This window comes from Paenibacillus sp., from assembly GCF_048976745.1.
Taxonomy (GTDB): domain Bacteria; phylum Bacillota; class Bacilli; order Paenibacillales; family Paenibacillaceae; genus Paenibacillus.
Genome location: NZ_JBHGUU010000018.1, coordinates 57,672 through 115,342, shown reverse-complemented (window position 1 = coordinate 115,342; position 57,671 = coordinate 57,672). Strand labels below are relative to the sequence as shown.

The following is a 57,671-nucleotide window of genomic DNA, read 5'->3' as shown; positions in this document are numbered from 1 at the left end:
CGATGCACTGGCTAATCCGGATGAAATTCCGGCGGATCTGGAGGATGCGGACGACACAGACACAGATGAGTTCTCCAATGGGCTGAAGGGCGATCCGGATGGACTGGTGGAAGAGTATGTTGGACCTCAAACTGGGGTAGACAGTGAAACCAAACCTAAAGCCAAAACAGCAAGTAAGGCAAAGGCGGTCAAGATTGATCTGCCCGAAGGTAAAGTGAAGATGAGTGCCGTTGTCAAAGAATTCACCACCGTACCGAATCACTTCTCGGACAATGACGATGAAGTCATCATCTATGAAGCTGTTACCATCTTGGAGCCAGACATCATCGATGTTGGAGAAGCCTGGTCGAGCCACAGTGCCACCATGAAAAAACACGAGCTTGAAGTCGGAGACATCCTTACGTTTGAGGCGAAAATGATTAAGAAAAAGCTGACACGTAACCCGGTTCCTTATAAAATCAACAATCCATCCAAGATTCAGAAGGAAGGCTGATCACGAGTCATTCCAAAAATCAGCACAAAAAACCTCCAAGACTGCCTGAAGCAGTTCGCGGAGGTTTTTTCCATTTCTTTGGCTATATTAGTGAAGAGTACGCTCTTAAGCTTGTTCCGGCGTAGCACTGATCTGAAACTGTACACCAAACTTGTCAACGACCGAACCGTAAGCTGGACTCCAGAACGTCTCTTGTATCGGCATTTTCACTTCGCCGCCATCTTCCAGTTGGTTGAAAATCGCTTTGGCTTCTTCCGCCGTATCCGTGTTCACCGTAACCGTAACATGATTACCTACAGTGTACGGCATGCCTGGAAACGTATCGGACAACATTAATACCGAGCTGCCAATCTGCAAAGAAGCATGCATAATACGGTCTTTCGCTTCTGGCGGGATGGGGTGATTCGGGTCGGATGGACCGTCGCCAAATGTTTGAAGTGCGAGCACTTCCGCTCCAAATGCCTTTTGATAAAAATCTACCGCTTCGCGTCCATTACCGTCTGTTACGAGATACACATTCAAGCTGATCGACATGCGTTCTTCATCTCCTTGGGCTCATGTAATTATACGATTCACGACACTTGCGACATGAGTATATCGGAACAGGTTGTCCTTTGACAAGCTTATATTTCTGCACTCATCTCTGTGGACCTTTACCCGATTAGGGTTACCAACATATTCATAATCCATCCCTCTCTATACTACTTTTTGCGCTATCATATATAGTAGAGAAACTCCTCTTTCCGATAAAAAAAAGACCACTCTCCCGAATCCTGTCGGTAAAATGGTTGTGTTCAATCCTATGAAGTTATCGAGCTTGAACGATGTTATCTATTTCACTTTTCAATAAGAGGTATCGGTGAACACTTCTCATGATCGGGACCTTCGTTAGTTTGTTCTTGTCCACGTACAGTTTCATCTGGTCTTTGGTCAAACCAAGCAAACTTCCAGCTTCCGATACCGTCAACACTACCTCTGGGTTCGTAGCATTAAACGTCTTCTTTACTTTCTGATTCCAGTCCTCGAATACCTGCATAGATCAGCGACCTCTCCTATCCATAGCCAGTTATTATCAGGCTGAATATATCCATTATACCACACTTGTGATGCTCGTAACTTAATCCTTGCGCAGAACCATATTCTGATAGGATTTTTCACTTGCTGTAACATGAGAAAAAGAGCCACGTCTGAACGTGGCCCTTGATGATCTCTCTATGATATTTGTTACGCCTCTTCCCAGAAGCGGCGCAGGTTGTCCATGGCAATTTTGGATGCAGATTTGCATTCCTCCATGCCTTCGAACTCCACTGTAATGTGGCCATCATAACCGGAGTCCTTGATCAACTTTACAATTTTGCGGATCGGAATATCCCCTTGCCCAACGATGGCCCCTCGCAGGAAATTGCCGTTGGCTGTGGTGAACCATTCACCCTCACCAGGATGCTCATCATAAGGACGGAAGTAAAAATCTTTGAAGTGGACCAGGGAAGCGTACGGCAGATTTTTCATGACGCCAATGATCGGGTTCTCATCCACACACATGAAGTTGCCAATATCGAGTGTTGTTCTGAAGTTCGGACGATCCACAGCATGCAGTACACGCTGCACCCGGTCACTCGCCTGGACACTGAAGCCATGATTCTCAATGGTTGTAGTGATTCCAAACTGAGCAGCATAGTCTGCAATGATCTGGCTTCCCCTCACCATCAGAGGCAGATGTTCCTCGAACCAGGCAATGGTCATCTTCTCCTTGGGCAGGGTAAACGCCGTGACGTCATGACGCAGATGTTTTACACCCATCCGGTATACAACATCCACATGCCTTTTGACCCGAGCCATCTCTTCTTCAAACGCCTCTTCCGTCTCCTGCACGAAATTGGCTGGCATGGAGTAGTTGGACAGTTCAATCCCCGCTGTCGCAGCCCGTTCCCGAATCGCATCCGCCAGATCAGGATTATCCTCTACGGTATAACCGTAGGGCACCATCTCCATATGCTCGCCGCCGTTCGCCGCAATCCAGTCGATTGCATCCAGCACCGTCATCTCACCGGAATTCAAATCGTTCAACAAACTATACGTGCTCAGGCCCACTTTCATCTGCTCAGCTCCCTATCGATATTGTTGGATGAATCGAACCGCCTTGCGAATATCCTCCTCCGGCTGATGACCAACCTCTCGTTCGATCGTCAGATAACCGGTGTAGCCAATCTCTTGAAGCGCTGCAAAGTATGCGTCAAAATCAACACCACCCTCGCCCAGTGGAACCTCACGGAAGAACGTTCCGGATGAGACCATCTCAGCGATCTTTTCGTGATCCATAGGCGCATAACCAACTGCACCGTATACATCTCGTGGGTCCACTTCCTTCAACCGCACACCATCCTTCACATGGGTATGTACGATATAATCCTTGAGCAGATGAACGCCCCGAGCCGGATCATCTCCGGTCACCATCACCATATTGGCCGGGTCAAAATTCACCGATACTCCGTTGGTCGACAACGTATCCAGGAAGCCTTTCAAATCAGCGGCCGTTTCCGGTCCTGTCTCAATGGCAAAGTATGCGCCAACACTTTTGGCGTACTGGCCCAGTTCCTCACATGCAGCATGCAGCGTAGCGTACACTTCCGATGCAGGGTCATGCGGAACAATACCGATATGTGTTGTGACGATGTTGGTACCCAGATCGAGGGCCAGATCCACGATCCGCTTCGACTTTTCCACTTTCCACGGATTATCTTCCTTGACCTGAAACCCGTGTCCGCCCAGATCGCCAACCAGTGCTGAAATGTCGAGACCAAGAGAATCGATGTAACTCTTCAGCTCCTTGCGCGCCGCAGGCGACAAATTCTCAGGGTCCATCTCTCCCTTGACTGCATAGATCTGCACACCTTCCGCACCTACGTCTTTGGCCTTGTTCAACCCTTCCCGAACACCTACGCCAAAGCTATCCACGATGACACCGATCTTATTCGTTAATTTCATGTCATACCTCCTGAAGATTACGTATTTGAATTCACTGGAACAAGTTTCACCGACTTAATTTCATACGGTTTGAAGGCCAGTTCGAATGCTCCATTCGCACTGGTCAACGGATGGATCTCATCCTCCAGCAGATTAATGATGGACGCTTTAATTTCCTTTTCAGCCCACTGAACATGCACTGTTTCCCGACCTCCTGATGATTCGTAGAAACGCAGCACGGTTCCCAATCCGTCTTCTGCGGGCTTGATTGCATCCAGAATGACATGCTCACTGTGGAACTGAACCCAAGCGTGTTCAGATGGCAAGTGACCGGAAGACGGACTCGCTGCAACAACCTCCACCGGATGATTAAGTTCCATCGCCCGGCGAACAACTGCGGCTTGTCGCCAATCCCCCTGATGGGGCAGGATTGAATAGGTGAATTCATGATCGCCCTGATCGGCATGTTCATCCGGCCATTTCGGGGCACGAAGCAGAGACAGGCGAATCGTCCGATCCTTGATGTCATATCCGTACTTGCAATCATTCAGCAAACTCACGCCGCTGTTGCCCTCCGAGATATCCGCCCAGCGATGCCCGCAGACCTCGAACTGTGCCTGCTCCCAACTGGTGTTGTTATGGGTTGGACGTTCCAACGCTCCAAACGGAATCTCATAGGCTGCTTTCGCTGCCACCAGATCCACCGGAAATGCCACCTTGAGCAGCTTATGGCTCTCATTCCAGTTCACTTTTGTATGGAAGTCAACACGCCGCTGGTGACGATGCAAAATGATATCCTGTCTGATCTCCGATTGATTCAGCTTCCAGACCAAACGAAGTACATCTCGTGTAGCCCCGCGCTGTACAACCTCTCTGGAGATCAACTGCACCGCACCTGCCCGCTGGGATTCAAACCGTGGATCGATATCCCAGGCATCCCAGTACGTCGGTTTGTCGTGGAAAAACTGCCACTCATTCGCACGATCACCGGGCTTCAGCCAGTCACGTCCTGCTGTTTTGTCATACCACCTGGTGATCTCTCCCAAGTCATTGAACTCAAGGGTGTAAAATTCGGTCTCCCATGTGGAAGGGAAGGGTTCTTCTTCCCTTACTGGAAGGATAACATCCGTTGCCTCGCGCAGCCATATGGTTGTATACCCAAACGCAGGAATCGATGGAACATGCACGTGCAGCGTGTAGTTGTCTTTCTTTTGCCCGAGATCACAGGCTAGACGATTCCCTTGACGATCAAATGCAGCTAACCCGGCGAGGTGAGCATCCCCTGTAATGGTGATATTTTCCCCACGTTCCCAGCCAAGGCTGTTAAATATAATGTAGGGAAGACCAGCGGCTTCATCTGTTGCAATGTTCTCCGCAAGGGTGTCCAGCGTTTCCCGCAGTGCGGATGTACCTAATGCAAATACCTTCGTGTACTCCTCAGTGGACGTTACGTAAACTTCAGGAATCGACGTCCCCGGAATAATATCATGAAATTGGTTGAGCATGATCAGCTTCCAGCCTTCATCCAGATCATTCTTCGTGTGTGCAGCGCAAGCCCCGACAAATTGCCCCCAGATCTCCGCTTCCCGGTACAACACCTCTGCCTTTCGGTTGCTGCGTTTGTTCCTCGCATGGGTCGTATAGGTTCCGCGATGCAGTTCCAGGTACAAGTCTCCGTGCCACTTTGGCAACGTTGGATGATTTAACGATATGTCTTCAAAAAAAGCACCTGCCGTGCTGAATTTGCTGATTGGCTGCCCCACCATCAAGTGGGATCGCTCCGCAAACTCCACCATCTCATTTGTCACACCGCCGCCCCCATCGCCATGTCCGTAGAGCAACATCTGCTCGGGATGTACATCCTTCTGTTTGTACGATTGCCAGTGTTCATCCACATCTTTGGGCCGCGTATGCTCATTCACGCCATGATTCAAATACGCAAGCACGGAAGTACCATCAATGCCTACCCAGTCGAAGAGGTCATAAGGAAACGCGTTGGTGTCATTCCAATTCAGCTTGGTGGTCATAAAATAAGGAATATCCGCAAGCTTCAGCATCTGCGGCAAGGAAGCACAGTAACCAAACGTATCGGGCAGCCACTCGATGTTGGAGCGTTTGCCAAACTCCGCCTGGTAGAAGTTCTGTCCATACAGAATCTGCCGAACCAACGACTCGCCACTCGGGATGTTCAGATCCGGCTCCACCCACATGCCTCCAACCAATTCCCAGCGCCCTTCGGCAATGCGGGCTTTAACTCGCTCGTATAACTCCGGGTAATGCTCCTTCACAAAGGCATACAACTGCGGCTGGCTTTGGGAATACACAAAGTCCGGGTACGTATCCATTAACGTACACATGGTCGAGAATGTGCGGCTGGACTTGCGAACTGTCTCACGTACAGGCCACAGCCAGGCAATATCAATGTGGGATTGTCCAACCAGATGCATGAAGCCACTTCGATATTCCTCCGGGTCTTCCTGCTGTACCAACTGTACTAATTCATGTTCAAAGTTCTGTATCCATGCTGCATCCGCCCAGCGGTCCGGATCATTGTACATGTCATCCATCACCTGATGGATGGCTTGAACAAGGGCCATCCGCTTGGGCTCCTTTTCGTTATATGCCCGGAGCGACTCCGCGAGTACCGTCACGCTGTACATCAGGCTCTGCAACGGCTGATTGATATGAACCAATGCTGCCCGGATACCCTGAATTGGCGGCTGAATAACCGCTTGCCGATTGAGTGGATCATGCGGCTCTGGAATGGGATCGTAGAGTTCAATCTCCAACTGCGGCGTATTGCCTACCCGACTTCGCGGAAGAGGCACGAATCCGTGATTCCGATCCAGTCCATGATAAGGCATGCCATTCACCTTCAGCAGCCCTTCTCCTCCGGTCTCGAAAATCAATCCAATGGCCCGATCTTGCCAACTGTCCGGAATCTCCACACGTTTACTCAGAAAATACGTCGTTCCATGTACGCTGTTCAGCGGACTCAAGCTCTGCAAAGCCTGGTCTGGGAGCTCATCTTTAGGTTCATATCCCTGCTCATACTCGTATTCCCCTGGCCGAATGTATCTGGCCTTCTGCATATGCCATTCTGGAAACTCAATTGTATCCAGCCATTGCCGCTGCTTCAGATCTTCGATGAAACGCTGAATTCGAATCATACCTCCACCCCCACCTTCTGGATGTGCAGACTGCAAGCGGTCCAGTCAGCCGAATTGCGGCCAACCATGAGCCTGAATTCACCCGGTTCCACGACAGACTGGAGACGAGAGTCGACCAGTGCGAGATGTTCTTTTTGCACAGGGAACGTAACGGTGTGGGTCTGTCCTGGCTCCAAATGGATTTTACAAAACCCTTTCAGTGACATTTCAGATCTCGTGACTGAAGCCGATACATCCGTGATATACAACTGCACAACCTCACTTCCCGCAACCGCTCCGGTATTTGTGACTTCAACCATCACCTGTGCTTCATCTTCCGAACCAATCACTTCGGGCACTACCCTAACATTCTCGTATTGGAATTCGGTGTAGCTCAGTCCATATCCGAACGGATACTGCGGCGACAGATCCACCTCCAGATATCGCTTGCCACGCGTGCGTTTGGCATGATAATAGACCGGAAGTTGCCCAACATGCTTGGGAATGGAAACGGTAAGACGACCACATGGATTCACGTCGCCAAACAGAATATCTGCAATCGCGTTACCCCCTTCCTGCCCAGGGTACCACGCTTCCACAATGGCATGGACATGCTCATCAATCCAAGGTTCAGCAATGGGACGGCCGTTGATATAAACCACGATAACGGGTTTTCCCAGCTTATGTACCTCCTGCACCAGCTCCAATTGAACACCCATGAGATTCAGGGACGCCCGGTCAATGCCCTCGCCGCACTCCATATCATTCCATGGATCATCCGTTACCACAGACGCTCCTGTCCGCAAGTCTATCGTGCCTTCACCAAAATCGCGGGCGCTGGACCCTCCCATCACCATCACGATGACATCGGCCTGTTCCGCACAGGCGAGTGCTTGTGCAAAGCCCTCTCTGGAATCGCCTTTAATCCGGCAACCAGGTGCGTACAGCACCTGACCCGAATCCACGCCAAGCTTGCGCGTAATGCCATCCAGTACCGTGACGATCTGTTCTCTCGGCTGTGGCGAGGTATAGTCCCCAAGCTGGTTATAGATATGGTTCGCGTTTGGACCAATGACAGCCAGCTTTGTACCTGTTTTGGCAAGCGGAAGAATATCCCCCTCATTTTTCAGTAAAATAATTCCCTCTTGTGCGACTTCTCTCGCCAGCTGAATATGGTCTTCACATCCGATGACCTGCTCTGCGAATTCTGGATCAACAAAAGGTTGCTCAAACAGACCAAGTCTGAATTTCATCTCCAGCACCCGCCACACAGCCAAGTCCAGATCTTTCTCTTCGATTAATCCCTGCTCAAGCGCCTGACCAAGATGTTTGCGGTACATGTACCCGGACATCTCCATGTCTACCCCTGCCTGAAGGGACTGCGCTACGGCCTGCTCTCCGTTCTCGGCGGTGTTATGTCCATGGACCAGCATCTGAATGGCGCCAAAATCAGTAATGACAAACCCATCAAAACCCCACTGCTCACGCAGAAGGTCATTCAGCAGATACGTACTGGACGTGCACGGTACGCCATCAATCTCGTTATAAGCAGTCATCACGGAACATGCCCCGGCTTCCACTGCTTTTTTGAACGGCAACAGATCGATTTCATGCAATTCACGTAATCCCATATGCACAGGTGCTGCATTGCGCCCACCCTCTGAACTGCCATAAGCCGCAAAATGCTTGAGTGTCGCCACAATCGTCTGGTTGGAATCAAGGCGGTCACCCTGTAGTCCCTTCATCGCTTCTACTGCAAATTCACCGATTAAGTATGGATCTTCGGCAAAACATTCCTCCGTCCGTCCCCATCTCGGGTCACGTACGACATCAAGCACTGGGGAATACGTTGCCGCTCCCCCCTGGCTTCGGGTCTCCACAGCGATAGCTTCACACATCTTGCGGTATAATTCCATATTCCACGTGCTGCCCACCGTTAACGGTACCGGAAATACGGTCGCTCCAATTGCCATATGACCGTGGGAACACTCTTCCCCGAACAAAATGGGAATGCCCAGCCGGGAATGCTCCATGGCATACTGCTGAATGACATTGGTGGCAACGGCTCCCTGCCGTGGTGTCAGGCCTGTCTCCAGCGTTACTTCAGTCCACGGATCGGCCCGAAGGACACCATACAGAGAACCGACACCACCCTTTTCCATGTCCGCTTGGAACTCTTCCGTCACCCGTACTGTACCATCTGCTGCCTTCACATACGTCTTCCAGCCCATCGGCTGGATGAGTTGTCCAATCTTCTCTGCCGTTGTCATGCGTCCAATCAGATCCTGAACCCGCTCCTGAATGGGAAGCGAAGCATCTTTATAGTCCATATGCACATTCTCCTTATGCGTTCGGAATTAGTTAGGCGCGTGCACTTGCGTCACATGGCTTTCCGGTAGTCACTTGGTGCCATACCCACCACGTTCTTGAAAGCCCGGTTGAAGGAATTATAGTTCGTGTATCCCACTTCCTCGCTGATCTCCTGAATGGCCTTATCCGTCTCCTGCATGAGCAATTTGGCTTTTTCGATGCGATGACTAATGAGCAGATCCACGAACTTCTCCCCAATCTCATCCTTGAAAAGCTTGCTCAGATACTTCGGATTAATATCGAATAGATCACTTAGGTAGTTCAGCGAGAGATCGGGATTGTTGTAATGCTCTTCGATGTATTTGCGAATCTCCAGAATATGTGATCGGTGTTTTCGGGAACAATGCAGCGTCTGCATCTGCAGCGCCAGTTCCCGGAACCCTTCCCAGCATAGTTCACGCAGATCGTCTAACGTCTCCCAGCCCTCCAGCCTTGGCAGAAGCGGGGTGAATATCGCAGCCCACGAATCCTGATACTCCCGTGGAAGTTCGGCGAATTCCCGGTTGTAATGTTGAAATAACAATTGGATCGTATTCATAATCTCCTGACGGGACAGGACGGACTCCCTGATTTGTTCAAACAGTCTTTCAAAATGCTTTTCCCACACATCGTCCGATAAGCGCATCGCTTGTACCAGCAGTGAGATGGTCTTCAGGAACTCATACACATCATTGGTCGAATTCGGCACATCACTACACGGAATGATGCGATTCATCCCCAGTACAGCCTTGTACTCCAGCGCGTGCACAGCTTCTTTCAATGAAGCTCTCAGCCCCCGAATATCAACAGCGACCCGACCAACACCGATGGTCACGGTGAAGTTCAGATACTGATCGATTCTGTCCAGATAACCATCGAGCAATCGATGCTCCGTCTCCTTGGCCTGTTCCATGTCCGGAATCCAGAGGATGGCATACAGTCGCTGATCAGAGACCCACTCAGCCCATACTTCCGTACCTTCATGACGTGCACTCTCCTGCAGAATGCTGGATAACACGAATTTCAGGAGGGATTGGTCCTGGTCATGATACTCCGTCACAAATGCATCATACCGATCCATCTCGATTACCATAATGGCCCAACGATGCTCCAACTCAGGCAATTTGAACTTCTTCATCTCCGCTGTCAGCTCAGTGCTCGTGAAGTCTCGTGTACCTTCCAGCAACTCCTGAAAGAACATTTTTTTCTGCAAAATCAGATTCTCTTCATGCTCCTCCTGATACTGCCTCGTCTGATCAATCATGCGTTCCAGCGTGGTATGGATGAATCGAAACTCATTCTCTTTACCATAGTTCAGCCCCGATTGCTTCTGCGAAGAGACCGTCTGAATCAAAGTGACAATCTGTTGAATCGGCTTGTAGTTTCTGCGGGTCACATAGATCACCCACACCACACCAATCAACACAACCACTGCAGCAAAGGCAAACCAGATATTATAAAATTGCAGCGCCCATTTGACGATTTTGCCATTATTGAGACCTGTCTGCACCTTCCAACCGCTATAACTCGACGTAAATTCAGAGAAGACTTCTCCCGACGTAGTTTTAGCAGAAGCTGTAACCCCTTCTGGCATACTGCTATCCCACAGATTGCCGCCTGAACGGTTGAAGATGTTCACAAACGTAAATTCCGGATCATACATCTGCATGATAGATTTCCTCAAGGTACTTAGGTCCACGTTTGTGACTACAAGCCCTTTGCCGTTCCCTACACTTCGCACAATCGTGATCACCTGCTCCGTCGGTTGCGAAGGAAAAGCCCGGAACGCTCGCGCCCCTACCCACTTCTGTTCATCCCTTGACCGGCTATCTGCAATAAAGTCTGCATCCGGGAACTCTTCAATTGGGACCGCCTTTCCGTTACTAAAGACGGTACCATCTCCGTATCGAACGAGATAAATCGAATCAATCAGCGGATATTCTATTTTCAATTCATCAACCACCTGGACCGCCTGAATGCCGGCATACACATCATCGCTGCCAGATACCGAGAAATAATTCTTCAAGTTAGGGTTGGTCAAAATCTCTCGCAGTACCTTGAAGTCAATGGATCGCAGGGAGTTATCCAAATATTGCGTGACCTGGGAGGCCAGGAATTCATTGGCCTTGAGCGCTTCTCTACGGTTCTGTTCATTAAACACCTGGAAAAAAATAAAGAATAAAATGGTCGTCACAATAAAGAAAACAGGCAGATACGATAACAGCAAACGTCTAAACCAATTGTTATTCATCTCCGAGATCCCCCCACCATTACTGTTCATGCTGAATGACGACAATCCTATTGTGCTGATCGCTAATTTCCCTTAATTATTCAGTACATTATATCGGATGACGTGGGGTTGTCATAGGAGAAGACTGTCCCGGTCACGGGTGACAGACGGGACAGTCTCTATATTGAATCCTTCAACAATTATTGATTCTTCTCAATGGCACGCTGGTAAATCTCAAGGTAATTACTCAGCCCAAGACCATCGAAGCCTTTGACATATGAATCCCATTCCTTATCAATGCTCTTGCTACCGATAATGAACTGTGCCATATTTGTCTGCACATAATCCTTGATAGCGGTAGTCAGTTGTGCAGCTGATTCCGTATCCTCCGGACGAATAAATACGTTCGCAGGGTACAGCTCTTTCGGTGCATAAGGTTCATACACATTGGTTGCTTGAGCCAGACGTGTGCCGTAACCCTCTGCTTCCAATGGATCCTGTCCTTCGGCAAACAGATTACGGAACGTGTTGGACAAGTCATGTGCTCCAATCTGTGACCAGCTCTCATTCACCACGACGTTTGGATCACGCTCAGGCAGGTTGTAGTAGCTGTATTTGGCCGGCTCGCCATTGATGTTTTTCTCATCAGCATCTGCCTTCTTCCAGCCCTTGCCTTCGGTTGGTCCATACTCCGCGTATAGCGCTCCTTCTTCACTAAACATGTAATCTACGATTTTGATGGCGGCAATCTGCTGTGCTTCTGTCGCTTTGTTCGTGATGGCGAACTCGAACTCACCGACGCTCTGTGTGGCGCCTGTCGTCTGCACCCCATCCGGCCCTTTCAATGGAGGAACGATCTCCCAGTGCTGGTGACGGGTGATGTCTTTGTCATAGGTATTCACGAGATAACTGACAAGCGCGGTTGTAATGGAGCCGACCACTTCATCACCTTCCTTGTTGCCCAGTTGTCCGATGGCCTGATCATTCTGGGTAAAGGAAGCCGGATCAATCAAGCCATCTGCATACAGCTTGTTCATGTATTCGAGCCCTTTCTTCCAGCCTTCCTGATTGGCGGCAAAACTCACCTTGCCATCGTTCACGATCAGGTATTTGTCGTTGTCATTGTAGATAAAACTGTTCATCAGGTAGGCATCAATGTTGCCATTCCATACATACTTGTTCGGTGCGCCCGTAAGTGGTATCTCATCCGCTTTCCCGTTACCGTTTGGATCTTGTGTCTTAAACGCCTTCAGAACGGTATACAGTTCATCTGTTGTTGTTGGCATTTTCAGACCCAGATTATCGAGCCACTCTGTGTTGATCCAGTATTTCTGTGCATACGTACAGTGGTAACATTCATTGAAGATTGGCAAAGCATAGATGTTGCCATCCGGTGCCGTGATGGCTTCTTTGAAGTATGGCTTCTCTTCCATAATCTTGGTCAGGTTCGGACCATACTCCTTAATCAGATCTTGTAGCGGAAGGAACACGCCTTGTTTTCCATAGGTTTGAAGGTCTGAGGTGGTGAACTTGCCGTGAAGAAATACTTCGGGATAATCACCACTGGCCAGCAGCAATTGTCTGCGATCCTGCAGGGCGTCCGTTGGGGCCAGATCCCATTTCAGGGTAACGTCGAACTTGTCTTCGATAAATTTGGTGAATTCATTCTCTTCCATGGACGCTTTGCCTTGCGGAGCAAAGAAGGTCATGGTTACAGGACCGCCGCTCTCCCCGCTACTGTCGCTACTTCCACCCGATTCCTCGGATGAACTGCATGCGGACAACAAAGCCATCGAAGCAAAGACCAGAAACAACATCGAAATCCAAGATTTTCTCAATCTGACTCCTCCTTTTTGTTCATAACGGCAAATTATTGAGTTGTACTGCACGTATATAAAATCGACCCCGGAAGCCGGCGTGTTCCTTCCACCTCCTCTCAAGAGGCAACCGGGCTTAATCCACAAGGTTTAACCTTTGAGGGAACCCACCATGACCCCTTTGACAAAATGCTTCTGTACGAATGGATACATAATCAGAATTGGAATACTTGCGACAACAATCAGGGCATATTTCAACACCTGCTCAAACCCTTGATCCCGCATCTGCTGGCTGGTATTGGCGAGCATCGCCGGGTCGGCAGCGTTCAGGATCAGCAGATTGCGAAGCACGTATTGCAAAGGGAATAACTTCTCGGAACGCAGGTAGATCAGTGCATCAAAGTACGCATTCCAGTGACCTACGGCATACATGAGTGTCATGACCGCCAGAATGGGCTTCGATAAAGGAAGAACCACGCTGACCAGATACCGAATATCCCGGCAGCCATCCATTTCTGCGGCCTCTCCAAGCTCTTCGGGGATGGAAGATTGGAAGAAGGTCCTTGCCACGATGACCTGGAACACCGCGAGCGCCCCGGGCAACCACATCGCCCAACGTGTATCCAGCAGGTGTAGATCCTTCATCAGAAGGTAGGTGGGAATCAGACCGCCATCAAAGAACATGGTGATCATCATGAAAATGATAATGGCTCCTCGTCCGTAGAACGATTTGCGTGATAAGGGATACGCCAGCATGACGGTCAGTGCCACGTTAATGAACGTGCCCACCACGGTGTAGATGATCGTGTTATAAAAACCGAGCATAAGCTGTTGGCTTTTGAAAATGGAGATGTAGGCCTTGATGTTAAAGTCGACCGGGAACAACCACACCTGACCGGATGTGACGGCTCGTGAAGAGCTGAACGAAGAACTGATGATATACAAGAGCGGATAAAACACCGTTAGCAATATGGCAAACAAAAAGATATAGTTAAATGTCATAAAAATGCGGTCACCGAGCGGGTCCTTGATCCGGTTACGATTAATCAGGTTAAACATGGATAAGCTCCTCCTTTACCACAAGCTGTTCTGGGATACTTTGCGCGATATGCCGTTCACGATAACCAGCAGGATCAGGTTGATAATGGAGTTGAATAACCCTACTGCCGAGGAGAAGCTGAAATTCGCACCGATCAGACCCACCTTGTACACATACGTGGAGATGACCTCCGAAGCGCTTGTATTGAGCGGATTCTGCATCAGGTATATTTTCTCGAAGCCCACGCCCATAATGCTTCCCAGACTCAGAATTAGCATGATAACGGTGACTGGAACGAGGGTTGGAAGGTCAATGTGCCAGATTTTTCGAAGTCTTGAGGCGCCGTCCATCTTCGCTGCCTCATACAGGGATGGGTCAACACCAGCAAGAGCTGCAATATATATAATCGATGAATACCCCATGCCCTGCCAGACACCTGACCAGACGTATATCGATTTGAAGTATTCCGGAATGCCCATGAAGTTGGTCATTGGGAAGCCGAGCAGTGTGAACAGCTTGTCTACCACGCCCACATGCGGGGAGAGCATCAGAATGATAATGGATACCATAACAACGGTGGAGATAAAATGCGGAGCGTAAGTGACCATCTGCACGGTCTTCTTGAAGTAACCCGTTCGAATCTCATTCAGCGCCAGGGCCAGCAGGATCGGAATCGGGAAACCTGCTATTAAGGAATAAAAGCTGATGCCTATCGTGTTTTTGATTAACAGCCAGAAGTTCGGAGACTGGAAGAAGGCTTCAAAGTGTTTGAAGCCAACCCAAGGGCTTCCCCAGATTCCTTTGACCACACTGAAGTCCTTGAAGGCGATCTGTACACCCACCATAGGAATGTACTTGAAGATCAACAGATACAACACCGGGGGCAGCACGAGCAGGTAGAGCTCCCAGTGCTTCTTGAGGCTTCTGATGAATGGATGCTGCCGCTTGGGCTCCACATGTTTCCTCTGCTGGAGTTCCAACTTGGCGGGTATGCTTTCCGTGGCTCGACTCATTTGCGTCACTCCTTCTACACCTCAAGTGTAATAATACATTACATTTACATCCCTTAAACATCTTTTTTTCTGTACGTGTTTCCTTGTTTAACACAAATGATGTAAACATTCATATCAGGTAGCGCTTTCTTGATTTGATAGTACATCGCATGGTAAACTTTTATCAATTTGCAATTTTCTCCGACTTCTCTTTATTCTATAAACCCTTGCCTGACAAGCGATTACGAGCCGTTTCTGGTGAAAATTATGTTCCTTATGTAGGATTTAAAAAAATCCGGAGGCTGTGATATCTCCCCCGGAATTGACATGGATTTCTATGCGCTTGTGATCAATCTGAACGTGTGTGTAATCGGCGCCGCACTGGTTGCGGCGGATTGTGGTAGTTCCACGAGAAGTCCGTCTTCCGTCTGCTGATACGAAAGTACGTCATCGCTACCGATGAGTTCGATACGCTCTACCTTTTCCAGATAAGGAATGACCAACTGTGGTTGTACGGTCTCATTCTCGTTTCGGTATAACCGGAAGGCATATACGGTATTGATCTCTTCCTTCTGCGTAAAGGCCCAATCTTTCGTAAAATAGGGCCCGCAGATCCGGGTTCCATAGACCCCTTCTCCGTGAGAACCCAGCCATTCACCGAGGCCTTTAATGCCTCGAATTGCCCCTTTTGGCAGACGCCCATCGGGTTGTGGTCCTACATTCAGCGCCAGGTTCCCACCCTTGGACACGACTTCGAGCAGAATATGTGCCAGCTGTCTTCCCGATTTATATTGGTCATCGAATCCGAAGGCAAAGGAATTCCCCACGGTAATACAGCTCTCCCATGGAATGTTCATCGGATGTTCCGGTATGGTCTGCTCAGGGGTAACAATATTCTCATACGGCCCACCTACTGTGCGATCTGCGGACAGGAGCCACGGCTGTGTGGTCTGGCGTGCTCGTTCCACAACTTCCCCCAGCCTGATATCCTGACCATGTCGACCTTCGCGCACCCAGCCGGCATCCAGCCACAGACACTCGATCCGCCCGTAATTCGTCAGCAGCTCCATGATCTGTTCATGTGTAAACTCTACGAATTTCTCCCACAGCCACGGATACTTATGCGGATCATACGAGGGCCCGCGCCACATATGACGTCCACGCTCCATGCCCGGTGCCCAGTAATACGGGGTATGCCAGTCCGCTTTGGAGAAATACGCTGAGATGCCAAGCCCTTTGGCCCGGAAAGCGTCAAATAGCGATCGACAGATGTCCGCGTACTTATGGGTATGAAAAGGGGTGTCCTTTCCCGTAATTCGGTAATCCGTCGTCTTGGTATCCCACATGCAGAAACCGTCATGGTGCTTGGTGGTGAACAGGAAATATTTGAACCCATTATCTGCCGCCATCTGTGCCCACTCCTCGGGCTGGAAACGAATCGGATTGAAGGTTTTGTTGAGATCAAAATACTCCCGCTTGAAGTCTTCCATGTCATCCGTCCAGTCAATGTCATCGCGCGACCAATCGCCATCCTCATCGCTCAGCGCCCAGGACTCTACGAGACCAAGCTGGGAATACGGCCCCCAGTGCATCATCAGCCCCAGCTTCTGGTCCTTGAACCACTCCAACCGCTCATTCAGCAACGGATCTTCCGGTTTGATCCACTCGTCCTCTTTGCTAAAATTGTGCACCCCGGCTTCGACAATCTGCTCTTCCTGCTCCAGTACGGTATCTTTGGTATCGCTCATCCTGATTCATCTCCTCGGATTAGAATAAAAGATAAACCTTGCATGTTACGCCTGGCCACTCCGAGTGCAGTACCATCTTTCGATCGCTGTTATCCCCGGATTTCTTTATTTCACTTTATAATTGTTGAAATCCGGTGATAAAGGCGAGCGCTTCGCTTCTTCAGATTGGTTCTGCACTCTCCGTTTTGGCGTAAACGGTATGTTTAACTATTATGGGGCGTAGTAACTCCGTTATTTCGAGTGCAGTGCTCATAACCTTCAACACTAATGCCAAGGCCGAGGTAGTAATAAAGTATCAACGTGTGAAGTACCCACGCCTTACAATGCTCCATTTACAGTGTGATCTCACGTCCCTGACGGGCTGATTCATAGATGGCACAGAGCATTTTCATTACTTCGACGCCGTCCTCGACGGGACTAAGTGTTTCTTTGCGGCCCTGTGTACTATCGATAAAATGGTTGATTTCATTGCGGAACGAGCCCATAAAGTCGAATGATTTGAAATCCACCTGTGGGGTCATGTTCAAAATGGTGTTGAATTTCTCGCCAATAATCGAAATTTCCGGCTCCAACTCGGCACCGCCTTTGTCACCGTATAACTTGACCGAAGTCTCATCCGCTTTGGCATGGAGTGTGAAACTGACATCCACGAGTAAGCTTGCACCGTTCTCGAAACGAATCAGGGCATTCGCCATATCCTCCACGGTGTTCTGCTCCGCGTCATAATCGGCTGCTTTGTAGAACGACAGATTGTTAATATTCGAGCGATTTCCCAATCGGTTGGATACGTTAGCGGAGACGGATTTCACCTTCGGTCTGCCCATCAGATACCAGCAAATGTCGATCACATGCACCCCGATATCGATCAGTGGGCCGCCGCCGGAGCGGTTGATATCCGAGAACCAGCCACCTGGGTTGCCCAAACGACGTAGACTGGAGGCTTTGGCATAATAAATCTCGCCCAGTTCACCCTCATCAATAAACTTCTTCAGAATCTGTGCATTGTCGCTATAGCGGCGAACAAAACCCACTTGCAGCAGCTTTCCGCTGCGATGAACGGCCTTCTCTACTTCAAGGGCATCCTCCACGGTTTGACAGAGTGGTTTCTCACACAGCACGTTTTTTCCCGCGTCCAGGGCAGCAATACTAATCTCAGCATGGGAGTCGTTCCATGTACAGATGCTGACGGAATGGATCTCAGGCAGTGCGAGCAATTCCTTGTAATCGGTAAACACATGAGGTGCATTATATTGCTTCGCGACTTCTGCGGCACGCTCTGCATTCAGGTCGCAGATGGCGTATATTTCAACGTCAGGATTACTGGCATAGGCTTGCAAATGGCAATCGGATATGGATCCGGCACCGATGACGGCGACTTTCAATTTGGACATAGAGCTGATTCCTCCATCGTTTTCATATGAATTGACTCAAGAAATTATAATATCGGCTTAACGTAACGACGGTGAATGCTTGGACTTTCGGCCGCTGTTGTCTGCAAATTTCTTTTATTTGACCGCTCTAGCGGTTGAAATCCGTACACAAAGGCGGTCGCTAACGCTCCTACAGTTCCAAGCTTCCCCTCTGTTACTCACGCCTTCTTTAAAATTGGATTCAATTTTATTCATTTAAAACAAGTACTCAGCCCTATGCCTCATCCCATAGGCGGCGGACGTTATCCATGGCAATGCGTGATGCGGTTTTGCAATCCTCCATACCTTCAAATTCAACCGAGATATATCCGTCATACCCGGACTGCTTCAACACACGGAATACCTCAGGCATGTCGATATCGCCATGGCCCACAATGGCTCCGCGCAGGTAATTACCGTGCGAGGTTTGGAACCAACCTTCACCGGGGTTCCGGTAGGAAGGTCTCCAGTAGAAGTCTTTGGCGTGCACGATCGACGCGTACGGAATGTTATTTTTCACCGCACTCACCGGATCTTCATCCACACAGAGGAAATTACCGACATCCAGGGTGGTCTTGAAGTTACTCCGCGCCGTTTCGTGCAGCAAACGATGAATTCGCTCACTTGACTGCACATAGTACCCATGGTTCTCCACGCTGGTTGTAATTCCAAAACCGGCTGCATAATCGGCTATCCGCTGACAAGCCTTCACCAATATCGGCAGATCCATCTCGAACTGTGCTACGGTTCCTTCTGGCGCAGGTCGGAAAGCCACGTCATGACGCATCAGCTTCACGCCGAGCGCTGCAGCCACATCCACATGTCGCATCACATTCTGGATCTCTTGCTCCAACGCATCGGCATCTTCCTGTACAGCAAAGTTAGCGCCGATGGCATAATTGGAAATATCAATCCCGACCTTTTTTGCGACAGCTTTAATCTCATCAATCAGCTTAGGATTATCGATCAGACTGAATCCCATTGGAACAATCTCCACATGTTCCCCACCCTGATCAGCGATCCAGCGAATGGCATCCGGCACGGTTAATTCTTTGCGATCCAATGCTTGTTGCAGACTGTAGGTACTGAGTCCAACTTTCATTTTTCCTCATCCTCTCCTGTAGTCAACGTCCATACCCAACGTATACCTTTTTCCGGCTGACACCACAATTGCCAATAATCGTTTGGCTCACCTATTTTCCTTTTCCTAGCCCAAATCCGGTGTATCCACAAACGTCACGGCCAGATCAGTCGTCTGGTGGAGTTCAAATACAATCATTTCATTCTCACCTTCGCGAAGGAGCGGGGCAGGTACGTACAACGTTTTTTGCGGGCCTTTATTCCAGTATCGACCCAGATTGAATCCGTTTACAAATACAACACCTTTGGTCCAGTGATCCAGACGCAGAAAAGTATCACTTACCCCCATGACTTGAAAACTTCCCCGGTAAAAGGCTGGCCCTTCCCCCGGTCTCTCTCCTTCTTCATCCCCTGCCGAAGAGGGCTCGTTAAATTTTAGACCCGACAGATCGGTTAAGGGCAGACAATGAATCGTCCAATCATATAAAAATTGAAAGCCATGTCGCACTCCCTCCGTAATCCCCTTTGGATCTCTCAGGTACGGACCATAATTAATTCGCCCCATATTTTCCACAAGGATCAATAGATCTGCACCCTCCGGAGGGACTTCAAAGGAAATCGAAAATGCGGTATTTCCACGTTCCAGCACGCCCTGAAATTGCCCATTAACAAACACAAGTGCACGATCACGTACCTCCTGAACCACCAGTTCCTGTCGCTCCCTGGGTCCGGATATCCGGGTTTGATAACAAATAAATCCATAATCCTGACCCAATTTCTCCATTGGTTCCGGATTCGTACGCTGTAACGGGACGGATATCCGGTCCAACTGCGCCAGTAATGCCGCCTGCTGGTTCAACTCCACGCGCCCATAGGCGATAGTCCCCTTCGATTCTGGCAGCACAAGCTCACCCAGACTGTTGTCGCTATACCGAGCAATAAGATCACGCACCGCGTGGAATTTTGCTGTCGGCTCCCCGGATTCACTGAGCAGTGAATCATAGTCGTAACTTGTAATCGTTGGTTCGTATTGATCCTTCTGCTGACAGTTCGCCCCGTTATAGAATCCAAAGTTCGTTCCCCCATGGAACATATAAAAGTTAACCGAAGCTCCTGCCCGAAGCATCTCCTCAAACACCCCAGCCACATCCGCGGCTTCCCGGGTATGATGCAACTCTCCCCAGTGGTCGAACCAGCCGTTCCAATATTCCATGCACATCAGTGGTTCTTCTGCCTGATATTCACGCAGCTTGGCGAACGCCCCCTGCGTTCCTGATCCAAAATTGACCGTAGCCAGATGCCCCGGCACCGATCCCGCTTGCAGCATAGGGTCCGTCGGTCCGTCGGAGGTAAATAACAACACATCCATACCGCGCTCCACCATGCCATCACGTAAATATTGCAGGTAACTCGCATCATTGCCGAAGCTGCCGTATTCATTTTCAATCTGCATTGCAATAATCGGCCCGCCATGGGTGCTAAGAAGGGGTTTTAATTTGGGCAAAAGCACATCATAATATCGATCCACATTCGCCAGAAATTTCACATCATTACACCGCAGACGAATCTCATCATCAGCCAGCAGCCAATAAGGCAATCCGCCAAACTCCCACTCGGCACATATGTAAGGACTTGGGCGAACAATCACATGAAGACCCACTTCTCCCGCCATGCGAATAAACCGTTCCAGATCCGCCATGTTTTCAAAATAATACTGCCCCCGCTGAGGCTCATGAACATTCCACGGCACATACGTTTCCACTGTATTGAAACCGCAGGCTTTCAGCTTGAGCAGCCGATCCTCCCAATATTCGGGGACCACTCTGAAATAATGAATCGCACCCGACAAAATCCGAAGGGGCTCGCCATCATACATGAATTGTGAACCTTTATACGTTAGCAACGCCATTTGACAGCCCTCCCCGCTCACTCAGATATATGCCTAACCCGGACAACGCAGGGTACCATCTGGATTCATGAATGGTTACTCGCATGCTTCTCAATGTGACCTGAGGAAAACAGCAAATTCGCTTATACCCAACCACCGTCCCCGTGTAGAATTCTTCCCAACCACCATCTGCCTTCTGTGACTCCAGTGTAAAACGCTCAATCCGTTGGCCTGTCTGAATATGTTCCATCAGCACCACCCGGTCAAATGATCGATCCTCCTGCAAGTCCAGCTCAATCCAAGCCTGCTCCGTTCCTTCATGCGGGCACCAATATGTATCCCGTCGTTCCGTCAGCACCTCCGATACGGCATGTTGATCATCCATCGTCTCCGATGCTTTTACCAGCGCCTGCAAGGCCAAATTTTCCTGAAAAATGGTGCGCAGCGAAGCTCCCAATTCCTGTAGTCGCTCCACATCCCGTTCGTGAATGAGACCACGCGTATCCGGTGGAAGATTAAGTAAAAAGGTGGCGTTGCCCCCCACTGCACCATAATAGACGGCGAGCAGTTCTTCCAATGTTTTGACCTGATCATCTTCACTTGCATGATAGAACCATCCTGGGCGAATCGAGGTATTCACCTCGGCAGGGTACCAGATCAGTTGGTCACCTTGGGAACAAATGACCTCTCGACTTCCCAAATCACTGTCCTGCGTATTAATTCTTGTGGCAAACTCACCATCATCCACCTGCTGTGATTGTTCCTGAATCTTCTCATTATCCTGCATATGCGCTGGCACAACGCTCCATTCCGATTCCCGCGTATGCCCCGCCTCATTGCCACACCAGCGAACATCCGGGCCGCATACCGAGATGACCGCTTCGGGCTGTAGTTCACGAATAAGCGCATAATAGGCGTCCCAGTCATAGACCTGCCTTTTGCCATTTGGCCCTTCTCCGCATGCGCCGTCGAACCATACACAGAAGATGTCGCCATAATTCGTAAGCAGCTCGCGTAACTGATGGAGGAAAAATTGGTTATATCTCTCGAAATCTCCATAAGTGGATTCATGCCGATCCCAAGGAGACAGGTACACGCCAAACTTCAATCCACCCTCACGGCAGGCATTGGCGACTTCCTGAACCAAATCCCCCGCACCGTTTCTCCATGGACTGGCTGCAACCGTATGCGCTGTAAACTGGCTTGGCCACAAACAAAATCCATCATGATGCTTACACGTCAAAATCAGCCCCTTCATCCCGGCGGCCTTGCACGCCTGCACCCATTGCGCTGCGCTCAGTTCAGAAGGATTGAAGATAGCCGGGTCTTCCTCCCCAGTGCCCCATTCCCGATCGGTGAATGTATTTACCGTAAAATGAATAAACGCATAGAACTCCATCTCCTGCCATCTTAACTGGCGTTCCGAAGGGCTGACCTGTGCTGCGGACTTGATCCATTCGGCTGATTGCAGTTCTTGATTCATGGCGTATCACTCCTTTTATTTCGTGCATTCCTATATCACTGGACCAATATCACTATTGATTGGACCACTACGCATTGCACTACTGTTCATGAATCGCTGTGATGCAAGCAATAACTGCTGCTTGGCTCGAGCGATAAGCTGCGAATCTGCAGGATGGTCGAAGCTTCCTTCACGGCGTACGCCTGATCCCATATGGATCTCCGTGATCCCCGTCTGACTCACTAGCTTCTGAATCCCCTCTATGGTGACCCCCGCCCCTGCCATGACAGCGATGTTTAAGGTTTGCCCCAGTTCCTGAAGCTGTTTCAGTTCCAGTATGGCTTCAGGCGCTGTCCGTCTCCCTCCCGATGTAAGCACACGCTCCACGTTGCCCCATGTGTTGATGGCCTTGAGCGCCTCAGTCAGGCTTGCGCTCACATCAATCGCACGATGAAATGTAACGCCCAACCCCTGAGCTTCGGCCATAAAGGATTGCAAGGATAGAAGGTCCACTTCACCAGCTTCTGTAAGGGCACCAATCACGATGCCAGCCGCTCCAAGTTTCCTCGCCAAGCGTACATCCCGGGTCATGGCGTGGATGTCATCTGCGCTATAGCGGAACGAGCGACTATGGGGACGGATCATGACATACACCGGGATGGAGACTTGGGATACTACTTGCTCCATGACACCATAACTGGGGGTAAGGCCACCCTCGGACATCGCAGACACCAGCTCAATTCGATCGGCCCCTCCCTCCTCAGCTGCCTTGGCATCTTCCACATCCACAGCAATGACTTCCAGTACAGGCTGTCTGTTCAACTGTCCTTTCATACGCACAACTCCCTTCACCTCATCGATACGCGCATCAGCGCACCAACACCCTACATGTTCCATGACATATAGGACCGACAAAGCACATTATCAGCGCTCCTGCGGTCCTTTTTCATCGTTATGAGTAACGGTCAGCTTCCAGAACGCAATCCGATCCCTTTTCCACGTATAGGTGATATATAGATGCTTCCCTTGGGATACGATTGCCGGATAAGAGTATTCCCCTGGTTCATTTTCAAGCACCAATTCATCCCCCCAGGTCCGACCATTATCCGTTGAAAAAGCAATCACCAGCGGGGTTCGGGAACTCTCTGTTGCATGTCCACTGACCGGATTGTAGACAAGTGCCAGCAAGCCATGCTCCGTGAGTATGGCATCAATACCGCTATTGTTGTTCGGCAGTTCTGTAGTGTAGGCTTCACACCACGTGCGACCACCATCTTGTGAATCACTCCGAAAAATAACCCCTTCGGTACTGCGCAAAAACATGTGAACACACACTCCACCAGAAGACCACAAGGTGGGCTGGATCAGCCCCTTGGCAAACCAATTTTCCGCCCCGACATAGGTAGACAGGTCCATCGGCACATGCGCACTCTTCGTCCATGTCTCCCCGTGATCTGTTGAGATATCGACAAATGATTCCCAGATCTGCTTGCCTGATACATCAGGGTCCAATCGTTCAATGGATGCAGGTGCCAGAATTGTTCCATCCTCCAGCTGAATTGGTTTGTTCCGAACCGGCCCACGACCACCAATATCTCCTGCCACCAGTTCACGCGCAGTCGTCCACGTACATCCACCGTCTGCTGAGCGAATGATGCGGGTGTGCCAATCGGTAATTTCATGCCCTACCTTATAAAAGAGCATCAGCGAATCACCCAGTGCAAATAACACCGGATTCCAGTGAGCTATACCCTCCTCATCTGCGACTTTACGTGGAACAGACCATGCTCCGCTATGATCCATCCTTGCGAGCCAGATCGCTACATCACTCGCCTTCTCATGCTGACCTGCAAACCAAGCGACCAGTAGATCACCCGCTGGCAAGACAGCAATCGTGGACGCATGACTGCTCTGAAAAGGCTGACCTTCCTGAAAGATATATTGTTTGTCAGCAATGATCTTCATGAGTGGATTCTCCTCTCGGAACCGGAATGGACTAACAAATAGAGAGTGTAACGGACATCCTGTTATTTGCTTGATTTATTTTGTTATTTTTGTTATTTACAATGTTATTATCGATTAGCAATAGTCTAAAACGTTAGGTTCAGAACGTCAATACAAAAAAGACACCCCAAGGGTGTCTCATGTCTCCGATAACTTTCTGGTTATCCGAGCTTTTTCTATTTTTTACGCCGAGCCTTCGTCATTCGATTAAACATGATCAGTGCAGCAATGATCATGGCTATCATGGCAATATTACTTGCCACTTCTTGTGATAACCCGAACAGAACGCCCAGGTTAGTCACCAAACCTCTCACAATCAGCGCCACCACAACCAGCAGGATTGGACTCAAAAAGTTATAATTTCTCATTCTTGGCAACACCCCTGACCCCATTGTTCAGAACTTCAAATTCCCTAACACTATCATAACAGTAGCTATTCCGCGTTACAACAAAGGACACCGCGAGCAGTGTCCTTTGCCAATTCAACAACATATTCTGGTTTGGATCTCTTCTACACCTGCTTGAATTCGATCCAATCAATCTGGAGACCCGGTTTCGTGAAGTCCAGTTTCAATTCATACAGTCCTGCTTCAAGATCTACTTTGACAAGCTTCTGTCTGATCCATTTGCCTTCTGTACCATTCGTTTGAATGGTAGTTACCAACTGATCATTCAGGAGCAGGTTACATGCACTTTGAGCCAGTTCCGGCTCTGGGGACATGATCTGTACGATAATCCGGTAATGGCCAGCCTCGTCCACTTTCATGTAGACAGGTTCAGCTACCGCAGGTTTCACCTGTGCGTTCTCAACCAACGCCTGAGCTTGTGCAACCGATAGAGATGTATTTGCTTGGAACGAAGCGACATTCTCCACGATCTCGTGTTTTCTGCCGGACACCGGTGCGTTCATGATGAACTTGCAGATGTTGATTGCCGAGCGTTGCAGCTCTCCACGAGTCAATGTTCCATTTTCCAAAGATTCAATTGTGTTGTCGTCCCAGCCATTGATCTCTGCGCCGTAGTTCGGTACAACCATGTAGAGATCATTCTGCGCACGAATCATCCAGTTCGTGTATTTGCGATCAGCCTCTCCCCCTTCGGTCACATCGTTCATAATGGCCCACCAGTCGGTCATTACGATCCCCTCGAAATTCCATTCGCCGCGCAGAATTGTGGTGTTCAGGTCGTAATTAGATGCTGCCCAGTGTCCATTAACCGGGTTGTAGGAGGTCATGATGGAGTTCGCTCCGCCTTCTTTGACTGCGATTTCGAACCCTTTCAGGTAAATTTCACGCAGTGCACGTTCGGAGACAACGGCATCTACTTTGCTACGGTGTTTCTCCTGGTTGTTGCAGGCAAAGTGTTTCAGTGTAGCATTGGAACCACCCTTCATAATCCCTTTCGTACATGCTGCGGCAAATACACCCGAGATCAGTGGATCTTCAGAGAAGTACTCAAAGTTCCGGCCATTGAGCGGGCTCCGGCGGATATTCAGTCCAGGTCCGAGCAGAGTATCTACCTGATTTCTCAGCAGCTCCTGTCCCTCCATCACATACAATTCTTCAACGAGATCCTTGTTCCATGTCGCGGCAAGCAACGTACCAATGGATACCTGTGTTGCTTTCTCTCCACTATCCATACGAATACCGGACGGGCCATCTGCCGTACATGCTACCGGAATACCGTAATTGAACAAGCTGTCGCTGACACCACCAAATGCAGATGCCGTTCCCGAAGTAACGAGCGGGCTGCTCATGCCTTCGCCACGGATAATCGCCGCCAGATCCTGATCACTCAGTTGAGCGATGAAGGTTTCCAGGCTCACTTTGCCAGCCTTAACGTCACTCAGCTTGTAGCCTTGGTTGCCCGTCTGCTCCAGCGTTTGCGGGAGATTCTCTTCAATCCGTTTTGCCATGGATATCTTACGTTTCGGTACTTCTGTATAAATCAGTTCATAAGATCCATCTTCCTTGCGCGCATCTGGTTTCATCCGTGTAAAATCTTCAGTTGGCGCCATTGCTTCCTGCAGTTGCTCCACCAATTGAAGGGATTCAATCACATATCCATCCTGGCCATCGATGCTAACGTGCTGCACTTGTTTCACACTGGTTCCTACATGCAGTCGATATGTGCCTTCTTCCAGAACATATGCGGAAGCATGACCTGTAACGCCCGCATCATCATAGGATGCCATGTCATGGATTGGGAAGCTGATCGTCAGCAGTTCAGACTCGCCCGGCTGCAACAATCCTGTTTTACCGAAAGCCACCAATGCCTTCACCGGTTGTCCCAGTTTGCCTTGTGGTGCTTCATAATAGACCTGCACAACCTCTTTGCCTGCATAGGTTGTACCCGAGTTGGTCACATTGACACGGACTTCAATGCAGGTTTTGCCGTCTTTGGACACTGATTTTGCTTCTTCATGCTGGACCAAAAACGTCGTATAAGACAGGCCGTAACCGAATTCAAACTGAACACGCTCAGGTCGAAACGTTTCGAAATATCGATAACCTACATAGATATCTTCCTGATACAGGTTCTTGAACTCATTACCATAGTTGCTGGTTGAAGGATAATCTTCAATGGAATATGCAATCGTATCTGTCAGTTTACCGCTTGGTGTAACGTCTCCCGCCAGCACATCAGCAATCGCGTTACCGCCCTCCATACCGCCATGCCAAGAGTAAATTACGCCTTGGATCGGATGTAGATACGTTTCGTTTAACCAGCTCATGTCGATGATATTCGAGACATTCAGCACAACGATCGTGTGTTCAAATTGCGAAGTGACTTGCTTCAACATCGCTTTCTCATCTTCTGTCAGTTGGTAACTTCCTGGCGCATCCGCATTATCCTGGTCTTCTCCTGCTGTACGTCCAATTACAATAATGGCTTTGCTAGACTTGCTTCTGGCTTGTGCAACCAGTTCATCCGTCAAAGGCATTTCTTTCTGATTCCACGGCTCGGCAGCCCATACTTTTCCGCCATCATCAAATGGATTTTCCTCAATCCAATTCTCATAGACCGCTGCCAGCTCTTCATTCACGGTAATATTCTTTTTGCTGCGCAGACCATCCAGCAGATTGGTTGTGTACGCCACATGAACACTACCGCCTGAACCTGTGCCACTGCGATAATAATTGACTTGAATTCGACCAAAAACTGAAACGTTTTCGTTTTCGCGAAGCGGAAGCACTTGCCCTTCATTTCTAAGTAAAACGGCTCCTTCTGCGGCAACGATACGACTAAACTCTGCAAACCCTTCCAATGGAACTCCGATTTGATGTGTGCTCAATGATTTCCCTCCTGATTGTCATCCCCATACCTACGAATCGCTATATATAAAATGAACTATATAAATTGAACTAAAGAATATTTACACTGGACACTCCGGTGACAGAATAACCTTCCGATCGCTGTTATCCCCAGATTTTATGAATCCCTCTTATATGGGGAAAATCCGGGGATAGCGAATGCTTCCGATGCAGCTTTCTTTCAGAAAGCTTTTAGGCGAACGCTTTCGCTTCTTGAGGTTTTTTCTGTCCTCTCCGTTTCGTGTAAATGTTTAGTTCAATTTATATAACAAAACGTACACTCATTTTATATAAAAGATATTCTATGATCTGGTAGATTCACTTGTACCTAGTCTCATATTAACAGATTCTATCGCAGAAATTAAACAGATTTGTGCCTAATTTATATTATTAAGGCTTGTCCACGATCAGTGGCATAACAAAAAGCCACGGACACCTGCTGTCCGTGACTTTTCTTCATTTTAGATCACTATATCACGTCGTAAGTTTCGCATACACCAGGAAGAACAACATGTCTTCACCCATGATGACATAACCCGGAACCCGGTAGACCAGATCCACGAGGACAAATGCCACAAGCAACCCTACCATCACCGCCAGATGACGTGGCCGGAGTCGTAGATGTGCAAGTCTGTACCGATGGAACACAAGGGAGGTCGACAGGAAGTACAGCAGCACGGATCCAAACACAAACCCGATCATGAACACATAGTTTAGTTGATTTTGATATAACAGCTGAATGGACGCAGCAATCATACTCATGGAGATGTAGATGAACAGATGGCCGTATATGATCGCTTGCCCGGCAGTCTGAATCTCTTTGCTGACCTTTTTCTCCACGTTATCGAAGTACTGCCACCACATCGCAATGACAAAGATGGCTGTAAAAGCGGCAAACAGGATGGATTTCATATCCCAATGATCGGCTTGCAGCACAGCGATAATGCTTACCACCGATTCACCCAGCAGGATGAGTGTAAAGAGCGCGAAACGTTCCAACAAGTGATGGGTTTGAACCGGTACTTTCACCAGATTTTTACGTCCGATCAGCGGCAGCACAATATCCACGGCAATCCCCACATACAAAATCAAGTAGCGCAGCCAGGAATCGAAGAATAATGAGCCCGATGAGATCAATATTCCAATGAGGAAACAGATGCCCAAGTACCGGGCTGCTTTCTGCTGATACTCGCTTTTCGACTTGTGAACCGTCAGATACTGAATGGCCGTAAACGCCCGTGAACCGATATAACCTACGAAGAAGGACAGGTAGTACTGGTCAAAATGGGTAGAGAGACTCGCCGTCATGACCATTACGGACAGGAGCTGAAGGATGAGGAATATTCTATGGATCAGGATGTCTTGACCATAGCGGTTAATAAACAAGGTCTGACCAACCCATGCCCACCAAACAGGGATGAAAATGAGTACAAACTTCATTAAGTATTCAAACGTAATTACTCCGTGTTCGGCATGTAACAAGACATGACCCGCTTTGGAGACTGCTGCTACAAAGAGCAGATCGTAGAACAGCTCCAGCCAGGTAACCTTTTTCTCCATCATCCTTCGTTGCTCCTCTATTTTATAGTAATAGAACTCTTATTATTTCGCAGTTGGAGCAGGCACCAGCGTTCTTACCACGATCGGTTGCAGATTGTCCTCGATTTGAGGGCGGTATTTCTCGAACCACTCTGGCAGCATCAATTTTTGCCCAAGCGAATCAGCAGGTTCATCTTTGGCAAAGCCCGGAGGATCTGTAGCAATTTCGAACAGAATGCCACCCGCTTCTCTGAAGTAGATTGCGTTAAAGTACTGACGATCCCGAACTGGAGTCGGTTGATACCCGTAATCGCGTACAGCTTCACTCCACTGTGCATGCTCCTCATCGTCTTTGGCGCGCCATGCAATATGGTGCACAGTTCCTGCGCCGCCCATCCCCAAAGCCATGCGGGTCACTGGAACATCTACAACATTACCGATATCCCCGCTTGACCGGAAACGCACATACTCTTCATTTTCACTGACTCTGACGAATCCTAAGATTTTCTCAAGGGCATCCATCGTTCTTTGCGGATTAACACTGAACAGGACAGCACCACCGAAGCCTTTGATCGCTTGATCTGTTGGAATTCCTTCGTGTGCCCAAGTGCTGTTTGCTCCCTCTTCCCGTTCTACAAGCTCAAGCCGCAGGCCTTCGCTATCTTCGAATTGAAGCAGCTCTTCATTGAAGCGAGTTGTTTTGGTTACCTCAATGTTATACTGTTCCAGCCGATTCTGCCAGAAGCCAATCGACCCAGGAGGAATGACATAGGAAGTGATGCCGACCTGACCTCCGCCAATTTTGCCTCGTGGTGATCCAGCTGATGGGAAGAAGGTAATGATGGTACCCGGGCTTCCATGTTCGTCTCCAAAGTACAGATGATATACATCAGGTGCATCGAAGTTGATTGTTTTTTTCACGAGACGAAGTCCCAGAACTCCGGCATAAAAATCAACGTTGGCCTGTGGATCTCCTGCGAAAGCTGTAATATGGTGAATACCTGCTGTTTGAATAGTCATGATTAATTCCTCCTTGGTTTGGTAAGCATGTTTTTCAATTTGGTAGGTGTTAGAGATCATTTGATAAATGGGATAGTTTAGATCGTTGATTCATTTATAGTAATTTGTATTATCTTTAAATTAAGATATATATTATGGCGAATGATATGCTAATTTTTATTTTGATTGGCCTGTTCTTGTTTCAATTTATCAGGAGTCACGTCATCGCCGTTTGGATCATAGATGGTTGCATTCAGCAGAATGTCGTTGACCGAACCACGAAAAGTTTGCAGATATTCCTGGCGAAGACGAACCTGTTCCTCTTTCTCCATCTCCGTCAATCCGCCCTCTTTGGCTTTTCTTGAAAGTTCGTTTATTCTGGTCAATGTTGGGATCATCATCTTGATCGCTCCTCATGTAATGGATTAAAGATATTTGGTTTGTTTTTGGTTGTTATTTATATTCAAATTAAATATCTTAAGTTAAAGATAAATGATTTGTGATTCGTTGTCAACTGTTTTATCTAAACTAAAATAAATGAACTTGCTCCCCCACCTTACATCATGTTGCTTTAACTAAAAATCGAAACAAAAAGAGATAGCTCTCGCAATATCACAACCATTGCTGAACTATCCCTACATGTATTCATTTCATTAGCCCAGCTTTTGACCACAGTTTGGACAGAAGTTGGCTCCTTCATTTTTGGCTCCACAGTTCGGACAGAAGTTAGGCTTCTTGTTGCCCTCTGTAGAGGAAGAGTTACCTGAATCACCGTTGTTATTGCCCGCTGGCTTCTGGTCGGCGTTCTGATTCTGAGACGAATTGGCATTATTGTTCTGGTTCATGTTCTTCATCATTTCATTGGCCATGTTCATGCCCATCATCATGCCCGCCATATCCGAAGCTGCGCCGCCGCCCTGTACTTTACCGGATGAGATGCCGTCTGTCATGCTGACCTGCTGATACTTTTGCAGATTACCAATCATCTCATGCGAAGCGGTCTTCGTAATCATATCCTGAATCTCTTTCGGATAATTGAAGCTCATCACCTGGAAACCGGTAATCCCAATGCCGATGTCCATCATCTGCATATCCAGATCTTCCTGAATCCCTTTGGCAATATCGGATGCATTGGCTTGCAGGTTGAACATATCCTTCCCTTCACGGCTGATCCACTTCATTAGAAGCTGATCCAGCACGGAAGTAATTCGGATTTTGACATCCTCCACCAGATAACTCTGCTTGATGCCTGCAATCTTATCAATCAGGGTCACATAGTCACTCACTTTGAAGTTAAATGTTCCGTTGGCCCGGATCGGCATCCCGCCCGGCAGTTGTGGTGTCGGAATCAATACGGGGCTTTGCGTGCCCCACCGCACAGTGAACTCTTTGGTATTTACAAACAATACCTCGACCCGCATGCCGCTGTTGAATCCGAATTTGAATCCTTTTAAGGTCGAAAGAAACGGAATGATCTCGGAATCGATATTAAACGATCCTTCGTCCTCGAAAATCCCTTCCACTTTACCGTTATTCAGGAAGATCGCGTCCTGACCCGAACGGATGATAAGTTTACTGCCCTTCTTGATCTCCCGGTTGCTCCACTTCCAAAATATCATGTCATCTCTGAACTCTTCCCATTCCACCACATTCGAAAATTGATTTTTGAAAAATCCCATATTCGTTCCCATCCCTTCTATTTAACGTACTCCGATTACTCCTTTATTAAAACGACCCTCTACTTCCACTGTGCGAATGACCGCCTCGCGATGTACCTCCACCGCCTCCGCCACCATTGTTATTGTTCTTCTCAATTTTGCGCTTGGTTACGGTCGTACGGATATATCGATCCTGACGATCAATCACACTGGAATTGCTTGAATCCTCATAAGTCGCACGATTGACCGTGACACGCCCCCCGGAACGATAAGTCATCATGCCAACAACAATACCGCCCAGTACTACGGAGACTCCCAACTGAAACCAGCCGTTGAACAAAATGTTGTTCGGATTCACACCGGGTTCGTACCCCATATATTTGTAAGAGAGCTCAATATATTTCTCAAATGCGAGTTTATAATTCCCACTGGATAACTCGGAGGTAATCCGGTTACGGATAGAATCGAGCCGCTGATCACTCAAATATTCTTTTGCCTTATAAAATCCAGCCAAATACACTTCGCGATTATTCATATCCATCGTCAATATGACGGCATTGCCAAATTTCTTGTCGTACCCTAGCCCCTGCTTATCATAAAAATCTTCAGTTAGGAGCATGACATCCTGATTCTCTATATTATTTGTTGTCAAAATAACAAAGTCCGTCTGCCGTTCCGCACCATACTGATTCGCAAGTAGGTTCAGTTCACTTTTCTCCTGCTCACTCAGCAGGTTTGCTTCATCGTAGATGAGGTTTTTGCTCTCCGCTGCGGATGCCGATGAGATGGGAATCAACGGAGCAACAAGCGTGATCATAAGTAAAATGAGCGTAGCCATCACGGCGAGAGGGGTTCTTTTTCTCATAAGAATCCACCTCCCATCATCCAGGAAACCAGTTTCAGTGACAACAACGAAACCGCGGATACCCCTGCGAACCATCCGGCCACTTTCGCTTTGCTGATCGGCGGTTTGCCGACCACCTTACCTGTCTGTCCATTCATGGCAAACGTATACTGTGCCCGATTGTAGTCATAATTGACCATCCATACCGGGAGCAGCACATAGTCTGCATTTTTGAGCGTGGTATCAATCTGTTTGTCCGTGTAGCTCACGCTGCTATAACCAGATACGGTTGAAGCAATATAAGAATCAATATAAGATCTCGTCTTATCTTTGGCACGTGGGAAAAGTTCCTCGTCCGTATAACTATATTTTTCCGCAATGTACCCCGCCAGATACGGGGTCTTGAAGGATTTCAGCTGATTATATGGAAAAGGCTCCAGCTTATCCATCAGTTCATCCTTCATTTTCTCCGAGGCATCAATGGGCAGGTTCACGTAATTCAGCCGAATTCTGCGGTATATATCGAAATGCTGTGTTTCGGTGTAATGGTAGTCGCCCTGGGTGTAGGATCTGACCTTGGTGCCACGACCATGCACTTCGATCTTGTTATGTAACTCGTACAACCAAAACGGCACGTACATGCCCGTAATGCTCTGAATTCGATCGGCGGACATGAATCCACTTGGCGTTAACAGGCCGTTTTTGCACCACTTTTTGAAAGCCTGCTTGGCTTGATCCTTGTTGATCGAAAAGGGAATCACCATCGCTGGGGCCAGATTGCCCGTCAGCCGATCACTGAGTACAACCGCCGCACCACAGAAACTGCATGTCGTCGCACTGGTCTCCGGCTCCGTGACAATGTCAGCTCCGCAGCTGTTACAGTGGTATTCTTTGACCTCATGTTCCGTGAACACTTGTCTCTTCAAAGGATCTGGGATCTGCTCTATGTTGTCCTGGCGGCCACAGCTGGGACAGGATAATGCCCCTGACACACTGTCAAAGATCATGCCACTGCCGCAGTTGGGACACTTATATTCAATAACCGGCATCTGCTCACCTCAATGTTAACGAAATATGATTCTAATTGACCCTGTATAACTTCGCTGGCAGAACAACCTTCCGATCGCTCTTAAGGGCGAAGTGTCTGGTTCCGATGCAGCTTTCTTTCAGAAAGCTTTTAGCTCTGCTTCTTCAGCTTTTCCTGAATCGCTGCGAGTTCTTCCTCCGCACTTGGCGACGCATGTTCATTATTACCCGCATCCGCGTTCATGTCTCTCTCCAATTGGGCAATTAATTCATCCAGATCATCTTCCTGTGCCCCGGCGCGGAGTTCTGCCAAAGCCTCTGCTTCATTCAACGCCTGGTTCGCTTTGTCTTCCATGGCCTTCAATGCAGATTCGGCTCTGCCCGCAGATACATTCCGTTCGTTGGCCTGTTGCTGTGCCTTCGCATCTGCCATGCGACCTTTCAGTTCTGCATGACGCGCCTCCAATTGCCCCAAATCTGCAACGAGCTTATCATTCATATGCTTCATCATCTTGCCTTTCGCTGAAGCCCGTTCATAGGCAGCCTGTAATTCGTGTAATTTGTCCGTCAGCTTCACTTTCTTCTCCAGAAAATCACGTGCCTTGTCTTCGTCTCCCGACTCTGCCGACTTCTCTGCGTACCGCTGCAATTTCTTAACCTCGGCACTGCACTCATCCAATGCTCGCTTCGCCCGGCTTGCATCAGACAACACCGCCGTCGTCTCCGCTTTTACCTGCCCCAGATCACTGCTCAGACTGCGCATATACTCATTCACGCTCTTCTCCGGGTCTTCCGCCCGCGATAGCATATGGTTCACATTGGCCTTCATCACGTCTCTAAACCTCGATAAGATTCCCATTACGTGTTCCTCCTCCGAAAAGTTCATATGTATACTATAATACATGAATAAGGCGACATACGTTTCACATTTCACGTTGGCAAGTGGAGTCCATATGATGCAAATCCCTATCTAATCTACGGTTCAATCGGAAGGCACTCCACTGCTGTGAAGAACACATCCAATAGTTCAACGTGATACGTCGTGCGGACGTATTCTTCGATCTCGGCTAACTCTTCTTCCCGCTGATACTCCAGACATGGACGGCCTTCACTCCACAGCGTCCTGCACGGGAACTTTCCGACAACATCCTTAATGATGTGATCTGGCTCAGCTACTTTATGAATGTCTCCCATTTAAAACTCCTCATTTCTCTATATTTATCGTGGGCAATTATGCATTAATTTTTAAATAGTTAACGAATCGATTCAGTGCACTTCATCACAGTTCACCAGAGAGCGATGGCCACATACCACACAGGCATTTGGCACACCTAACTGTGACCTGTCCCACCATAGGTGCCATTCCCTCGCAAGTTGGCTATAATAAGGGGATCAAAGTTTTCTATAAAGGCAGGAAAAATATGCGTACACGAGTCCACTTTATTGCTCCCTATGAATCGATGATTCCTATTATACAAGAGTGCATTCCCCGCTTTCCCCAGTTAGCCATTCAGACGGACGTGGGAGACTTGGCAAACGGTGTGGAATTAGCGACTCAAGCGGAGAAAAACGGTGCAGAGATTATCATCAGCCGCGGCGGAACCGCCCAATTGATTAAAAAAGCCGTGACCATTCCCGTCATCGATGTGCAGTTATCGGGTTATGATATGATTCGTTCCCTTACCCTGGCAAGCCAGTTTAACGGTCAGACGGCCATCGTGGGCTTCTCCAATATCACCTCTGGTGCACAGTCCATTATTGATCTGATGGATCTGCCCCTCAAGGTCTATACCATACATAGCTCGGAAGATGTGGCACGATTGCTCTTGGAGTTGAAAGCTTCCGGTTACCGCCAGATTGTCGGAGATGTGATCACCGTCAACACCGCGAAAACTTATGGTCTGGAGGGATTGTTAATCCAATCTGGCCAGGAATCCATCCTTAGAGCGTTGGAGGACGCGCAGTTGGTCTATCGTTATTTGAGCAAAAATCATGCGATATCGATCATCCTGAATGACCTGGTTACACAGGAACATCCGAATTTGCTTATTTTAAATGAACGGAATGAAGTCGTGTTCGAGAACCTGACCGATTTTGTGAAAAATCCGCTGACCGATAATCACCTTTATCTGACCAACACCAGTCTGGAATTCCATCAATCCCAGATCCAAAATGTGTTCATGGTGGACGATTATCAGCTCACGGTCAACGCCTATGAAACGACCCTGGACAACAAGAATTACAAGGTATATATGCTGGAAAAAGGACAACCCTATGCCTTTGCACAATTCGGCATAACAACGTTCACGGACGCATCGATGGAGCCCATCGTTGCCGAATCCCCTGCCATGCAGATGGTATTGAAGAACATTCGAGCACTCTATGAGAATCATGAACCGATCTATCTGCTCGGTGAAGCGGATTCCGGTAAATCTTTTCTGGTCAAACATATTCATCAGATGTACTCCGGTGGTGGACTTTTATTACAGATTGATCTCTCGCAAGTGCCTTCCGGTCATTTGCACAAGATACCACTCGCCAAAGTTCGAAATGTAGAGATTAACCACATGGAAACACGCATGGAAGATCCGGAGTTGCTCTCCTTTATCCAGAGCTGCCTTCACAGCCAGATTGGGGTGTTTATACTCGGGGAGCAGACATTGACCCCTCTTTGGTCACTTGATCTGGAGCTTAATACGATCATGATGCCTAATCTTGCCGATAGACCAGAGGATCTGGCTCCATTAATGCAGCATTTCCTTACGGGGTACTACCAGAAATACGGAACCACTGCGGTGAGAATAAAAGAAGATGCACTACAGCTGATCCAGGAACAGATCACACATATGAATGTCAACCAGCTGAAACATCTGATTAAACAGGCTGCGCTCAATGAACAGGAATATGTAATCACCACGACTACCTTATCCCGCTTGCTCGATCAGCAACCTTCTTCAAGTCCAATGAAGTTGAACGGTACGCTGAAGGAGATCGAGAAAGAAGTGATCCAGTTCGTGCTTCAGGAGGAAAATAACAATCAATCGAAGGCCGCAGAGCGCCTGGGGATTAACCGGGCCACACTATGGCGTAAACTTAAAGATTAACTTTAAGTTTGCGTCTTTTTTATCGCCTTGATGTGTTGCATTTTTAAACAATTTAACAAAAACTTTAAATTTACAATAATTAATTGTTGCTATATTAAACGATATGGGATAACATAATCCCTGCAAGCGCTTCATAAAAACGATTACTTCATAAGGAGCTACTACTATGAATATTAAAGCAACTTTAGATCGCATCCCTGGCGGTATGATGGTCGTTCCCCTGTTACTTGGTGCAACCATTAATACATTCTTCCCGAGTGCCCTGCGCATCGGTGGATTCACGGAAGCCCTCTTCGTTAACAGTGCGAGTACGTTGATTGCGCTGTTCCTGTTAATTGCCGGTACGCAGATTACGTTCAAAACGGCAGGTTCTTCTGTCGGCAAAGGTTTAACCTTGCTTACGTTCAAATGGGTGATTGGTGCAGGTCTTGGTTTTATCGCTATTTTGTTTGCGGATTCAAGCGGTTTATTTCTGGGTCTGGCCCCACTTGCCATTATCGCTGCGATGACCAACTCCAACGGTGGTCTGTACATCGCACTCGCTGGTCAATACGGTAAAGAAGATGATAAGGCAGCTTACCCGTTCCTCGCGCTCAGTGATGGTCCGTTTCTGACCATGGTAGCGCTCTCGATCTTTGGTGCAATGGGCTTTGCAAACGGCATGTTCTCCCCTATGGCCTTTGTCGCGGTATTGCTTCCGCTGATTGTTGGTGTCATTATTGGTAATCTGGACCGTAATCTGGGGGATTGGCTGTACAAAGGCAGTGATAAACTTGTTCCGTTCTTTGCCTTCTCCCTGGGTATGGGAATCAACTTCTCATCCATCATCCAAGGTGGACTTGGTGGTATTCTGCTTGGTGTTCTGACCGTGCTTCTCACAGGCGGAATCGGATACCTGTTGTTCAAAGCCATTGGCTGGAATCCTATCGTTGGTGCTTCCGAAGGTTCAACAGCCGGGAATGCGGTAGGTACACCTGCTGCCATTGTGGCTGCTAATGCTTCATTTGGCCCGATTGCCGAGATTGCTACTGTGCAAATTGCGGCGAGCGTTGTAACGACAGCTATCCTGTTACCGATCTTCATCGGTTTCCTCTCCAAACGACTGGAGAAGTCAGGTGGAGTCGAGAAATACAATCAACGACCAACCACATAAATGGTTATCACCTGATCCGAAATGCTTAATCTGTGCTATTTAAAGATCTGACGGACTTATTATGAAATTTTGCTTACAAGGAGGGATGACTGCATGAAATTAGCTATTATTGCAGATGATTTGACCGGTGCCAATGACAGCGGGGTGCAGCTTGCCCGTCATGGCTTGAAGACCAGTGTTCTTTTTAATATGAATGAAGAACCTCTTACACATTACGATGCTGTCGTCTTTGATACAGATAGTCGTTCCATATCCCCGCAGGAAGCGTATGACCGTGTATATCGGGCTGCTAAACTGCTGACGAACAATGGATTTGAGACGATTTTCAAAAAAATGGACTCCACCATGCGCGGCAATATCGGCATTGAGATTGATGCTGTATATGATGTCGTGAAGCCGGACTTTATGATGATTGCTCCGGGTTATCCCAAAAATAACCGGACGATATTGGAAGGAATTCATTACCTGAACGGCGTTCCGCTGGCCGATACTGAAATTGCCCATGATCCGAAGACACCTGTTACGATTTCCTACCTTCCGGACTTGTTGAAACAACAGACCAAGTACGAAGTTGGCGTGATCACCGTCGCAGATCTGGAAGCCGGGCAGAATCATATTCGTACCAAGCTGGAACAGTTGAAAACAAATAACATTCCGTATGTGATGGTGGACTCCACCGAAGAACGCCATCTGGAACTCATTTTACAGATGACCCGCGAGTTGGAGTATACCTTTACTTGGGCAGGTTCGGCGGGTATCGCCAATTACCTCCCCGCGCATTACGCGTTGGAATCCAAGGCTGCTTCACTTGATATCCCGGAGAATTCCGGTCCAATCCTCACAGTAGTAGGCAGCGTGAACAAAAACTCCCGTGAGCAGCTGCATCGCTTGATGCGCAAGTCCCGCGTGGCTTCCGTCTCCTTCCATTCCTTCAAGGCAGTATCCGCAACCGCAGACCGCGCGGAAGAGATGGAACGTGTCTATAATGAGGTCCGAGACAAAGCGCTGGCAGGACAAGATGTTGTCCTCTACTCCACCGCTGAACAAGTGGATATTGAACTGGCACGGGCAACGGGCGAAATTCGCGGTCTCAATCACACGGAAGTCAGCAACCAAATTGTACTCTCGATGGGTGAGATCTGTGCCAGACTGCTGGAAGAGGGACTTTTCAAAGGGGTATCCATGACTGGCGGCGATACGGCAAAACAAATCTGTCTGAAATGGAATATTAGCGGCTTCGAGCTGCTGGATGAGCTTGAAATCGGCGTGCCGATCTCCAAGTTTATAGGCATTGATGATCTGCATGTGATTACCAAAGCAGGCGGATTCGGTAAACCCGATGTCTTTATCCATGCGATTCAAAAATTAAAAGGGGGTATTCTCGTATGAAACCTACAATCGGAATTACAATGGGCGACGCAGCAGGTATCGGACCGGAGATTATTATGAAAGCACTGGGTCACCAAGAGATGTATGATCAGTGCAACCCACTCGTGATTGGTGATGCGAAGATTCTGGAGCGCGTGCTGCCGGTTATCGGATCAACGCTGAACGTCCATGCTATTCAAGAGCCTTCCGAAGCCAAATACGAATTCGGTACTGTAGATGTGATCGATCTGAATCTCGTTCCAGCGGATCTGGAATACGGTAAAGTATCTGCCGTAGCTGGGGATGCAGCATTCCAATTTCTCGCCAAAGCCATTGATCTTGCCAAAAAGCAGCAGATTCACTCCATCTGCACGGCGCCTTTGAACAAAGAAGCTCTGCACCAGGGCGGGCACCTGTATCCGGGGCATACCGAGATTCTGGCGGATCTGACGGATACGCAGGACTTCTCAATGATGCTGACGACGCCGAACCTGCGCGTTATTCACCTGACTACACACATGGGTCTGATCGATGCCATTGCAAGTATCAACCCGGAAAGAACCTATACCGTCGTGAAGCTTGCTCATGATACGCTGAAAAAAGCAGGCTTTGAGAATCCGCGCGTAGCCGTATGCGGAATCAATCCTCATGCCGGAGAGAACGGCTTGTTCGGTAATGGAGAAGAAGAAGAGAAACTGCAGCCCGGCATTGAGCGTGCGCAGCAGGAAGGCATTAACGTCGTTGGTCCACTGCCAGCGGACACACTCTTCTTCCGCGCTGGTCGCGGTGACTTCGATATCGTTGTTGCCTGCTACCACGACCAAGGCCATGCACCGATCAAGGTAATGGGTATCGAGGAAGGTGTGAACATCACCGTCGGTCTGAAAGGTGGCATCATCCGTACGTCTGTCGACCACGGTACAGCCTTTGATATCGCTGGCAAAAATATCGCCGATGATAAAAGTATGCTGGCTGCCATCCGCTCTGCCATTGAGCTGGCGCCGAAGAATCTGGTGTAATTGGCGTTTCACATAGCAGCATTCACCTTATCTACATGCAGCTTTATAGACGAGAAAAATAGGCAAACCCACTCTTCATTAGAGGGTTTGCCTTTCTGCATGTCACCATACATACCTGTCTCAAGGGAACATGCACTTATCTTCATCATCGTATCTAACTCAACCCTTTAAGCAAAAATCCAACTTAGAATAATAATTCCCAGCCAGATGAAAAAAGAAGCTCCACAAGCAATAATTTCATAGAAATGAATCTGAAACAACCTGTACGCGCCCTGTTCGGTTTGGCCCAGTCCCAAAAAATCACAATGCTGATTAATATAGATCAGTCCGCAAGCAACGGTTAAACCCGATAGTATAAAGGTAGATGCAGGTAAACTCATGACATAGCGCGGATTACCCCCAGTCTCCAAACTGAGCTCCCACCCGAACCATTTTGTAATCAGAAACGTCAGCACAATAATTAGAAACACAAGAAGCCCTAAGCTGAAAGGGTGTTGCCTGTAATCGATCAGACGCATAGAGGTCTGCATGAATTGACTTTGAGGCTTCAAATCCTCCTCTTGCTCCTTCAGATCTCCCCTGTCATCATTCAGAATGTAGAAGAATGAGAAGGTAATCATGCCGACAAATATGCTGATCTGCAGCATACGTAAAGCCACACCGAGATGAAAGACCGCGATAACTGCATGGATGATTAAGAGAAATAAAATTATTTTGCCACCCACAGCCTCTCGTTTTTTCCACATTCGGTTCACGAAGCGCTGCGTAGGCGTCCTCTCATCCTGTATTTCTTGAACTTCGTCCTTCGTTCGAGTCTCTCGCTTCCGTTTATGCTGAATCATACTATAAGCGAACATCATCAAGCATAGTCCGATTGCCAAGAGAACCCATGCTGATCCAGGGTAGATATCATAGGAATCGACCGTCTCCACAATCCATAGTCCATCCAAAATAACGATAAAAATACCTAACATAAGTATATAAGGTGCTGATTTATAAATGATTCATCTTCACTCCTTTGTTGCATGTTATAGGCATTATGGGAAGTGATTATTTTTTACCCTGATGGAGATAGCAATGAATCTTGTATGATATGTTATGCTAGACTGAATAGAAATCAGTGAAATCCGAAGTTACACGCATACAATGTTGCAATAATGCAGTACAGATTTTATAGATAAAAAGGAAGAGATTTCTGATGGGTAGAAAACAATCATTTACTGAAACAGAATTGCTGGATATGACCAAAAAACTAGTGCTTGAGCACGGCTATGATGGCTTTCATCTCAAACTGCTCTCTCAGCATCTATCTGGAGCCCGAAGCACGATATATCAGTATTACTCTAATAAAGAAGAGATTGTTGCTGCTTGTATGAAGCGTGTAATAGCAACCGTGTTGGAGAATTCATTAGCCGTTGATGAGACTGATCCCATGGATGCTCTTGAGCAGCTGCTTCTGATTTACGCAGAAGAATCGACGCTCCATCAACTTCTGGGAGATGCAAGCAAAATTAATACAACTACTTCTTCCGCAGCAGCGAGAGATCTCGAATTTATTGAGGAAGCACATACAACCCTTAAAATTCAATTATCACGCTTGTTTGAACGTGCACAACAGAATCAATCCCTGCGGCAAGATATCCCTCTACCTGTACTTGTTGGTGTTTTCTTCAACTTAATCAATACACCTAACATGCTGAATATCCCTACGCCTGATTGGGGGAAACTGTTGTTTCAAATGTGGATTGGAGGAGCCAAGAGCTAACGGTGTTCTTGGATTTAATTTGACACATGTGTCATTTATATCGTTTAATGAGGAGGACTGCGCGGTCGCACATCTAATTTGACACAAGTGTCAAAAAAAGAGAGAAGGAGTTGAGAAGGTCATGTTTCTAGCGATGAAGGAATTAATGCATAACAAAATGAAGTTTTTGATGATTATCATTATTTTTGTACTCATGGCTTGGTTGGTATTTATTTTATCCGGTCTGGGGAACGGTTTATCTACACTAGCTGCGTCAACATTCAAGACCATGAAGGCTGATTATGTCATCTTTGAAGAAGGGTCACAGTCTTCTATGAGCAAGTCGCTGCTGTCAGATCAATTGGTTGCGAAGGCAGAACAACTGCCACATGTGGATGCTGCTGCACCCATGGGAAGTACGATGGCAACAGCAATGAAAGAAGCCAGTACCAAGAATGAAGATAAAATGGATATCGCGATTATCGGAATTAACCCGGGCAGCTTCCTGGAACCAGCTATTGTAGAAGGTGAAAGCCTGTCTTCCGACAATCCTACGGGTGTCGTGGTGAATTCGACAATGAAAGATGAGGGCTATCACATCGGGGACACCTTCCAACTGGATGGAACAACAGAATCATTAACGATTATCGGATATGTAGAGAATCAGACGTATAACCACGTTGCGTCCGTATTTACCCCAATGACCGAATGGCGGAAGATTGCCTTCGCGGCTCCAGGTTCAGATAAAGGAATTGCCGGACCGGTTAATGCGATCATGTTACAAGGAAAGAATATCGATTCAGAAGTTATAAATAAAGAATTATCCAGTGCTGATACAGTTACCCGGGCCGAAGCTGTGCAAGGTATGCCAGGGTACAAAGAAGAGAACGGTACTATTCTAATGATGCTTGCATTTCTACTTGCCATCTCCGCATTTGTGCTTGGCGTATTCTTTTATGTCATTACGATGCAAAAGACCAATCAGTTCGGCATTATGAAAGCAATTGGTGCCAGTAACAGGTTCTTGGGCAAAACCATTATATCGCAAGTGTTTGTACTTTCGTTGACTAGCATTGTTATTGGGATCTTGCTGACTTATGGGACAGCAGCGATCATGCCAAAAGGTATGCCATTCAAGTTGGAAACCAGTCTTGTCTTCACGTATTCCATTATATTGTTAGTTATCGCCATGTTAAGTTCGATGGTTTCTGTTCGTAAAATTACAAAGATTGATCCGCTCAAAGCGCTCGGGAGGGTTGAATAATGGTTAAGGGACTGCAAATGAAAGAAGTCACCATGTATTATGCCGAAGGAAACCATCGAATCATGGCACTCGATCATGTATCCATATCAGTGGAGCCGGGAGAGTTTGTTGCTGTGGTTGGACCTTCCGGTTCTGGTAAAAGTACGTTCTTATCTATTGCCGGAGCAATGCTAAAAGCCTCCGAAGGAGATGTTCAACTGAATGGAAATAATATCTCTACGCTTACGGAGAAAGAGCTATCTAATATAAGGCTGCAAGAAGTTGGATTTATTATGCAATCTTCAAATTTGGTTCCCTATTTAAATGTTCTTGATCAATTGTTAGTCGTAAAACGAATGTCCGGAAAGGTTAAAAGGGAGGATAACGAATTTGCCTCTAAGCTGTTAGAGGAACTGGGGCTCGGATTGAAGTTAAAAAGTTTTCCAGAAGAGCTATCTGGTGGTGAGAAGCAACGGACAGCCATTGCTCGTGCTTTAATGAATAATCCCAACATCATTTTGGCCGATGAACCGACCGCAAGCCTGGATACCAAACGAGCTCATGAAGTGGTCAGTCTAATCGCGCACGAGGTGAAATCACGCCGAAAAGCGGCCATTATGGTTACCCATGATGAGCGTATGCTTGAATATTGCGATAAAGTATATCGGATGAATGATGGAGGATTGTCGCTAGCTGAATCATAAATATATGGACCCATCAATATTCTTGTTCTTTTCTATTCTATATAGAGCTTCTATCCAGAAAAGTAACATGTGAATTATCATTTTAGGTCTGTCCATCACTCACCTCATCCCGCTCACTCTGGGCACCGAAGTGGGTCGGGTCTCTCACCCACAAGCATCACTTCACGCTCCCTCTGCAAATGTCTGCTTCGACGATATGCACTTGGTGACATTCCGTTCTGTTTGTTGAAGATGCGATTGAACTGGGAGAAGCTTGTGAACCCACACTGTGCAGCAATATCTGTGATTTTCTCACTCGAATTCAACAGCATTTGCTGGGCATTCCGAATACGGGTCATTTGCACATACTCCGTGAAGGTGAAGCCGGTTACCTTATTGAATTGGCGAGACAAGTGATGGGCACTTACATAAAAGCGCCTGGATACCTCATCCAGCGATAAATCCTGCTGATAATGACCGTGAATATAGGATGCAATGGCATACATGCGTCGGGACATCGATGATCCTGTCTCTTCACGCACATACCCGTTCTCTGCCGAGTAACGATGAATGGCACACAGAAACTCCACAAACTTGCTATGAATCATAACCGATTGAAGTGCAGAAGACTGCTGCGATATAGTGAAAATATCATTGATCGGCGCAAGGACTTCCTTGCGTCTTTCTTCTGTAAATCTGAATATCGGGATAGGTTCGTCAAAGATCGAAAATAACTCCGTGTAATCGTTCTCAAGACCAGGTGTATTGCGTGGAATGGCAAAGGTGATCATCAACCGTTTTGGCGGGGAACCCTTCGGATATTGCGTTTTATGTAGCAAAGAAGGTCGCAGCAGAACGATATCATAAGGTTGAATCTCGTACAAACTGCCTTCAATGATGTGGGCAGCCGTGCGATCCAGAAGAATACAGATTTCATAGAAATCATGGAAATGCTGAAACTCCATATTTAGATCATAAGAACGCTCGTCATAATCCAGATGATAAAAAAGCGAATCTCCAGGCTGGTTCACATGGACCGCATATCCCTGCTCGTATGCCAAAACCGATTGTGTCATGAACATGCCCCCATCCTGGTTCTAATGAGTTTATTTTAGCATGAAATGCAATAAAAATACGTTGTTTTCAGCATACAATACGTAGTTTCGCCCATTTCTCTTTTGTTATGATAAAGTTGATATGTTAGCGCTTGCAAAATTTTCGCTCCATTAATGACTACAGCCTGTACTTACTACAAACCAAGGTGGGAAACCAACATGAAAATGAATTCCTTGTATACTCGAATCCATACCATTGTTAAACACTTGGAACGTGCACGACTAACCTCAAAGACATATATCCCTGAGCTTTATCATAAAGAAAGTGGTTACCACTCCTGGGAACTGGTGCATGAGGACCCGTCCTCCTGGAACGTATTTCGTAAAGGTGATGGCTGGGGCGGTAAAGACGTACACAGCTGCTTCAAAACCCGGATTCGCATCCCGGATCATCTGGAAGGAAAAAAGGTCGTTTGTACCATCGTCACTGGTGCTGATGACATCTGGAATTACGATAATCCGCAATTTCTGGCATTCCTCAATGGAGAACTCATCTGCGGTCTGGATGTGAATCATACGGAGATCGACCTGACATCCGCTGCGGCAAAAGGTGATGAATTCGAACTGGCATTATATGCGTATTGCAGTACGTCTGCCGCGGATGTTTTTCTGAATGTATATATCGCCGAGCATCATCAGCAAGTCTCCGATTTATATTACGATCTCAAGGCTGCGCTGGATGCTGCGGATCTGCTGCGTGAGGATGATCTGGAGCGGCTGAAGTTGGTCGAACATCTGAATAAAGCCGTGAATCTGCTGGATTTGCGTCAGGAGAACAGCGCAGAATTCCATGCGTCGGTGCTGGAAGCGCGCCGATATCTGCAAGATCATGTCTATGGTGATATCCGCCCTGCCGGTGATCACATCCCTACCGTGCACTGTATCGGGCACACACATATCGATGTGGCATGGCTATGGACGCTGGACCAGACCCGGGAGAAGGTCATTCGCAGCTTCGCGAGTGTACTATACTTGATGGACAAGTTCCCAGAGTATACTTTCATGTCTTCTCAGCCCCAGCTGTATGCATACCTGAAAGCAGACTACCCGTCCCTCTATGAGAAAATCAAGGAAAAGGTGGCCGAAGGCCGCTGGGAAGCAGAAGGTTCCATGTGGCTGGAAGCCGATTGTAACCTGATTTCGGGTGAATCCATGATCCGTCAGATTATCTACGGCAAACGTTTCTTCAAGGAAGAGTTCGGCGTGGAGAACCGTGTGCTCTGGTTGCCGGATGTATTTGGTTATAGTGCAGCGATGCCGCAGATTATGCGCAAGAGCGGTATTGATTATTTTATGACCACCAAAATTGCCTGGAATGATACCAACCAGATTCCGAATGACACGATGTACTGGAGAGGTATTGACGGCTCTGAAGTTCTAACCCATTTCATCACAGCGACTGACTATGACAAACATCCCGATTTCAGACAACGTCGCTTCGAAACGACTTATAATGGACGATTCAACGCCTCCCAAGTAAAAGGCACTTGGCAGCGATACCAGAACAAAAACATCAATGCAGATGTCCTGCAATGTTTCGGATTCGGGGATGGCGGCGGCGGACCAACCGAAGAGATGTTGGAGCATGGCAGACGACTGGATGTCGGATTGCCGGGTGTACCTGCGGTGAAACGTACGTTTGTACGAGAGTTCTTCGAGAAGCTGGAGCAAAACCTGGCGAATGTTCCATCCGTTCCCCGCTGGTCGGGCGAGCTGTATCTGGAATACCACCGGGGGACCTACACATCCATGGCGCGCAATAAACGGTATAACCGTCATAGTGAATTTGCACTGGCCGATGCAGAGCTGTATGCCATGATTCATCGCGAGGCGAATGCACAGGCGGCCTATCCAACCGATGCACTGGAGCATGCATGGAAGCTGACGATGCTGAACCAGTTCCATGATATTCTCCCGGGCAGCTCCATTGAGCAGGTGTATGTGGATTCCCAGGAGCAATATGAAGAGGTGCTGCGTGTTACGGATGAACTGAAAGACAGCGCACTGAACGGCATTGCCAGCCGAATTACATCTGATGGCGAAGCCATTGTCGTATTCAACACCACCGGATTCGGTCGGACGGATGTGGTTGAACTGCCTGCTTTTGCAAGAAAAGTAACCGTCTACGATGGGGATCACCCTGTACCAAGCCAGCGAACTCCCGAAGGCGGACTTGTGTTCCTTGCAGAGAACGTGCCTGCATCTGGATATAAATCGTTCCGAATTACACCGGATCTGACAGACGAACTTGTCGCGGGCGTATCGGTTGCACAGTGGGAAGCAGATCAGCGCTACATCCATACACCTTGGTACGATATTCAGCTGAATGAAAGTGCCGAATTCACATCCGTATGGGACAAGCTGGAGGGTCGTGAGCTGCTTCAGTCGGGCAAGCGCGGCAACGTGCTGCAAGTGTTCGAGGATCGACCTGCGGAATACGAGGCATGGAACATTGACGATTATTATGAACAGCATATGTGGGAGATTAGCGACCTGCAGTCGTTGGAGTGGGTTGAAAGCGGGCCGGTGCGTTCCGTGCTTCAAGTGAAGCGACAGTTCCTGGACTCTGTTATTGAGCAAACGATCATCTTCTACTCGCATACACGCCGGATTGATTTCCGTACGTTTGTGGACTGGAAGCAAGAACATTTACTGCTGAAAGCCGCCTTCCCGCTGGATATCTGGAGTGAAAAAGCAGTCTACGAAATCCAGTACGGTAACGTTGAGCGAGCTACCCACCGTAATACCAGCTGGGATCAAGCCCGGTTTGAAGTATGCGGACAGAAGTGGGCCGATCTGGCGGAGAACGGATACGGTGCGGCTCTGCTGAACGACTGCAAATACGGATACGATATTCATAATTCGGTGATGCGACTGTCCCTGATCAAGAGCGCAACGTACCCGAATGAAAATGCCGACAAAGAGCAGCACGTATTCACCTACGCGCTCTATCCGCATCAGGGCGATTTCCGCGAAGGACGTGTCATCCAAGCCGCGTATGATCTCAACCGCCCTTTGATAGCCCGTGAGATTACATCGCAAACCGGTACGTTGCCGGGAACATGGTCGCTCGCATCGGTAGATCAGGATAATGTCGTGCTGGAGGTTATCAAAAAAGCCGAGAACAACGATGATATGATCATCCGTGTCTACGAAGCACATGGCCGCCGCAGCCGTGCTTCCCTGCAATTGCCTGAGGGAGCAGGTATTACGGCGTACGCGTGTGATTTGCTTGAAAATAACGAAGCGGAATGCATCGTGGAAAATGATCGGATTTCTTTTAATATTAAGCCGTATGAGATTCTAACTTTCCGGATTCCGAGAGCATAGCGGGCACATTTACTTTCTAAGTATGTAGCTGTAGCCTTTGATTTCAAGGGGTGCTTCTTGTCATTACTGACAAGGGCACTCTTTTTCTTTTTTACTACGATGACAGAACAACCTTCCAATCGCTGTTACCCCAGATTTTTTGAGAGAATTACAAAACACCCCTTGAATATCACCGGTAGCGCCAGAGGCTTTACCATGTTTATTCACAGGGGGGTTCTGATTACAGATGTTAGATTGATATAGCAACCAACTTAACCAACGGTGACGTTGGTTTTAGAATTCTTCGTACTCACTCGGGTCCTGATCCCACAACCGTCCATCCGGACGATTAAATGCAGAGATGACCTGCATCTCTTCTGTGCTCAACTCGAAATCGAATATATCGATATTTTCCTGCTGATGCTGCAAGGAACCTGCCTTTGGAATGGGAATGGAACCCAGCTGAACATGCCAGCGCAGAATGATCTGGGTTGGCGTTTTGCCATGGATTTCGGCGATTCGAAGATTGCTCTCATCCTTTAGAATATCCTGTACGGCATCATTGCCACGTCCAATCGGACTCCATGACTCATTCACAATGCCATGCTTAGCGTCCTGCTCCCGCTGACCTACTTGGTCAAAGAACGGATGCAACTCAATCTGATTCAGACTCGGTGCGACACCCGTTTCCTTAATCAGGCGTTCATTATGCTCAGGCAGGAAATTGCTTACTCCAATGGATCGGATATATCCGCGTTTTTTGGCTTCAATCAGCGCTTGCCATGCCTCAACATACATGTCCTTCTTTGGATTGGGCCAGTGAATCAGATACAGATCGTAATAATCCAGATCCGCTCTGTACAGGGATTCCTGGATCGCGACGAGTGCTTTATCCTGAGCGTGATAACGTCCCGGCAGCTTCGAGGTAATGAGCAGTTCTTCTCTGGCGATGGAGCTTTGCTTGATTGCTCTGCCCACCGTTGCCTCATTCTCATAGTTATACGCCGTATCAATCAATCGATAACCCGCATCCATGGCAGACGCAATCGATTTAACGCCTTCTTCACCTTTTAAACTATAGGTACCAAATCCAATTGCAGGTACTTTCAAGCCATCATTCAACGTGTATTCCGGGATATGATTCATTCGAGAACTCTCCTTTGCCAAAAGGTTAGATTATCGTTCCGAGATTAGACTGTTAGAAATTGATCGTCCTCTCGTTATTCTACCCCTTCACCCGGCTTGAATCAATGTGCACCCCTTTACACCTACGCTCTGTCCAATGAGACTTCAACTCAGTGGACTTATCTCAGACATATAGACCTATTTGCCATCTCCTATAATTAAATCTGTGATGATGTCTAACTGTTTCTCTACCGCAATAGGGTCACTTGGAAGGAATTGATCAAAATTAATGGAGTACACATGACCCGCTTTCCAAGCTGGTGAGGCATCAATCAACTTTTGCACATCCTTGAGCTTGTCCTCAGCTCCCTCATTCACGGCAAGGAATAGACGGTCACCAATAAATTCGGGAATCACCTCGGTGGACACTTCCCACGTTTCGCCATGAATGACGTCCGACTCTACCTTGGCTGCTGGCTTCAGTCCAAGATATTTATAAATAATGTTGCCCCCCATATTGCCATCTCCGTATACAAAAAGAGCATCTGGACGCACGTTTAATATAGAGAACGTTTCATCTGTACGAACATAAGGACTGATTTTTGCTTTGTACGCTGCGATTTTGGCTGTAAACTTCTCATTCCACTGCTTCGCTTCTTCCTGTTTTCCGAGAATATCCCCAAACATCTCTATATCTTTGATGGGTTCATTGTTCTGCTCGATCACAATGGTTGGCGCAATCTTACTCAGCGCTTCATATCCGCCCTCCGTGAGCTCGGCAAATGTAGGCGTTGTGACAATCAAGTCGGGTTGCAGGGATAAAATCTTCTCCGCATCCGGCGGAACGCCAACATCGGTAATCCCTGTTTTGTCGCTAATATGTGGATTATCTAAAATATATGTTGTTGTGCCAACCGGCTTCACTCCAAGCGCAATCAACTCACCCAAGTGATAAAAGCTGACGACTCGCTGTGGATTCACAGGAATCTCGGTTTCGCCTTTCAAATGTTGATATATCCGCGTTTCCGCAGCTTCGCTGTCTGTAGCTACAGTAGTTGTCGTATCTGATGAAGCTGGCTGGGAAGCCGCTGCTTCTGGAGTACTGCTTGTCTGGCATGCACTTAGAAGCAAGGATGTACATAATAACATCATCGCCCCAAAGGCTGGTCTTGAAAATCTAAACATGGATGTGTCCCCTTCCCCAATCCGTTGATAATAAGTCTCATTCTCATTATGAGAACCGGAGTCAGGGGTTACAATAGACGATTCTAACCAGCGTAATGGATTATACTGAACCTGAATCTTTTGCCGATGTTCCGCACGAAACTGAAGCGGCGATAAGCCGGTATGCTTTTTGAACAAACGACTGAAATAATACATATCCGCATACCCCACGTTACTCGCGATTTCCTGGATACGGGCTTCGGACCTAAGAAGGTACTGCTTCGCTCTGTGAACGCGCACATGAATGAGATATTCGATGGGTCCCAATCCAATCTGGTTCTTGAACAAACGGGACAGGTAGCTGGTGCTGCAATGGTATCTCTGGGCTAATTCTTCGGCTGTAATTGGTTCACTATAGTGATCGTGAATGTAGTGGATTGCCTCAGTGACGATATTGGGTCTGCTGCTTTCCTTTTTGGCCGATGTCTGGATCTGTTGGCGCATAATCTCGTACACCAATGGGAGAAAGGCCGATTGTGCCTGTAGCTTGTCTATGGGGGCAGACTCTTGCCACAGACGACTCATGGCTTCACACTTTTCCTGAATAGGAAGTAACGCATTCGGAGCAAACCCATACGTCACTTGGAAGCTCTTCCGATCTTCCGGCGATGTACACTCGGCTATATATAAGAGCAAATAACAGGCAAAATCCTGATCCAACGGTATCATACTTAGCTCAGCATCTGCTCCCCCATGCAATATGTAAGGTGAACGGGTCTGATACACCTCTCCTGATATACTTATCCTAGCCTCTCCATGCGTAGTAATTAAGAAAAAGCTATTTTCCGCCACATCGTGATCAGGGACCGTTCCTTGCTCCGCACGATAGTACCGAATATCCAGTAATCTAACGGCCGTTCGACTCCAGTGTTCGATATGAGCTTCCCAATCCATACACGTTCCTCCTACTTCTACGTTCTTAAAATATGCCTATTATATCACAGACAAAAAGCCCTCAACCCAGATGGGTTAACGGCTTATGAATTGGAAGAGTATATTGGAAAAGTCAAAGCTGTTATGATGTCATATCTATCGTAATAGATAACTATGAAATAATTATAGCGCATCCATTTTTGAAAAAAATCCTAATACTCTCGCGCATATTGCTTATCCTCTTTCAGTTGCACAATGTCATGTCCGGTTGGATTCTGGAAGGCACGCAGTCCAAATGTTGGCGCCACCGCGAAGATATGGTCAAAGATATCCGCCTGAACATTCTCATATACTCCCCAGTTGATATCATTGCTAAATGCATAGATTTCCAGAGGCAAACCGCGATCTTCCGGTGCTAATTGTCGCACAATCATCGTCATATCTTTATTGATCTTCGGATGATTTCTCAAATATTGATGGATATATTCCCGGAATACACCGACGTTGGTCAGCTGTCTGCCGTTCACGTTACTTTCGGTATTGACCTGGTGCTCCATGTTGTACGCTTGAATTTCTTTCAATTTTGCCGTGACATAATCCGTCAGGTAGTGGATTTTCTCAAACTCGGCTACCATCTCTTCCGTACAAAAACGGATACTGCTGATATCAATATAGATACTCCGCTTAATCCTTCTGCCGCCGGACACCTGCATGCCTCTCCAGTTACGGAACGAGTCCGAAATGAGGGCATAACTTGGAATCATCGTAATCGTTTTATCAAAATTCATCACTTTCACCGTGTTCAATGTAATGTCAATGACGTCACCGTCCGCATTATACTTTGGCATCTCGATCCAGTCACCAACACGCACCATATCGTTTGACGATAGCTGTACACCGGCCACGAGGCCAAGGATCGAGTCTTTGAATACGAGCATTAATACCGCCGATAACGCCCCAAGTCCACTGAGGATAATGAGCGGGTTCTGTCCGATCAGACTGGAGATGACGATAATGCCCCCGATAATGAACAGGACGATCTTGGCTACCTGAATGTAACTCTTGATTGGACGAATCTTCGATACCTCATAGGTACGATAGATATCATCGAAGACATTCAGCAGAGCATTCAGAACCGTAATCATGATGACAATCATGTATGTCATAGCTGATTTTTCAATCAAAGCCTGATAGGGCGGGAAAATATAAGCAGCATAATAGATAATAATGGCCGGTACGAGATGTGACAGCTTCTGAAATAAATTTTTCTGCACCACGATGTGGCCCCACTTGAAACGATTGTTACTCACGATACGATGCACCGTCTTCAGTACCACCCGCTTGGCAATAACATTCGCCAGTACCGAGATTAGCGCGATAAAAATAATCATAATCACATTCGAAAGGTATCCAATGGAGGGTCCACTCATGCCGAGTTCTTCTAGTTGATTTCTGATAAAGTCCATTGTTTCCTCCTGACATAATCTAGTTTAGCCTATTATTATAAAGTAGTTTGAGAGGGCAAGCAAAGGTGGTGCTCTCACTCCGTTCTTCCTATACATTATATATATATATATTAAAAAAGGGACCCGATCATTCAAAGAATGATGGGTCCACTTCATTATGTCGTCTTTATATCATACTCACGAGAAATGTCCAATAACTCACTCACCGTGACCATACGGTACCCTTCCGCGACCAGTTCATCCACCAGCACACGAACCGCCTCCACCGTCTGGGAACGATCCCCGTACCCGTCATGGAATATGAGCACGCTGCCGGGTTTCACCGCAGACCGGGTATGCTCCACGATATGCTCAACGCCAGGATTGTCCCAATCCCTCGCATCCCCGTTGACCGCACCAATCGTGCGATATCCACGCTCCGCTGCCAGAGACAGTATATCATCGTTTATGCCAAAATACGGCGGTCGGAAGCTGCGGGCAGGTTGCCCCGTAACTTCTTGAACAAGACGTTCTGCCCGCTGCAACTCCTCCCCTGCTTCCTCCAGCGTTAGCTTGGTCAGGTCCGGATGCGTATATGTATGGTTTGCGATCTCATGCCCTTCACGGTGTACCTCCGCCGCAATCTCCGGATGAGCCTCTATCTCTTTACCAATCATAAAAAACGTCGCCTGCCCACCCGCACGGCGGAATATCTCAAGCACTTGAGGTGTATACACCGGATGCGGCCCATCATCAAACGTGAACGCCACAACCTTTTCCCGAACAGACTCCTGCACTACCATCGCAATATTGACCATACTATAATGACCCCTCTCTGCAACTGTCTGGCTACACACTCCCTTATTATTCCATGTACTCAGGCTCAGGTCTAGTCCAGAGATCACACCTGGCGAACTTCCCGCTCAATCCGAATCTACCAGAAAGTGAGTACAGCGAACGAGCAAGCAAGTAGCAAGATCTTTTACCTCCACGCCATCCAGTCCAGCCTCCAGCTAACCTTTAATCGCACCTGCAATCATGCTCTTCTGCACCTGTTTATTCAGCAGCAGATAGATGACTACCGTTGGCACCGTCGTAATCATCAGTCCCGCACCAATGATACCCCATTGCGTAATGTAGGTTCCCACCATCGACATCATGCCCACCGTCAACGTCTGATAAGCCGTGTTATTGATAAACGTGACCGCAAACATCAGCTCGTTCCAGCAGGACAGAAATGTGAAGATCGCTACAGTTGATATGGCCGGACGCACAAGCGGCAGGATAATGGAGAAAAACGTCCGGTATATGCCACAGCCGTCGATCACCGCCGACTCCTCCATCTCTCTCGGGATACCTTTGAAAAAGCTGCCCAGAATGAATACCGCCATCGGAATGCCAAATGCCACATAGGGAATGATCAGTGACCAGTAGCTGTTAAGCAGGCTCAGATTCTTCAAAATAATAAATAATGGCAGCAGCGCCGCATGAATCGGCACCATCATACCCAGCAAAATGAGCGTCATCGTGAACCCACTGAGCTTCCAGTTCATTCTCGTGATTGCGTATCCCGTCATGGAGGACAAGATCAGTACCAAGACAATGGAGGCCGCAGTAACCAGCACACTATTCATAAAATAGGTCAGCACATGGCCGTCGGACATTGCTTTGGTGTAGTTGCTCCACAAAAACGCTTTGGGTAACCCGGCCACATCACCGCTGAAGATTTCACTGTTATCCTTCAGGGAAAACAGCGCCAGCCAGATGAGCGGGTAGATCTGCACAATCGCAACGAGGATCAGAAACGCTTGCAGAAACACTTTCCCGATCGGTCCGGAGATGGACCTCGGCTTGGGCTTTTTTTGCAACATGACTTCTACGGTACTCATGCCTTTTGCCTCCCTCTACTCCGTTTTGAACAATGAATTAATGAGGATCGTACACACCAAACACTCCACAATGATAAAGACCGAGATCGCACTGCCATATCCGTACCGGAACGTATCAAAAATGGTGGCGTACATCAGCGTGCTTGGCACTTCAGTGGTGTAAAATGGCCCGCCGCCGGTTAGCACATAGATCAGGTCAAACACCTTGAATGCACCGATGACGGAAAAAACAAGGCTTACCTTCAGAATCGGCTTCATTAGCGGGATCATAATGGACCAAGCCGTGCGAATACGGGAAGCACCATCCATTCGAGCAGCTTCGAGCACATCCTGAGACACGGACTTTGCTCCTGCATACATCAGCAGCATGTGATACCCCACGTACTGCCAGAGGGTTGGGATAAAAGAAGCCGCAAGTGCGGTGTCCTTCTGCCCCAGCCAGTCCTGTGCCAGGCTGGATAAGCCGATATTCTGCAGCAGCACGTTCAGTAGGCCATAATCGGCATTGTAGATTTTTGACCACAACTGGGCAATAACCACCGTTGAGATCAACACCGGGATGAAATAGACCGTCCGGTAGAAGCCCTCCCCCTTGATGTTGGAAGCCAGAATCAGTGCAAGCACCAGCGAGATCGGCAGTTGAATGAACACCGAAGCTCCCGCGAATAACAGGGAATTTTTGATCGAATTTAGCACACGGGTATCCTTAAACATCTCCACATAGTTTTCCAGGCCGATAAATGTCCCCCTGCCTACGCCGTTCCAGTCCAACAGACTGTAATAACTGGAGACAAAGATTGGAATAAGCACAATGCCGCAGAACAGAATCAGTGTGGGCAGTACGAAGACAGCTATGGTGCCTTTATTGGAAAATACAGAGTTCATTGTTGTTCTCCTCTCAAAGGCGTGACCGGGATATGCCGGACCACGCCTTGTTTGGGCTTTAACTGTTTAATCTACAGGCTTAGCTCCGTTGGTTTGAGCTGTGCCATCTGTTTGCAGAACTCCTCCGGGGTTACATCGCCGGCCAGCAGCTGGGCAATCAGGTTTTTATGCGCTTCAGCAGACTCCGCTGGCAGAATGTTATCCCACCACGCGATGAATGAGGTCGCCGTTTTCATAATATCCGCTGCAGACAGATCAAGGGAGGATAGGCTGGACGTGTCGAGTGCATCGGTTTTCCAGCTTGGCAGACCGGCTCCAGCCAGGAAACCTTGCGTACCGAGCTGCTCGCTCAGATACTTGAGGAATTCCACAGCTTCCTTCGGATGTTTGGTATTCTGGTTGATGTAGAAACCATCGACGGCACCGCCGAAGATTTCGGTATTTGTGCCTTTGCCATCCTCAAACACCGGGAACGGAATCACTTTCACTTTGCCTTTGACTGCGGAGGACGGGTCCTCAATTCCTGCATTCACCCAGTTAGCCTGGAACATCATCGCCCCGTTGCCTGCATTAAATGCCCCGAGCATCTCGTCATAGCTCATGCTGAACATACTGCTGTTGAAAGCTCCTGCTTGCGCAAGCTGCTGCATTTTGGTCGCGGCGGCAACAAAGTCGGGTGAATCCCACTTTGACGGATCTTTAAAAGCTTCCATCACCGCAGCATTGCCTGCTTGGCGCATCGCAATAATGTCGTACCAGTACATGCCCGGCCAACGGTCTTTTTCCCCAATCACAGCCGGAGTAATTCCTGCCGCTTTCAGCTTCTCGATTGCATCCAGCAGTTCGTTATAGGTGGTCGGAATCTTGGCACCCGCCTGCTCGAACAATTCCGTGTTCACGTAAAGGTTGGCGATATGTGTGTACACGGGCAACGTGTAGATTTTGCCGTCCATATTGATCGCCTCAGCCATACCCGGTCCCATCCGTTCTTTGATATCGTCCGTCAGGTAACTTGAGATTTCCAGCACATTACCGGATTTGATGTACGGCTGCATGAAGCTGCCGCCACCCATGCCATAGAACAGGTCCGGCGCTTCACCAGCTGCAATCGATGTTTTGACTTTGGTTTTGTACTGTTCTCCTGTCGTGCCCGTACGTTCAACCTGAATGTCCGGATGCTCGCTGTTCCATTTCTCAACAATCTCGGGCAGTAACTTGGCCGAAGGATCGGTATTGCCGACCGATTGATCCCACAGCGTCAGCTTGATTTTGCCGTTACTTTCCCCCTGTGCACCGCCGGACGAATCGGTTGAACATGCTACCAGACTGCTTACAATGCCCAGCGTCAGAATTAGACTTGCTGATTTTTTTAATAGCGCTTTCATCTCTATGGACCTCCCTATGTGTTTAGTTGGTTCTAGCCCATATTTTAGGCAAACTGTGCTTTGTTCTCCATTTAGAAAACAGGCATCGATTTGTAATTTTCGA

Annotated in this window: 45 protein-coding genes (1 of these 45 only partly in view); 9 read left to right on the top strand and 36 right to left on the bottom strand. The window is 48.0% G+C overall.

Going from position 1 to position 57,671, the window contains the following annotated elements:
• Window positions 1–493, top strand: the 3' portion of a protein-coding gene (locus ACE3K2_RS22915; protein WP_421895452.1) for a hypothetical protein. The gene continues 365 nt to the left of window position 1, outside the view; the window shows 493 of its 858 coding nt (coding positions 366–858); its start codon lies beyond the left edge, outside the window; it ends in the stop codon at window positions 491–493.
• Window positions 494–598: 105 nt separating this feature from the next.
• Here ACE3K2_RS22915 and ACE3K2_RS22910 read toward each other — a convergent pair whose 3' ends face one another.
• The 27 genes from ACE3K2_RS22910 to ACE3K2_RS22780 form a co-directional block, all read right to left on the bottom strand.
• Window positions 599–1,027, bottom strand: coding sequence for a VOC family protein (locus ACE3K2_RS22910; protein WP_421895449.1), 429 nt, complete (start codon window positions 1,025–1,027; stop codon window positions 599–601).
• 274 nt (window positions 1,028–1,301) lie between these two features.
• Entirely contained in the window at window positions 1,302–1,529 is a 228-nt protein-coding gene (locus ACE3K2_RS22905) for a hypothetical protein (RefSeq protein WP_062837704.1), read from the bottom strand.
• Between the two features lie 188 nt (window positions 1,530–1,717).
• Window positions 1,718–2,590, bottom strand: coding sequence for a sugar phosphate isomerase/epimerase family protein (locus tag ACE3K2_RS22900; RefSeq protein WP_421895446.1), 873 nt, complete (start codon window positions 2,588–2,590; stop codon window positions 1,718–1,720).
• Window positions 2,591–2,602: 12 nt separating this feature from the next.
• Entirely contained in the window at window positions 2,603–3,478 is an 876-nt protein-coding gene (locus tag ACE3K2_RS22895; RefSeq protein WP_421895442.1) for a sugar phosphate isomerase/epimerase family protein, read from the bottom strand.
• 17 nt (window positions 3,479–3,495) lie between these two features.
• The gene (locus ACE3K2_RS22890) at window positions 3,496–6,627 is read right to left on the bottom strand and encodes an alpha-mannosidase (protein WP_421895439.1); all 3,132 of its coding nucleotides are present in this window, start codon (window positions 6,625–6,627) and stop codon (window positions 3,496–3,498) included.
• Entirely contained in the window at window positions 6,624–8,936 is a 2,313-nt protein-coding gene (locus tag ACE3K2_RS22885; RefSeq protein WP_421895436.1) for a glycoside hydrolase family 3 N-terminal domain-containing protein, read from the bottom strand. The genes ACE3K2_RS22890 and ACE3K2_RS22885 overlap by 4 nt, the downstream gene beginning before the upstream one ends.
• A gap of 50 nt (window positions 8,937–8,986) precedes the next feature.
• Complete coding sequence (locus tag ACE3K2_RS22880; protein ID WP_421895433.1) at window positions 8,987–11,206, bottom strand: helix-turn-helix domain-containing protein; 2,220 nt, start codon at window positions 11,204–11,206, stop codon at window positions 8,987–8,989.
• A gap of 179 nt (window positions 11,207–11,385) precedes the next feature.
• Window positions 11,386–13,023, bottom strand: a complete 1,638-nt coding sequence (locus tag ACE3K2_RS22875; RefSeq protein ID WP_421895430.1) for an ABC transporter substrate-binding protein — start codon at window positions 13,021–13,023, stop codon at window positions 11,386–11,388.
• Between the two features lie 129 nt (window positions 13,024–13,152).
• Window positions 13,153–14,061 (bottom strand): carbohydrate ABC transporter permease, encoded by a 909-nt coding sequence (locus ACE3K2_RS22870; protein ID WP_339298813.1) that lies wholly within the window; start codon window positions 14,059–14,061, stop codon window positions 13,153–13,155.
• Between the two features lie 15 nt (window positions 14,062–14,076).
• Complete coding sequence (locus ACE3K2_RS22865) at window positions 14,077–15,054, bottom strand: ABC transporter permease (protein WP_421895426.1); 978 nt, start codon at window positions 15,052–15,054, stop codon at window positions 14,077–14,079.
• A gap of 314 nt (window positions 15,055–15,368) precedes the next feature.
• Window positions 15,369–16,781, bottom strand: coding sequence for an alpha-L-fucosidase (locus ACE3K2_RS22860; RefSeq protein ID WP_421895423.1), 1,413 nt, complete (start codon window positions 16,779–16,781; stop codon window positions 15,369–15,371).
• 332 nt (window positions 16,782–17,113) lie between these two features.
• Entirely contained in the window at window positions 17,114–18,172 is a 1,059-nt protein-coding gene (locus tag ACE3K2_RS22855; protein ID WP_133387250.1) for a Gfo/Idh/MocA family protein, read from the bottom strand.
• Between the two features lie 253 nt (window positions 18,173–18,425).
• Entirely contained in the window at window positions 18,426–19,292 is an 867-nt protein-coding gene (locus ACE3K2_RS22850; protein WP_421895419.1) for a sugar phosphate isomerase/epimerase family protein, read from the bottom strand.
• A 105-nt stretch (window positions 19,293–19,397) separates the two neighbouring features.
• Complete coding sequence (locus ACE3K2_RS22845) at window positions 19,398–21,179, bottom strand: beta-galactosidase (RefSeq protein WP_421895416.1); 1,782 nt, start codon at window positions 21,177–21,179, stop codon at window positions 19,398–19,400.
• Window positions 21,160–22,641, bottom strand: coding sequence for an alpha-L-fucosidase (locus tag ACE3K2_RS22840; RefSeq protein WP_421895413.1), 1,482 nt, complete (start codon window positions 22,639–22,641; stop codon window positions 21,160–21,162). Before ACE3K2_RS22840 ends, ACE3K2_RS22845 begins: the two co-directional genes overlap by 20 nt.
• A 30-nt stretch (window positions 22,642–22,671) precedes the next feature.
• Window positions 22,672–23,454 (bottom strand): copper homeostasis protein CutC, encoded by a 783-nt coding sequence (locus ACE3K2_RS22835; RefSeq protein ID WP_421895410.1) that lies wholly within the window; start codon window positions 23,452–23,454, stop codon window positions 22,672–22,674.
• A gap of 90 nt (window positions 23,455–23,544) precedes the next feature.
• Window positions 23,545–24,585 (bottom strand): sialidase family protein, encoded by a 1,041-nt coding sequence (locus ACE3K2_RS22830; protein WP_421895407.1) that lies wholly within the window; start codon window positions 24,583–24,585, stop codon window positions 23,545–23,547.
• 215 nt (window positions 24,586–24,800) lie between these two features.
• The gene (locus tag ACE3K2_RS22825; protein WP_062837718.1) at window positions 24,801–24,992 is read right to left on the bottom strand and encodes a hypothetical protein; all 192 of its coding nucleotides are present in this window, start codon (window positions 24,990–24,992) and stop codon (window positions 24,801–24,803) included.
• A 143-nt stretch (window positions 24,993–25,135) separates the two neighbouring features.
• Window positions 25,136–27,919 carry a glycoside hydrolase family 3 C-terminal domain-containing protein gene (locus tag ACE3K2_RS22820; RefSeq protein WP_421895404.1) on the bottom strand — a complete coding sequence of 928 codons (2,784 nt, stop codon included), beginning with the start codon at window positions 27,917–27,919 and terminating at the stop codon, window positions 25,136–25,138.
• Between the two features lie 493 nt (window positions 27,920–28,412).
• Window positions 28,413–29,501, bottom strand: a complete 1,089-nt coding sequence (locus ACE3K2_RS22815; RefSeq protein WP_421895401.1) for a low temperature requirement protein A — start codon at window positions 29,499–29,501, stop codon at window positions 28,413–28,415.
• 39 nt (window positions 29,502–29,540) lie between these two features.
• Window positions 29,541–30,497 (bottom strand): ring-cleaving dioxygenase, encoded by a 957-nt coding sequence (locus ACE3K2_RS22810; RefSeq protein ID WP_421895398.1) that lies wholly within the window; start codon window positions 30,495–30,497, stop codon window positions 29,541–29,543.
• A 149-nt stretch (window positions 30,498–30,646) separates the two neighbouring features.
• The gene (locus tag ACE3K2_RS22805) at window positions 30,647–30,874 is read right to left on the bottom strand and encodes a DUF896 domain-containing protein (protein WP_074096683.1); all 228 of its coding nucleotides are present in this window, start codon (window positions 30,872–30,874) and stop codon (window positions 30,647–30,649) included.
• A 255-nt stretch (window positions 30,875–31,129) separates the two neighbouring features.
• Entirely contained in the window at window positions 31,130–32,155 is a 1,026-nt protein-coding gene (locus ACE3K2_RS22800; protein ID WP_421895395.1) for an SPFH domain-containing protein, read from the bottom strand.
• Between the two features lie 46 nt (window positions 32,156–32,201).
• A complete protein-coding gene (locus tag ACE3K2_RS22795) occupies window positions 32,202–32,999 on the bottom strand; it encodes a TPM domain-containing protein (protein ID WP_421895392.1) in 798 nt (265 codons plus the stop codon).
• Window positions 32,996–34,027, bottom strand: a complete 1,032-nt coding sequence (locus ACE3K2_RS22790; RefSeq protein WP_421895389.1) for a TFIIB-type zinc ribbon-containing protein — start codon at window positions 34,025–34,027, stop codon at window positions 32,996–32,998. Before ACE3K2_RS22790 ends, ACE3K2_RS22795 begins: the two co-directional genes overlap by 4 nt.
• Before the next feature lie 128 nt (window positions 34,028–34,155).
• Complete coding sequence (locus tag ACE3K2_RS22785; RefSeq protein WP_421895386.1) at window positions 34,156–34,863, bottom strand: PspA/IM30 family protein; 708 nt, start codon at window positions 34,861–34,863, stop codon at window positions 34,156–34,158.
• Window positions 34,864–34,979: 116 nt separating this feature from the next.
• The gene (locus ACE3K2_RS22780; protein WP_421895383.1) at window positions 34,980–35,198 is read right to left on the bottom strand and encodes a hypothetical protein; all 219 of its coding nucleotides are present in this window, start codon (window positions 35,196–35,198) and stop codon (window positions 34,980–34,982) included.
• Window positions 35,199–35,425: 227 nt separating this feature from the next.
• Here ACE3K2_RS22780 and ACE3K2_RS22775 point away from each other — a divergent pair, with 227 nt between their 5' ends.
• The 4 genes from ACE3K2_RS22775 (at window position 35,426) to pdxA (ending at window position 40,648) form a co-directional block, all read left to right on the top strand.
• Window positions 35,426–37,108, top strand: a complete 1,683-nt coding sequence (locus ACE3K2_RS22775) for a PrpR N-terminal domain-containing protein (RefSeq protein ID WP_421895381.1) — start codon at window positions 35,426–35,428, stop codon at window positions 37,106–37,108.
• 166 nt (window positions 37,109–37,274) lie between these two features.
• Complete coding sequence (locus tag ACE3K2_RS22770; protein WP_253429090.1) at window positions 37,275–38,261, top strand: 2-keto-3-deoxygluconate permease; 987 nt, start codon at window positions 37,275–37,277, stop codon at window positions 38,259–38,261.
• A gap of 93 nt (window positions 38,262–38,354) precedes the next feature.
• Complete coding sequence (locus ACE3K2_RS22765) at window positions 38,355–39,650, top strand: four-carbon acid sugar kinase family protein (protein ID WP_421895377.1); 1,296 nt, start codon at window positions 38,355–38,357, stop codon at window positions 39,648–39,650.
• Entirely contained in the window at window positions 39,647–40,648 is a 1,002-nt protein-coding gene (pdxA, locus tag ACE3K2_RS22760; protein WP_421895374.1) for a 4-hydroxythreonine-4-phosphate dehydrogenase PdxA, read from the top strand. Before ACE3K2_RS22765 ends, pdxA begins: the two co-directional genes overlap by 4 nt.
• Window positions 40,649–40,815: 167 nt before the next feature.
• Here the strand turns inward: pdxA and ACE3K2_RS22755 are convergent, their stop codons facing one another.
• Window positions 40,816–41,622 (bottom strand): hypothetical protein, encoded by an 807-nt coding sequence (locus ACE3K2_RS22755; protein WP_421895371.1) that lies wholly within the window; start codon window positions 41,620–41,622, stop codon window positions 40,816–40,818.
• A gap of 224 nt (window positions 41,623–41,846) precedes the next feature.
• Here ACE3K2_RS22755 and ACE3K2_RS22750 point away from each other — a divergent pair, with 224 nt between their 5' ends.
• The 3 genes from ACE3K2_RS22750 to ACE3K2_RS22740 all read left to right on the top strand — a co-directional run bounded on the left by ACE3K2_RS22750 (window position 41,847) and on the right by ACE3K2_RS22740 (window position 44,339).
• Window positions 41,847–42,413: a TetR/AcrR family transcriptional regulator gene (locus ACE3K2_RS22750; RefSeq protein ID WP_421895368.1), complete on the top strand. Its 567-nt coding sequence runs from the start codon at window positions 41,847–41,849 to the stop codon at window positions 42,411–42,413.
• A 121-nt stretch (window positions 42,414–42,534) separates the two neighbouring features.
• Window positions 42,535–43,656, top strand: a complete 1,122-nt coding sequence (locus ACE3K2_RS22745) for an ABC transporter permease (RefSeq protein WP_421895365.1) — start codon at window positions 42,535–42,537, stop codon at window positions 43,654–43,656.
• On the top strand, window positions 43,656–44,339 hold the full coding sequence (locus tag ACE3K2_RS22740) for an ABC transporter ATP-binding protein (RefSeq protein WP_421895362.1): 684 nt from the start codon (window positions 43,656–43,658) through the stop codon (window positions 44,337–44,339). The genes ACE3K2_RS22745 and ACE3K2_RS22740 overlap by 1 nt, the downstream gene beginning before the upstream one ends.
• Before the next feature lie 113 nt (window positions 44,340–44,452).
• Here the strand turns inward: ACE3K2_RS22740 and ACE3K2_RS22735 are convergent, their stop codons facing one another.
• Window positions 44,453–45,394 (bottom strand): helix-turn-helix domain-containing protein, encoded by a 942-nt coding sequence (locus ACE3K2_RS22735; RefSeq protein WP_421895359.1) that lies wholly within the window; start codon window positions 45,392–45,394, stop codon window positions 44,453–44,455.
• Between the two features lie 198 nt (window positions 45,395–45,592).
• Between ACE3K2_RS22735 and ACE3K2_RS22730 the strand changes: the two genes are divergently transcribed.
• On the top strand, window positions 45,593–48,763 hold the full coding sequence (locus tag ACE3K2_RS22730) for an alpha-mannosidase (protein WP_421895356.1): 3,171 nt from the start codon (window positions 45,593–45,595) through the stop codon (window positions 48,761–48,763).
• A gap of 273 nt (window positions 48,764–49,036) precedes the next feature.
• Here the strand turns inward: ACE3K2_RS22730 and ACE3K2_RS22725 are convergent, their stop codons facing one another.
• From ACE3K2_RS22725 to ACE3K2_RS22695, 7 genes are all read right to left on the bottom strand, one after another.
• Complete coding sequence (locus ACE3K2_RS22725; RefSeq protein ID WP_421895353.1) at window positions 49,037–49,888, bottom strand: aldo/keto reductase; 852 nt, start codon at window positions 49,886–49,888, stop codon at window positions 49,037–49,039.
• Window positions 49,889–50,065: 177 nt separating this feature from the next.
• A complete protein-coding gene (locus ACE3K2_RS22720; RefSeq protein ID WP_421895350.1) occupies window positions 50,066–51,985 on the bottom strand; it encodes a helix-turn-helix domain-containing protein in 1,920 nt (639 codons plus the stop codon).
• A 191-nt stretch (window positions 51,986–52,176) separates the two neighbouring features.
• A complete protein-coding gene (locus ACE3K2_RS22715) occupies window positions 52,177–53,430 on the bottom strand; it encodes a mechanosensitive ion channel family protein (protein WP_421895347.1) in 1,254 nt (417 codons plus the stop codon).
• Window positions 53,431–53,585: 155 nt separating this feature from the next.
• On the bottom strand, window positions 53,586–54,227 hold the full coding sequence (locus ACE3K2_RS22710) for a polysaccharide deacetylase family protein (RefSeq protein ID WP_421895344.1): 642 nt from the start codon (window positions 54,225–54,227) through the stop codon (window positions 53,586–53,588).
• Window positions 54,228–54,422: 195 nt separating this feature from the next.
• Window positions 54,423–55,298 (bottom strand): carbohydrate ABC transporter permease, encoded by an 876-nt coding sequence (locus ACE3K2_RS22705; protein WP_206105826.1) that lies wholly within the window; start codon window positions 55,296–55,298, stop codon window positions 54,423–54,425.
• A gap of 15 nt (window positions 55,299–55,313) precedes the next feature.
• Entirely contained in the window at window positions 55,314–56,183 is an 870-nt protein-coding gene (locus tag ACE3K2_RS22700; protein ID WP_421895340.1) for a carbohydrate ABC transporter permease, read from the bottom strand.
• 71 nt (window positions 56,184–56,254) lie between these two features.
• Complete coding sequence (locus ACE3K2_RS22695) at window positions 56,255–57,568, bottom strand: extracellular solute-binding protein (protein WP_421895337.1); 1,314 nt, start codon at window positions 57,566–57,568, stop codon at window positions 56,255–56,257.
• Window positions 57,569–57,671 lie beyond the last annotated feature (103 nt).

Coding starts and splice junctions, on each gene's coding strand:
- ACE3K2_RS22835 (WP_421895410.1), bottom strand. CDS start 23,454: ATGAAAGGACAGTTGAACAGACAGCCTGTACTGGAAGTCATTGCTGTG.
- ACE3K2_RS22870 (WP_339298813.1), bottom strand. CDS start 14,061: ATGTTTAACCTGATTAATCGTAACCGGATCAAGGACCCGCTCGGTGAC.
- ACE3K2_RS22850 (WP_421895419.1), bottom strand. CDS start 19,292: ATGAAAGTTGGACTCAGTACCTACAGTCTGCAACAAGCATTGGATCGC.
- ACE3K2_RS22830 (WP_421895407.1), bottom strand. CDS start 24,585: ATGAAGATCATTGCTGACAAACAATATATCTTTCAGGAAGGTCAGCCT.
- ACE3K2_RS22715 (WP_421895347.1), bottom strand. CDS start 53,430: ATGGACTTTATCAGAAATCAACTAGAAGAACTCGGCATGAGTGGACCC.
- ACE3K2_RS22770 (WP_253429090.1), top strand. CDS start 37,275: ATGAATATTAAAGCAACTTTAGATCGCATCCCTGGCGGTATGATGGTC.
- ACE3K2_RS22905 (WP_062837704.1), bottom strand. CDS start 1,529: ATGCAGGTATTCGAGGACTGGAATCAGAAAGTAAAGAAGACGTTTAAT.
- ACE3K2_RS22710 (WP_421895344.1), bottom strand. CDS start 54,227: ATGGTCAATATTGCGATGGTAGTGCAGGAGTCTGTTCGGGAAAAGGTT.
- ACE3K2_RS22910 (WP_421895449.1), bottom strand. CDS start 1,027: ATGTCGATCAGCTTGAATGTGTATCTCGTAACAGACGGTAATGGACGC.
- ACE3K2_RS22805 (WP_074096683.1), bottom strand. CDS start 30,874: ATGATCCCAACATTGACCAGAATAAACGAACTTTCAAGAAAAGCCAAA.
- ACE3K2_RS22785 (WP_421895386.1), bottom strand. CDS start 34,863: ATGGGAATCTTATCGAGGTTTAGAGACGTGATGAAGGCCAATGTGAAC.
- ACE3K2_RS22765 (WP_421895377.1), top strand. CDS start 38,355: ATGAAATTAGCTATTATTGCAGATGATTTGACCGGTGCCAATGACAGC.
- ACE3K2_RS22845 (WP_421895416.1), bottom strand. CDS start 21,179: ATGGCGTTGCTAACGTATAAAGGTTCACAATTCATGTATGATGGCGAG.
- ACE3K2_RS22790 (WP_421895389.1), bottom strand. CDS start 34,027: ATGCCGGTTATTGAATATAAGTGTCCCAACTGCGGCAGTGGCATGATC.
- ACE3K2_RS22840 (WP_421895413.1), bottom strand. CDS start 22,641: ATGAATCAAGAACTGCAATCAGCCGAATGGATCAAGTCCGCAGCACAG.
- ACE3K2_RS22775 (WP_421895381.1), top strand. CDS start 35,426: ATGCGTACACGAGTCCACTTTATTGCTCCCTATGAATCGATGATTCCT.
- ACE3K2_RS22795 (WP_421895392.1), bottom strand. CDS start 32,999: ATGAGAAAAAGAACCCCTCTCGCCGTGATGGCTACGCTCATTTTACTT.
- ACE3K2_RS22890 (WP_421895439.1), bottom strand. CDS start 6,627: ATGATTCGAATTCAGCGTTTCATCGAAGATCTGAAGCAGCGGCAATGG.
- ACE3K2_RS22815 (WP_421895401.1), bottom strand. CDS start 29,501: ATGATGGAGAAAAAGGTTACCTGGCTGGAGCTGTTCTACGATCTGCTC.
- ACE3K2_RS22825 (WP_062837718.1), bottom strand. CDS start 24,992: ATGAGAAATTATAACTTTTTGAGTCCAATCCTGCTGGTTGTGGTGGCG.
- ACE3K2_RS22800 (WP_421895395.1), bottom strand. CDS start 32,155: ATGGGATTTTTCAAAAATCAATTTTCGAATGTGGTGGAATGGGAAGAG.
- ACE3K2_RS22810 (WP_421895398.1), bottom strand. CDS start 30,497: ATGACTATTCAAACAGCAGGTATTCACCATATTACAGCTTTCGCAGGA.
- ACE3K2_RS22730 (WP_421895356.1), top strand. CDS start 45,593: ATGAAAATGAATTCCTTGTATACTCGAATCCATACCATTGTTAAACAC.
- ACE3K2_RS22735 (WP_421895359.1), bottom strand. CDS start 45,394: ATGACACAATCGGTTTTGGCATACGAGCAGGGATATGCGGTCCATGTG.
- ACE3K2_RS22755 (WP_421895371.1), bottom strand. CDS start 41,622: ATGTTAGGTATTTTTATCGTTATTTTGGATGGACTATGGATTGTGGAG.
- ACE3K2_RS22720 (WP_421895350.1), bottom strand. CDS start 51,985: ATGGATTGGGAAGCTCATATCGAACACTGGAGTCGAACGGCCGTTAGA.
- ACE3K2_RS22865 (WP_421895426.1), bottom strand. CDS start 15,054: ATGAGTCGAGCCACGGAAAGCATACCCGCCAAGTTGGAACTCCAGCAG.
- ACE3K2_RS22740 (WP_421895362.1), top strand. CDS start 43,656: ATGGTTAAGGGACTGCAAATGAAAGAAGTCACCATGTATTATGCCGAA.
- ACE3K2_RS22860 (WP_421895423.1), bottom strand. CDS start 16,781: ATGAGCGATACCAAAGATACCGTACTGGAGCAGGAAGAGCAGATTGTC.
- ACE3K2_RS22700 (WP_421895340.1), bottom strand. CDS start 56,183: ATGAACTCTGTATTTTCCAATAAAGGCACCATAGCTGTCTTCGTACTG.
- ACE3K2_RS22880 (WP_421895433.1), bottom strand. CDS start 11,206: ATGAATAACAATTGGTTTAGACGTTTGCTGTTATCGTATCTGCCTGTT.
- ACE3K2_RS22780 (WP_421895383.1), bottom strand. CDS start 35,198: ATGGGAGACATTCATAAAGTAGCTGAGCCAGATCACATCATTAAGGAT.
- ACE3K2_RS22900 (WP_421895446.1), bottom strand. CDS start 2,590: ATGAAAGTGGGCCTGAGCACGTATAGTTTGTTGAACGATTTGAATTCC.
- ACE3K2_RS22695 (WP_421895337.1), bottom strand. CDS start 57,568: ATGAAAGCGCTATTAAAAAAATCAGCAAGTCTAATTCTGACGCTGGGC.
- ACE3K2_RS22895 (WP_421895442.1), bottom strand. CDS start 3,478: ATGAAATTAACGAATAAGATCGGTGTCATCGTGGATAGCTTTGGCGTA.
- ACE3K2_RS22750 (WP_421895368.1), top strand. CDS start 41,847: ATGGGTAGAAAACAATCATTTACTGAAACAGAATTGCTGGATATGACC.
- ACE3K2_RS22885 (WP_421895436.1), bottom strand. CDS start 8,936: ATGGACTATAAAGATGCTTCGCTTCCCATTCAGGAGCGGGTTCAGGAT.
- ACE3K2_RS22855 (WP_133387250.1), bottom strand. CDS start 18,172: ATGTCCAAATTGAAAGTCGCCGTCATCGGTGCCGGATCCATATCCGAT.
- pdxA (WP_421895374.1), top strand. CDS start 39,647: ATGAAACCTACAATCGGAATTACAATGGGCGACGCAGCAGGTATCGGA.
- ACE3K2_RS22705 (WP_206105826.1), bottom strand. CDS start 55,298: ATGAGTACCGTAGAAGTCATGTTGCAAAAAAAGCCCAAGCCGAGGTCC.
- ACE3K2_RS22725 (WP_421895353.1), bottom strand. CDS start 49,888: ATGAATCATATCCCGGAATACACGTTGAATGATGGCTTGAAAGTACCT.
- ACE3K2_RS22745 (WP_421895365.1), top strand. CDS start 42,535: ATGTTTCTAGCGATGAAGGAATTAATGCATAACAAAATGAAGTTTTTG.